The sequence below is a fragment of the Frateuria sp. genome (assembly GCF_035944355.1).
Classification (GTDB): domain Bacteria; phylum Pseudomonadota; class Gammaproteobacteria; order Xanthomonadales; family Rhodanobacteraceae; genus Frateuria_A.
The window spans coordinates 227,267-282,817 of the sequence record NZ_DASZBH010000012.1; the positions used below are offsets into that span (position 1 = coordinate 227,267).

General features: G+C 69.4%; 51 protein-coding genes (2 of these 51 only partly in view). 17 read left to right on the forward strand and 34 right to left on the reverse strand.

The window, feature by feature from the left end; genetic code table 11:
- From VGU03_RS09950 to polA, 3 genes are all read right to left on the reverse strand, one after another.
- A protein-coding gene (locus tag VGU03_RS09950; protein ID WP_327480224.1) for a 3'-5' exonuclease crosses the window boundary here: on the reverse strand, window positions 1-269 show its 5' portion. It extends 2,053 nt beyond the left edge of the window; the window shows 269 of its 2,322 coding nt (coding positions 1-269); the start codon lies at window positions 267-269; the stop codon falls past the left edge of the window.
- 56 nt (window positions 270-325) lie between these two features.
- Complete coding sequence (locus tag VGU03_RS09955; protein WP_327480225.1) at window positions 326-544, reverse strand: hypothetical protein; 219 nt, start codon at window positions 542-544, stop codon at window positions 326-328.
- 417 nt (window positions 545-961) lie between these two features.
- Complete coding sequence (gene polA, locus VGU03_RS09960) at window positions 962-3,688, reverse strand: DNA polymerase I (protein ID WP_327480226.1); 2,727 nt, start codon at window positions 3,686-3,688, stop codon at window positions 962-964.
- Between the two features lie 93 nt (window positions 3,689-3,781).
- On the opposite strand from polA, the gene VGU03_RS09965 reads away from it, so the two are divergent.
- Together VGU03_RS09965 and VGU03_RS09970 are read left to right on the forward strand one after the other, a co-directional pair.
- Complete coding sequence (locus VGU03_RS09965; RefSeq protein WP_327480227.1) at window positions 3,782-4,252, forward strand: DUF2782 domain-containing protein; 471 nt, start codon at window positions 3,782-3,784, stop codon at window positions 4,250-4,252.
- Between the two features lie 10 nt (window positions 4,253-4,262).
- Window positions 4,263-4,694 carry an EamA family transporter gene (locus VGU03_RS09970; RefSeq protein ID WP_327480228.1) on the forward strand — a complete coding sequence of 144 codons (432 nt, stop codon included), beginning with the start codon at window positions 4,263-4,265 and terminating at the stop codon, window positions 4,692-4,694.
- 12 nt (window positions 4,695-4,706) lie between these two features.
- Here VGU03_RS09970 and VGU03_RS09975 read toward each other — a convergent pair whose 3' ends face one another.
- Window positions 4,707-5,417: a glutathione S-transferase gene (locus tag VGU03_RS09975; protein ID WP_327480229.1), complete on the reverse strand. Its 711-nt coding sequence runs from the start codon at window positions 5,415-5,417 to the stop codon at window positions 4,707-4,709.
- Window positions 5,418-5,506: 89 nt separating this feature from the next.
- Here VGU03_RS09975 and VGU03_RS09980 point away from each other — a divergent pair, with 89 nt between their 5' ends.
- Window positions 5,507-5,791, forward strand: a complete 285-nt coding sequence (locus VGU03_RS09980; protein WP_327480230.1) for a hypothetical protein — start codon at window positions 5,507-5,509, stop codon at window positions 5,789-5,791.
- Window positions 5,792-5,911: 120 nt separating this feature from the next.
- Here the strand turns inward: VGU03_RS09980 and purH are convergent, their stop codons facing one another.
- From purH to cutA, 11 genes are all read right to left on the reverse strand, one after another.
- Window positions 5,912-7,534 (reverse strand): bifunctional phosphoribosylaminoimidazolecarboxamide formyltransferase/IMP cyclohydrolase, encoded by a 1,623-nt coding sequence (gene purH / locus VGU03_RS09985; protein ID WP_327480231.1) that lies wholly within the window; start codon window positions 7,532-7,534, stop codon window positions 5,912-5,914.
- A 127-nt stretch (window positions 7,535-7,661) separates the two neighbouring features.
- A complete protein-coding gene (locus tag VGU03_RS09990; protein WP_327480232.1) occupies window positions 7,662-7,952 on the reverse strand; it encodes a helix-turn-helix domain-containing protein in 291 nt (96 codons plus the stop codon).
- Between the two features lie 159 nt (window positions 7,953-8,111).
- The gene (locus tag VGU03_RS09995; protein WP_327480233.1) at window positions 8,112-8,900 is read right to left on the reverse strand and encodes a zinc-ribbon and DUF3426 domain-containing protein; all 789 of its coding nucleotides are present in this window, start codon (window positions 8,898-8,900) and stop codon (window positions 8,112-8,114) included.
- Window positions 8,901-9,111: 211 nt separating this feature from the next.
- Window positions 9,112-10,014 carry a 50S ribosomal protein L11 methyltransferase gene (prmA, locus tag VGU03_RS10000; RefSeq protein ID WP_327480234.1) on the reverse strand — a complete coding sequence of 301 codons (903 nt, stop codon included), beginning with the start codon at window positions 10,012-10,014 and terminating at the stop codon, window positions 9,112-9,114.
- A gap of 90 nt (window positions 10,015-10,104) precedes the next feature.
- Window positions 10,105-11,472 carry an acetyl-CoA carboxylase biotin carboxylase subunit gene (accC, locus tag VGU03_RS10005; RefSeq protein WP_327480235.1) on the reverse strand — a complete coding sequence of 456 codons (1,368 nt, stop codon included), beginning with the start codon at window positions 11,470-11,472 and terminating at the stop codon, window positions 10,105-10,107.
- Window positions 11,473-11,595: 123 nt separating this feature from the next.
- Entirely contained in the window at window positions 11,596-12,063 is a 468-nt protein-coding gene (gene accB / locus VGU03_RS10010; protein WP_327480236.1) for an acetyl-CoA carboxylase biotin carboxyl carrier protein, read from the reverse strand.
- A 51-nt stretch (window positions 12,064-12,114) separates the two neighbouring features.
- Window positions 12,115-12,552: a type II 3-dehydroquinate dehydratase gene (aroQ, locus tag VGU03_RS10015; protein WP_327480237.1), complete on the reverse strand. Its 438-nt coding sequence runs from the start codon at window positions 12,550-12,552 to the stop codon at window positions 12,115-12,117.
- Between the two features lie 271 nt (window positions 12,553-12,823).
- Window positions 12,824-13,351, reverse strand: a complete 528-nt coding sequence (locus VGU03_RS10020) for a TlpA disulfide reductase family protein (RefSeq protein WP_327480238.1) — start codon at window positions 13,349-13,351, stop codon at window positions 12,824-12,826.
- A gap of 1 nt (window position 13,352) precedes the next feature.
- On the reverse strand, window positions 13,353-15,536 hold the full coding sequence (locus VGU03_RS10025; protein WP_327480239.1) for a protein-disulfide reductase DsbD: 2,184 nt from the start codon (window positions 15,534-15,536) through the stop codon (window positions 13,353-13,355).
- A gap of 73 nt (window positions 15,537-15,609) precedes the next feature.
- Window positions 15,610-16,506, reverse strand: coding sequence for a DMT family transporter (locus VGU03_RS10030; protein ID WP_327480240.1), 897 nt, complete (start codon window positions 16,504-16,506; stop codon window positions 15,610-15,612).
- A gap of 58 nt (window positions 16,507-16,564) precedes the next feature.
- Window positions 16,565-16,903, reverse strand: a complete 339-nt coding sequence (gene cutA / locus VGU03_RS10035; protein WP_327480241.1) for a divalent-cation tolerance protein CutA — start codon at window positions 16,901-16,903, stop codon at window positions 16,565-16,567.
- A 227-nt stretch (window positions 16,904-17,130) separates the two neighbouring features.
- Between cutA and groES the strand changes: the two genes are divergently transcribed.
- The 3 genes from groES to VGU03_RS10050 all read left to right on the forward strand — a co-directional run bounded on the left by groES (window position 17,131) and on the right by VGU03_RS10050 (window position 21,690).
- Window positions 17,131-17,424: a co-chaperone GroES gene (groES, locus tag VGU03_RS10040; RefSeq protein WP_049623107.1), complete on the forward strand. Its 294-nt coding sequence runs from the start codon at window positions 17,131-17,133 to the stop codon at window positions 17,422-17,424.
- A 135-nt stretch (window positions 17,425-17,559) separates the two neighbouring features.
- A complete protein-coding gene (groL, locus tag VGU03_RS10045; protein WP_327480242.1) occupies window positions 17,560-19,203 on the forward strand; it encodes a chaperonin GroEL in 1,644 nt (547 codons plus the stop codon).
- Between the two features lie 642 nt (window positions 19,204-19,845).
- Window positions 19,846-21,690 (forward strand): ABC transporter ATP-binding protein, encoded by a 1,845-nt coding sequence (locus tag VGU03_RS10050; protein WP_327480243.1) that lies wholly within the window; start codon window positions 19,846-19,848, stop codon window positions 21,688-21,690.
- Between the two features lie 127 nt (window positions 21,691-21,817).
- On the opposite strand, the gene VGU03_RS10055 is transcribed toward VGU03_RS10050, so the two are convergent.
- The 3 genes from VGU03_RS10055 to VGU03_RS10065 form a co-directional block, all read right to left on the reverse strand.
- Window positions 21,818-22,165: a hypothetical protein gene (locus VGU03_RS10055; protein ID WP_327480244.1), complete on the reverse strand. Its 348-nt coding sequence runs from the start codon at window positions 22,163-22,165 to the stop codon at window positions 21,818-21,820.
- Window positions 22,166-22,336: 171 nt separating this feature from the next.
- Entirely contained in the window at window positions 22,337-22,513 is a 177-nt protein-coding gene (locus VGU03_RS10060) for a hypothetical protein (protein ID WP_327480245.1), read from the reverse strand.
- Window positions 22,514-22,615: 102 nt separating this feature from the next.
- On the reverse strand, window positions 22,616-24,511 hold the full coding sequence (locus tag VGU03_RS10065; RefSeq protein WP_327480246.1) for an LTA synthase family protein: 1,896 nt from the start codon (window positions 24,509-24,511) through the stop codon (window positions 22,616-22,618).
- Window positions 24,512-24,636: 125 nt separating this feature from the next.
- Between VGU03_RS10065 and glnE the strand changes: the two genes are divergently transcribed.
- Entirely contained in the window at window positions 24,637-27,477 is a 2,841-nt protein-coding gene (gene glnE / locus VGU03_RS10070; RefSeq protein ID WP_327480247.1) for a bifunctional [glutamate--ammonia ligase]-adenylyl-L-tyrosine phosphorylase/[glutamate--ammonia-ligase] adenylyltransferase, read from the forward strand.
- A 19-nt stretch (window positions 27,478-27,496) separates the two neighbouring features.
- On the opposite strand, the gene VGU03_RS10075 is transcribed toward glnE, so the two are convergent.
- Together VGU03_RS10075 and VGU03_RS10080 are read right to left on the reverse strand one after the other, a co-directional pair.
- Window positions 27,497-27,901, reverse strand: coding sequence for a GNAT family N-acetyltransferase (locus VGU03_RS10075; protein ID WP_327480248.1), 405 nt, complete (start codon window positions 27,899-27,901; stop codon window positions 27,497-27,499).
- Window positions 27,898-28,875: a mitochondrial fission ELM1 family protein gene (locus tag VGU03_RS10080; RefSeq protein ID WP_327480249.1), complete on the reverse strand. Its 978-nt coding sequence runs from the start codon at window positions 28,873-28,875 to the stop codon at window positions 27,898-27,900. Before VGU03_RS10080 ends, VGU03_RS10075 begins: the two co-directional genes overlap by 4 nt.
- Window positions 28,876-29,014: 139 nt before the next feature.
- On the opposite strand from VGU03_RS10080, the gene VGU03_RS10085 reads away from it, so the two are divergent.
- On the forward strand, window positions 29,015-29,620 hold the full coding sequence (locus VGU03_RS10085; protein WP_327480250.1) for a malonic semialdehyde reductase: 606 nt from the start codon (window positions 29,015-29,017) through the stop codon (window positions 29,618-29,620).
- Between the two features lie 24 nt (window positions 29,621-29,644).
- Entirely contained in the window at window positions 29,645-30,223 is a 579-nt protein-coding gene (locus VGU03_RS10090; RefSeq protein WP_327480251.1) for a YceI family protein, read from the forward strand.
- A 69-nt stretch (window positions 30,224-30,292) separates the two neighbouring features.
- Here the strand turns inward: VGU03_RS10090 and VGU03_RS10095 are convergent, their stop codons facing one another.
- Window positions 30,293-31,558, reverse strand: coding sequence for a Yip1 family protein (locus tag VGU03_RS10095; protein WP_327480252.1), 1,266 nt, complete (start codon window positions 31,556-31,558; stop codon window positions 30,293-30,295).
- A gap of 254 nt (window positions 31,559-31,812) precedes the next feature.
- On the opposite strand from VGU03_RS10095, the gene VGU03_RS10100 reads away from it, so the two are divergent.
- The 4 genes from VGU03_RS10100 to VGU03_RS10115 all read left to right on the forward strand — a co-directional run bounded on the left by VGU03_RS10100 (window position 31,813) and on the right by VGU03_RS10115 (window position 35,339).
- Window positions 31,813-32,019: a zinc-finger domain-containing protein gene (locus tag VGU03_RS10100; protein ID WP_327475044.1), complete on the forward strand. Its 207-nt coding sequence runs from the start codon at window positions 31,813-31,815 to the stop codon at window positions 32,017-32,019.
- Window positions 32,020-32,106: 87 nt separating this feature from the next.
- Window positions 32,107-33,231, forward strand: coding sequence for a glycosyltransferase (locus VGU03_RS10105; protein ID WP_327480253.1), 1,125 nt, complete (start codon window positions 32,107-32,109; stop codon window positions 33,229-33,231).
- 88 nt (window positions 33,232-33,319) lie between these two features.
- Window positions 33,320-34,591, forward strand: a complete 1,272-nt coding sequence (locus VGU03_RS10110) for an O-antigen ligase family protein (RefSeq protein WP_327480254.1) — start codon at window positions 33,320-33,322, stop codon at window positions 34,589-34,591.
- Window positions 34,584-35,339 carry a glycosyltransferase family 2 protein gene (locus VGU03_RS10115; RefSeq protein WP_327480255.1) on the forward strand — a complete coding sequence of 252 codons (756 nt, stop codon included), beginning with the start codon at window positions 34,584-34,586 and terminating at the stop codon, window positions 35,337-35,339. Before VGU03_RS10110 ends, VGU03_RS10115 begins: the two co-directional genes overlap by 8 nt.
- On the opposite strand, the gene VGU03_RS10120 is transcribed toward VGU03_RS10115, so the two are convergent.
- The 3 genes from VGU03_RS10120 to lpxL all read right to left on the reverse strand — a co-directional run bounded on the left by VGU03_RS10120 (window position 35,340) and on the right by lpxL (window position 38,295).
- Window positions 35,340-36,464 (reverse strand): glycosyltransferase family 4 protein, encoded by a 1,125-nt coding sequence (locus tag VGU03_RS10120; protein WP_327480256.1) that lies wholly within the window; start codon window positions 36,462-36,464, stop codon window positions 35,340-35,342.
- Complete coding sequence (locus tag VGU03_RS10125) at window positions 36,461-37,207, reverse strand: polysaccharide deacetylase family protein (RefSeq protein ID WP_327480257.1); 747 nt, start codon at window positions 37,205-37,207, stop codon at window positions 36,461-36,463. Before VGU03_RS10125 ends, VGU03_RS10120 begins: the two co-directional genes overlap by 4 nt.
- Before the next feature lie 179 nt (window positions 37,208-37,386).
- On the reverse strand, window positions 37,387-38,295 hold the full coding sequence (gene lpxL, locus VGU03_RS10130; protein ID WP_327480258.1) for an LpxL/LpxP family Kdo(2)-lipid IV(A) lauroyl/palmitoleoyl acyltransferase: 909 nt from the start codon (window positions 38,293-38,295) through the stop codon (window positions 37,387-37,389).
- A 71-nt stretch (window positions 38,296-38,366) separates the two neighbouring features.
- Here lpxL and waaA point away from each other — a divergent pair, with 71 nt between their 5' ends.
- On the forward strand, window positions 38,367-39,671 hold the full coding sequence (gene waaA, locus VGU03_RS10135; RefSeq protein ID WP_327480259.1) for a lipid IV(A) 3-deoxy-D-manno-octulosonic acid transferase: 1,305 nt from the start codon (window positions 38,367-38,369) through the stop codon (window positions 39,669-39,671).
- Window positions 39,672-39,764: 93 nt separating this feature from the next.
- Here the strand turns inward: waaA and VGU03_RS10140 are convergent, their stop codons facing one another.
- The 3 genes from VGU03_RS10140 to VGU03_RS10150 form a co-directional block, all read right to left on the reverse strand.
- Entirely contained in the window at window positions 39,765-41,105 is a 1,341-nt protein-coding gene (locus VGU03_RS10140; RefSeq protein ID WP_327480260.1) for a TolC family outer membrane protein, read from the reverse strand.
- Between the two features lie 34 nt (window positions 41,106-41,139).
- Window positions 41,140-41,799, reverse strand: a complete 660-nt coding sequence (locus VGU03_RS10145) for a protein-L-isoaspartate O-methyltransferase (RefSeq protein ID WP_327480261.1) — start codon at window positions 41,797-41,799, stop codon at window positions 41,140-41,142.
- 182 nt (window positions 41,800-41,981) lie between these two features.
- Window positions 41,982-42,320: a hypothetical protein gene (locus VGU03_RS10150; RefSeq protein ID WP_327480262.1), complete on the reverse strand. Its 339-nt coding sequence runs from the start codon at window positions 42,318-42,320 to the stop codon at window positions 41,982-41,984.
- A gap of 93 nt (window positions 42,321-42,413) precedes the next feature.
- Here VGU03_RS10150 and VGU03_RS10155 point away from each other — a divergent pair, with 93 nt between their 5' ends.
- The 3 genes from VGU03_RS10155 (at window position 42,414) to VGU03_RS10165 (ending at window position 43,962) form a co-directional block, all read left to right on the forward strand.
- On the forward strand, window positions 42,414-43,064 hold the full coding sequence (locus VGU03_RS10155) for a TetR/AcrR family transcriptional regulator (RefSeq protein WP_327473381.1): 651 nt from the start codon (window positions 42,414-42,416) through the stop codon (window positions 43,062-43,064).
- An 89-nt stretch (window positions 43,065-43,153) separates the two neighbouring features.
- Window positions 43,154-43,783 (forward strand): ferritin-like domain-containing protein, encoded by a 630-nt coding sequence (locus VGU03_RS10160; protein WP_327480263.1) that lies wholly within the window; start codon window positions 43,154-43,156, stop codon window positions 43,781-43,783.
- A 14-nt stretch (window positions 43,784-43,797) separates the two neighbouring features.
- The gene (locus VGU03_RS10165; protein ID WP_327480264.1) at window positions 43,798-43,962 is read left to right on the forward strand and encodes a hypothetical protein; all 165 of its coding nucleotides are present in this window, start codon (window positions 43,798-43,800) and stop codon (window positions 43,960-43,962) included.
- Window positions 43,963-44,040: 78 nt separating this feature from the next.
- Here the strand turns inward: VGU03_RS10165 and ppa are convergent, their stop codons facing one another.
- The 7 genes from ppa to VGU03_RS10200 all read right to left on the reverse strand — a co-directional run.
- Window positions 44,041-44,574: an inorganic diphosphatase gene (gene ppa, locus VGU03_RS10170; protein ID WP_327480265.1), complete on the reverse strand. Its 534-nt coding sequence runs from the start codon at window positions 44,572-44,574 to the stop codon at window positions 44,041-44,043.
- 317 nt (window positions 44,575-44,891) lie between these two features.
- The gene (locus VGU03_RS10175) at window positions 44,892-46,331 is read right to left on the reverse strand and encodes a PLP-dependent aminotransferase family protein (RefSeq protein ID WP_327480266.1); all 1,440 of its coding nucleotides are present in this window, start codon (window positions 46,329-46,331) and stop codon (window positions 44,892-44,894) included.
- 154 nt (window positions 46,332-46,485) lie between these two features.
- Entirely contained in the window at window positions 46,486-49,599 is a 3,114-nt protein-coding gene (locus tag VGU03_RS10180; protein WP_327480267.1) for a TonB-dependent receptor, read from the reverse strand.
- Between the two features lie 166 nt (window positions 49,600-49,765).
- Window positions 49,766-50,452, reverse strand: a complete 687-nt coding sequence (locus VGU03_RS10185) for a helix-turn-helix domain-containing protein (RefSeq protein WP_327480268.1) — start codon at window positions 50,450-50,452, stop codon at window positions 49,766-49,768.
- A 302-nt stretch (window positions 50,453-50,754) separates the two neighbouring features.
- Window positions 50,755-51,582: a 2OG-Fe(II) oxygenase gene (locus VGU03_RS10190; protein ID WP_327480269.1), complete on the reverse strand. Its 828-nt coding sequence runs from the start codon at window positions 51,580-51,582 to the stop codon at window positions 50,755-50,757.
- 40 nt (window positions 51,583-51,622) lie between these two features.
- Window positions 51,623-53,737: a prolyl oligopeptidase family serine peptidase gene (locus tag VGU03_RS10195; protein WP_414655960.1), complete on the reverse strand. Its 2,115-nt coding sequence runs from the start codon at window positions 53,735-53,737 to the stop codon at window positions 51,623-51,625.
- Window positions 53,738-53,928: 191 nt separating this feature from the next.
- On the reverse strand, window positions 53,929-55,551 hold the 3' portion of the coding sequence (locus tag VGU03_RS10200; RefSeq protein WP_327480270.1) for a sodium-translocating pyrophosphatase. 420 nt of this gene lie beyond the right edge of the window; only the last 1,623 of its 2,043 coding nucleotides appear in the window; its start codon lies off the right edge, out of view; it ends in the stop codon at window positions 53,929-53,931.

The following is a 55,551-nucleotide window of genomic DNA, read 5'->3' on the forward strand; positions in this document are numbered from 1 at the left end:
AAGGTGCCCACGGTGAGGCCGGTGGTGCCGCCGGGAATCAGCGACTCCAGCCGCGCGCGCATTTCGCCGGCGGCCTTGTTGGTGAAGGTGACCGCCAGGATGGCCCACGGCGGCACGCGCTCGACCTGGGTCAGCCAGCCGATGCGGTGGGTCAGTACGCGGGTCTTGCCGGAACCGGCGCCGGCCAGGACGAGGTAGTGGCCGGGCGGGGCGCAGACGGCTTCGCGCTGCGCGTCGTTCAACGAGTCGATCAAATACGAAACATCCATCCACCGATTGTACCGGTGCATGTCAACCGCGCCGCGCGAACGCAGCGCGGCGAAGCTCAACCTTTCTTCGCGAAGCCGCCGATGGCCAGCAGGCCGCCCACCACGATGCCGGCGATGCCCAGCCATTGCGGCACGGCCTTCTCGTGGGTGGCTTCGATCCTGGCCGGACCCAACTGCGCCACGGTGTCGGTCTGCCTGTAGGTGCCTTTGCCCAGGGTCACCCAGATGCCCGCGACCAACAGGACGATACCGACGATGACGAGTCCTGCACGCATGCGCTCTCTCCCCTCGTTGAGTTGCCCGAGCATAGCGGGCCCGGCCGTGAACGGGCGAAAAAAAGCCCCGAAGGCTAGGGGGAACCTTCGGGGCCGGGGATGGATGCGAAGCCCAGGGGAGAGGTTCGCATCCTAGTGACCCGCTCAGGGAGGTGGACGGGTCGCGGATGCCGTTGCGTGCATCCGAAACCTTGGATGCGGATAGGGGAGGAAAGTTTCAAGGACAGCGTTCGAAATGTCCGGAACAGGTCAGGATCCGTTCATCCGCACGATCCTGCTCCCTTTCCCCGGCCACGCCGGGGAGAGGCTGGGGCGCTTGCTTGGCTTGCGCCTTGGATGGAGGGGCAAGGAGCGAAAGACCTCCCCCTCTCCCCAACCCTCTCCCCCGGGCTGCGCCCGAGGGAGAGGGAGCAAAAGCTAGTGCGCCTGCTCCCAGTTCGCGCCCACGCCCACGTCCACCACCAGCGGCACGGCAAGCTCTGCGGCGCCGGACATGCGCTCGGTCACCGCCTGGCGCATGGCGTCCACGGCGTCCTCCTGCACCTCGAACACCAGTTCGTCGTGCACCTGCATCAGCATGTGCGCGTCGGTGCGCTCGCACAGGTACGAGCCCATCGCGATCATGGCCCGCTTGATGATGTCCGCGGCGCTGCCCTGCATGGGCGCGTTGACCGCGGCGCGCTCGGCGCCGGCGCGCAGGGCCTGGTTGCGGGCCTTGAGGTTCTCCAGGTACAGGCGGCGGCCGAAGATGGTCTCCACGTAGCCGTCGCGGTGCGCCTGCTCGCGGGTAGCGTCCATGAAGGCGCGTACGCCGGCGAAGCGCGAGAAGTAGCGGGCCATGTAGTCGCTGGCTTCCCCGCGATCGATCCCCAGCTGCCGGGCCAGGCCGAAAGCGCTCATGCCGTACATCAGGCCGAAGTTGATCGCCTTGGCGGCGCGGCGCTGGTTGAGCGTGATCTCTTCCGGCGCCACGCCGAATACCTCGGCGGCGGTGGCGCGGTGCACGTCGCCGCCGCTCCTGAAGGCGCGCAGCAGCGCCTCGTCGCCGGACAGGTGCGCCATGATGCGCAGCTCGATCTGCGAGTAATCCGCCGCCATCACCACCCAGCCCGGCGGCGCGATGAAGGCGGCACGGATGCGCCGGCCCTCGTCGGTGCGCACCGGGATGTTCTGCAGGTTGGGGTCGGAGGAGGAGATGCGCCCGGTCGCCACCGCCGCCTGGTGGTAGCAGGTATGCACGCGGCCCGTGCGCGGGTTGACCATGGAGGCCAATTTATCGGTGTACGTGGAGCGCAGCTTGGCCAGGCCGCGGTAGTCCAGGATCAATCGCGGCAGCGCGTGGTCGTCGGCAATCGCCTCCAGCGCCTCCTCGTTGGTGGAGGGCTGGCCCTTGGGCGTCTTCAGCTTGGCCGCCAGCCCCAGCTCGTCGAACAGGATCGCCTGCAGCTGCTTGGGCGAATCCAGGCTGAAATCACGCCCGGCGTGCGCATAGGCCTGCTGCTGCAGCTCGAGCATGCGCTTGCCCAGCTCCTGGCTCTGCCTGCGCAATTCGTCGACGTCGATCAGCACGCCCTTGCGCTCCATGCCGGCCAGGATCGGCGCGAGCGGCACCTCGATCTGCTCGTACACGCGCTTGAGCGCCGGCACGCTTTGCAGCATCGGCTGCAGCGCCTGGTGCAGGCGCAGGGTGATGTCGGCGTCCTCGGCGGCGTAGCGGCAGGCGGTGTCGAGGTCCACCTGCGAGAACGGGATCTGCTTGGCCCCCTTGCCGGCGACTTCCTCGTACTTGATGGTCTGGTAGCCCAGGTAGCGGGCGGCCAGCGAGTCCATGTCGTGGCGCGTGGCGGTCGCGTTCCACGCGTAGGAGGCGAGCATGGAATCGTGCCTGAGCCCCTGCACGCCGACGCCGTAGTGCGACAGCACGTTGATGTCGTACTTGGAGTGCTGGCCGAGCTTGGGGCGCGAGGGGTCCTCGAACAGGGGTTTGAGCGCGTGCAGCACCTGGTCGCGGTCCAGCTGCCAGGGGGCGCCCGGGTAGTCGTGCGCCAGCGGGATGTAGCAGGCCTTGCCCGGCTCGACCGCGAACGACAGGCCGATCAGCTCGGCGCGCATGGCGTCGATACTGCTGGTTTCGGTGTCGAAGGCGATCAGCGGAGCCTCGCGCAGCTTGCCGAGCCAGCGCTCGAATTGCTCCGGCGTGGTGACCAGCTCGTATTCGCCCGGGCGTGCGTCCGCCGCGCTCGGAGCCGCCTGGACGGGCGGCGCGGGCGCGACCTCGGGTATCGGCGCCGGGCCGCCGGCCTCGGCGTCGAGGTCCTTCAATGCAGCCTTGAACTCGTAGCGGGTGAACAGTTCGCGCAGCGCGGCGGTGTCACGTTCGCGCAGGGTGAGGTCGGACGGGCCGTGTTCGAGTCCGACGTCGGTGCGGATGGTCACCAGCTCGCGCGACAGCGGCAGCTTGGGCAGCGCCTCGCGCAGGTACTCGCCGATCTTGCCGCCGACCTTGTCCGCGTTGGCGATCACGCCCTCCAGCGAGCCGTACTCGGCCAGCCACTTGGCCGCCGTCTTGGGGCCGCACTTGGTCACGCCCGGCACGTTGTCGATGCTGTCGCCGGTGAGGCTCAGGAAATCGACTATGCGCCCTGGCGGCACGCCGAACTTCTCGGTGACGCCGGCGATGTCCAGCGTCACGTTGGTCATCGTGTTGACCAGCGTCACGTGTGGCCCCACCAGCTGGGCCAGGTCCTTGTCGCCGGTGGAGATGGTCACGTCGATGCCTTGCGCCGCGGCCGCCTGGGCCAGCGTGCCGATCACGTCGTCGGCCTCCACGCCGGGGATGCACAGGATCGGGAAGCCCAGTGCGCCGACGATCGCCATCATCGGCTCGACCTGGGCGCGCAGGTCGTCGGGCATCGGCGGACGGTTGGCCTTGTACTCGGCGTAGATCTCGTCGCGAAAGGTGCGCCCGGGCGCATCGCAGACGAAGGCCAGGTATTCGGGCTGCGCCTTGAGCGTGGCGCGCAGCATGTTGACCACGCCGAACAGCGCGCCGGTGGGCTCGCCGCGCGCATTGGTCAGCGGCGGCAGTGCATGGAAGGCGCGGTAGAGGTAGGAGGAACCGTCGATCAGGATGAGCTTGGGCATGGAAACGATTCTCGCACGCGTGCCATGAGATCGCGGTTCACCGGGCCACGCCGGGGCCGCTGCTATGCTCGCGGTACATCGACGGAGTCCCCCATGAAGTCTTCTGCCGCCATCGTCCTCGCCGCCGCCCTGGCCACCGCCCCGGCTTTCGCGCAGACCCGGCCGCCGGTCAACGTGCCGCCGCCCCCGGGCATGAACGATCCGGGCGTGCATGCGAGCGCGCCGGCCTCTCCCCAGGCATCGCCCGCCGCCGCCCCGGCGCATGGCAGCACGTCGCTGCTGCCGGTCACGCCCGCGCCGATCAGGTCCGGCCAGCCGCTGCCGGAAGTGAGCGTGCACCAGCAGGGCGAGAACACCGTGCAGGAGTACCGCCGCAACGGCCAGCTCTACATGGTGGTGGTGACGCCGCCCAACGGCATCGCGCAGACCTACATGGTCGACCCCAGCGGCCGGCTGGTCGACGAGCACGGCCAGAAGCCGGCGCGGCCGGTGATGTACAAGGTGCTGGAGTGGGGCAAGAGCAAGCCGGCACCGGCGGCCTCCGCGGGCGGCAACGGCGACTGAGGCGTCCGCCATGGACCTGCGCCAGAGCTGGTTGCTGTTCGCGCTGGGTTCGGCCTTCTTCGCCGCGCTGACGGCGCTGTTCGGCAAGCTCGGCGTGGCGGGGATCAATTCCAATCTGGCCACGTTCATCCGCACGCTGGTGATCCTCGCTGTCACCGCCGGCATCCTCAGCCTGCGCGGCGAATGGGCGCGGCCCGCAGGCCTGCCCTGGCACAGCTGGCTGTTCCTGGTGCTTTCCGGGATCGCCACCGGGCTTTCGTGGCTGTGCTACTACCGGGCCCTGCAGCTGGGCCCGGTGAGCAAGGTCGCGCCGATCGACAAGCTCAGCGTGGCGATGGCGATCGTGCTGGGGCTGGTGTTCCTTGGCGAGCGGCCGAGCCTGTCGTTGCTGGTGGGCGGCGCGCTGATCGTGGCCGGTGCGGTCGTCATCGCGCTGTTCTGAGCGCGGCCGCGATCAGGCCGGGTCGTCCAGTTCCGGATAATGGCGGAAAAGGCCGCTCTCGTTGAACGGCAGGCGCCGCGGCGAGGCGAGGTAGGCGGCGACGCGCGGGCGGGCGGCGACTTCCGCCGCGAGCGCGCCAAGCCGCGGCAGCCCGGTGCGCAGGCGCGCCATGGCGCGCGGAAAGGCGTAGTCCAGGCCGGCGAGCAGTTGGAACAGCGACAGGTCCACGTAGGAATGGCTGCCCAGCGCGTGGCGCCCGTCGCCGCGCCCGAGCACGCGCTCGAAGTAGTCCAGGTACTTCGGTAGCCGGTGCTGGCGCAGGTCGGCGGCGCGTCGCGCGGCTTCGGGTTTCTGGTCGTGGTAGTAGAGGCCGGCGGCGATCGGGTGATGGCTGTCGTGGATCTCGGCGACCAGGTCGGCGATGGTCAACTGCAACTGGTTGGCATAGATGCGCCGCGCCTCGCCCTCGGGCACCAGCCGCAGGTGCTGGCCCAGGTAGTCCAGGATGGCGGCGGTCTGTGCGATCAGCAGGTGGCCGGCCTTGAGGAAGGGCGGAGCGAACGGCAGCGCCTCGTCGCGCCTGCCGTCGAGGAAGGGCTTCATGGCCGCATCGCCTTGTTCGCGCGCGACGTCCACATAGTCCGCGCCGGCGTCCTCCAGGGCCAGGCGCACGAATTCGCCTCGGCCCTGTATGCCGGTCCAGTAGTAGAGCTCGTAGGTCATGGGCATGGGCTCCCGTTGGCCTTGCCAAGGCTCGCAAGCGGCGCCATAAGGAGTCGTGAGGGTTACGCCGCGGCCGCACGGGAGTCGCCATGGACCAAACCGCCTTCCTCTCCTCGCTCGCCGGCAGCGAACCGCCGCCCGACCTTTCCGTCCACCTGCAGGCGCTGTGGTGGCTGGGCCGCGGCGCGCCGGAGCGCGCCCACCACCTGGTGCAGGTGCTGGAGGACACGGGCGCCGCCGCCATCCATGCGCACGTGCATCGCCTCGAGGGCGACGAGGGCAATGCCCTCTACTGGTACGGGCGCGCGGGGTTGCCGTTCTGCACAGAACCGATCAAGGCCGAGTGGCAGGCGCTGGTGGGGCGTTTCCTGTGACGCCTGGTTGCCTCCCGCGGCGGGAGCGCGCGCGCGATGAGCGCCTGGTTTCAGCGGAGGTTGCGCGCCGCCCGGACCCTCACTCCAGCCCCTCTCCGGATGGGAGAGAGGCTCCAAGGCTCAGTGGCGGAAGTGGCGCATGCCGGTAAACACCATGGCCATGTCGTGCTCGTCGGCAGCCGCGATGACCTCGGCGTCACGCATCGAGCCGCCCGGCTGGATCACCGCGGCGATGCCGGCCTCGGCGGCCGCGTCGATGCCGTCCCGGAACGGGAAGAAGGCGTCGCTCGCCATCACCGAGCCGCGCACTTCGAGCTTCTCGTCCGCCGCCTTGATGCCGGCGATCTTCGCGCTGTACACGCGGCTCATCTGGCCGGCGCCGATGCCGATGGTCTGGCGGTGCTTGGCGTAGACGATGGCGTTGGACTTGACGAACTTGGCCACCTTCCAGGCGAAGATCAGGTCGTCGATCTGCTCGGGCGTGGGCGCGCGCTTGGTCACCACCTTGAGGTCGGCGGCGCCGATCATGCCGGTGTCGGCGGTCTGGATCAGCAGCCCGGAGCCCACGCGCTTGACGTTCATGCCGGGGTGCGGGGCGCGCAGGTCGCCTCGCTCCAGATCGGCGTTCGCCGGCGGCGGGATTTCCAGCACGCGCACGTTGCCCTTCTTCGCGAAGGCCTTGAGCGCATCGTCGGCATAGCCGGGCGCCAGCACCACCTCGACGAACTGCCGCTCGACAATGGATCGCGCGGTGGCGCCGTCGACCTCGCGGTTGAACGCGATGATGCCGCCGAAGGCCGAGGTGGGGTCGGTCTGGAAGGCCAGGTCGTAGGCCTTGGCCGTCCCCTCCAGGCTCACCGCCACGCCGCACGGGTTGGCGTGCTTGACGATCACGCAGGCCGGCTTGACGAAGCTGCGCACGCACTCCCATGCCGCGTCGGCGTCGGCGATGTTGTTGAACGAGAGTTCCTTGCCCTGCAGCTGGCGGAAGGTCGCCAGCGTGCCCGGCGCCGGATAGAGGTCGCGGTAGAACGCGGCGCTCTGGTGCGGGTTCTCGCCGTAGCGCAGGTCCATCAGCTTCACGAAGCGGCCATTGGCCTGGCCGCCGAACGTCTCGTGGCCGGCGATGGCGTCGTGCGCCTCGTTGAGCTTCAGGCTCGAGAGATAGTCGCTGATCGCGCCGTCGTAGTCGGAGACGCGATTGAATGCGGCCACCGCGAGCCTGAAGCGGGTGGCGCGCGAGAGGCCGCCGTCGCGCTCGATCTCGGCGAGCGCATCCTCGTACTGGTCGGGCGAGGTCAGCACCGCCACGTCGGCCCAGTTCTTCGCGGCCGAGCGCAGCATCGCGGGGCCGCCGATATCGATGTTCTCGATGGCCTGTTCCAGCGTGCAGTCGGGCCGGGCGACGGTCTGCTCGAACGGGTAAAGGTTGAGCACCAGCAGGTCGATCGGCTGGATGCCGAGCTGGGCCATGACCGCGTCGTCCGTGCCGCGCCGGCCGAGCAGGCCGCCGTGCACCTTCGGGTGCAGCGTCTTGACGCGGCCGTCCATGATCTCGGGAAATCCGGTGAGCTCGCTGACGTCGGTGACCGCGATGCCGGCTTCACGCAAGGCACGGGCCGAGCCGCCGGTGGACAGCAGCTGCACGCCCCGGGCGGCGAGCCGGCGCCCCAGCTCGATCAGCCCGGTCTTGTCGGAAACGCTGAGCAGGGCGCGGCGGACGGGCGTGACGGCGGCGGACATGGCGGCTTCCAGAAGGGGAAAGCCCGCAATTATAGCCCGAGTGGGCGGAGCTATTTTTTTGGACGGCTAGACGGCCAAGCTTGGGCTCGAGCGCAAGGCAGAGCTGCCTTGCGCGGCCTGAAAGGCCTTACAGCAGGCCGTGCGCGGCCAGCTTCTTGCGCAGCGTGGCGCGGTTGATGCCGAGCACGGCGGCGGCGCGGCTCTGGTTGCCGTCGTGGAAGGCCAGCACTTCGCGCAGCAGCGGGCCTTCGACTTCGTGGATCACCAGCGCGTGCAGGCCTTCGTCGCAAGCGGTATCGCCGATGTCGGCCAGGTAGCGGCGCACGGTGCGGCTGACGCACTCGCCAAGTGCGCTCTGCGACGGCGGAGTCTCCCGGACGGCCTCGGTGACAGGCAATCGAACGACGTTCACGGGCATTCCCTCACGAGCGACGCGGCGGCTGCTTGGGCCGCTGCAATGGTTATGTCGGATCTGCCGCTGGCGGCGGCGCGCTTGGCATGCGTTGGAGCGTGCGCAAAGGGGGAGTGTACCGGCGCGGGGGGATAAATTTAAGTGCTTGCGTGCAGCCGGTTGGTTTCACTCGAAACCGAATTCGAAGGCCACCGCGCGCGCGCCCGGATCGGCCACCTCGATCAGCAGCGCGGCGCTCGCGCCGGGCGCCAGGCCGGCACGGATCGCCGCGGCGTCATCGAGGTATTCGGACGGGCGCAGGCGGCGCATCGCCAGGCGATGCCCGTCGGCATCGGAGAGGGTGAGCGTGACCACCGGGAAGGGCTGCGCGAAGGGGGCATCGTTGCGGATGGTGGCGCTGACCATCAGCGCGCCAGGCACGCTCGGGTGCGCCTGCACGTCGCGGGCGACCACGCGCAACTGGCGCACGTCGCGCACCAAGGGCAACTCGCAGCCGAGGGCGGCGCAGGCCTGGCGCAGCCAGGCGCCGAGGGTCGGGTCGGCGACGAGCTCGGCGCGCTTGGCCCAAGCCACCTGCGCCGCCAGCAGCAGGGCCAGCAGCAGGCAGGTGACGATCCAGGGCCAGCGCCGCGCGCGCCGGCGCGGCGCGCGGCGGTCGTGCACGAAGTGCGGGGTGAATGCCGGTTCGGCCGGCGCCGCGGTCATGGCTGGCGCCGCCGCGGCCGCCGTGTTGGCGTGCGGCCGATAGACGGCCAACTCGAGCTTGGGCGCCTGCTCGGAGCGGACGTGCGCAGGCAGCAGGCGGAACGGCTCGGGCGGCAACTGGCCGGTGAGCGTTTCCAGCGCGTCGAACAGCATCTCGCAGTTGCCGCAGATCACCCCGCCGCGCGCCTGCGCCAGCGCGCCCGCATCGAGCGAGAACACGGTCAGGCAGTCGGGACACTGGGTGTACATGCGCGCAAGAGTAAAGGCAAAGCCGGCGGTTGTCGGAGCGCAAGCGCACGTTGAGCGATGTCGCCGGCCCTTCGCCTTGAACGGGGGAAGGCGCCGAAGGCCGATGGGGGCGGGCTTGGCGCCTGGTCAACCAACGCGCCGGCGGCGGATGGCTCGCCCAAGCTTGCCTCAATTGCCCTGCGGGGCAGTCCTCGCCTTGGCGGGAAAGGGATCAAGCGCCGCGGCGGCGGCCGCTGATGCGCACCCAGTCCTCGCATGCGTCCACGCGCAGGCCGTCGAACCATTCGGCATAGCGCGCCAGCAACTCGTCCTGCTGGCCGTCGAGGATGCCCGAGATGGCGAACGGCGCCCCCGGCTTGCAGGCGGCGGCGAAGGTCGGCGCGAGTGCGCCCAGCGGGCCTGCCAGGATGTTGGCGACGAACACGTCGGCGGGCGCGGCCGGTTCGTCGCCGGGCAGGAACACGGCGAGCCGGTCGGCCACGCCGTTGCGTTCGGCGTTGTCGCGCGAGGCGGTCAGGGCTTGCGGGTCGTTGTCCACGCCGGTCGCGCCGGCGGCACCGAGCTTGAGCGCGGCGATGGCCAGGATGCCCGAGCCGCAGCCGTAGTCGGTCACGTGCCGGCCGGCGAGTTCGAGACCATCGAGCCATTCCAGGCACAGCGCGGTGGTCGGATGGGTGCCGCTGCCGAAGGCCAGGCCCGGATCCAGCCGTACCACCACGATGTCTTCGCCGACGGGCGGCTCGATGTTCCAGGGATAGATCCACAGCCGGCGGCCGAACGGCATCGGCTTGAACTGGTCCATCCAGGCGCGTTCCCAATCCTCGTCGGCCACCTCGCGGAAACTGAGCTGCGAGGGCTCCAGCCAGGGCAGCAGCTCGCCCAGCGCTTCGGCCAGGCCGCGCCGGTCGGTGCCGGCGTCGAACAGCGCGTCCAGGGTGATCGTCGGCCACAGCGGCAGCTCGCCCACGCCCGGTTCGAAGATCGCCTGCTCGTCGGGCGTCTCAGCGTCGGCGTCGCGCAGGGTGATCGACAGGGCGCCGAGGTCGTCGAGGGCTTCCTCCACGCGCGGCTGCTGCTCGGCGCGGAGGGTGAGTGCGAGTTCGAGGAAGGGCATGGGTGGCTTCTTGCGGAAAGGCTTCAAACCTGCCGTGGCGTCGTTCCCGCTTGCGCGGGAATGACGCCCGTTTGGCCGGGTCTCGCGGCGCTAGTCCCCGCCGCCCTTCTGTTCCTTCTGCTCGGCCATGCGCTTTTCCAGGTAATGGATGTTCTGGCCGCCGTGCTGGAAGCCGGCGTCGGCCATGATGCGCTGCTGCAGCGGGATGTTGCACTTGACGCCCTCGATCACCGTCTCGGCCAGCGCCAGGCGCATGCGCGCGATCGCGGTTTCGCGGTCAGGGCCGTGCACGATCAGCTTGCCGATCATCGAGTCGTAGTTGGGCGGGATGCGGTAGCCGTCGTACAGGTGCGTATCCACGCGCACGCCGGGGCCGCCCGGCGCCTCGAAGCGCTTGACCGTGCCGGGGCTGGGCATGAAGGTGTCCGGGTCCTCGGCGTTGATGCGGCACTCGATGGCGTGGCCGCGGATCTGGATGTCCTCCTGGCGGATCGAGAGCTTTTCGCCGCCGGCGATCAAGAGCTGCTCGCGCACCAGGTCCACGCCGGTGATCAGCTCGGTCACCGGATGCTCCACCTGGATGCGGGTGTTCATCTCGATGAAGTAGAAGCGGCCGTTCTCGAACAGGAACTCGAAGGTGCCGGCGCCGCGGTAGCCGATGCGGATGCAGGCATCGACGCAGACCTTGCCGATCTGTGCGCGCAGCTCCGGCGTGATGCCCGGGGCAGGCGCTTCCTCGACCACCTTCTGGTGACGGCGCTGCATCGAGCAGTCGCGCTCGCCCAGGTGGATGGCGTTGCCCTGGCCGTCGGCCAGCACCTGGACCTCCACGTGGCGCGGGTTCTCCAGGAATTTCTCCATGTAAACCATGTCGTTGCCGAAGGCGGCCTTGGCCTCGGACTTGGTCATGGTGATGGCGTTGGACAGGTGCGCCTCGGTGCGCACCACGCGCATGCCGCGGCCGCCGCCGCCGCCGGCGGCCTTGATGATCACCGGGTAGCCGATCTCGCGGGCGATCTTGAGGTTGGCCTCGATGTCCTCGCCCAGCGGGCCGCCGGAGCCGGGTACGCACGGCACGCCGGCGGCCTTCATGGCGCGGATCGCCTCGACCTTGTCGCCCATCAGGCGGATCACGTCGGCGGTCGGGCCGATGAAGATGAAACCGGACTGTTCCACCTGTTCGGCGAAGTCCGCGCGCTCGGAGAGGAAGCCGTAGCCGGGGTGGATCGCCTGTGCGTCGGAGATCTCCGCCGCCGCGATGATCCGCGGGATGTTGAGGTAGCTGTCGGCCGAAGGCGCCGAGCCGATGCAGATCGCCTCATCGGCCAGGCCCACGTGCTTGAGGTTGCGATCGGCGGTGGAATGCACCGCGACCGTCTTGATGCCGAGGCTGTGGCACGCGCGCAGCACGCGCAGCGCGATCTCGCCGCGGTTGGCAATGACGACTTTTTCTAGCATGGGAGGGCTCCAAAGGAGCCGGGAACAGGGAGCGGGGAACGGGGAACGGGAAAAACAAAAGCGCGATGTCGCGGCTCCTGGCTTTCCCCGTTCCCTGTTCCCCGTTCCCCGTTCCCGGCCAAATCAGGCAATCACGAACATCGGCTGGTCGAATTCGACCGGCTGGCCGTTCTCGACCAGGATTGCCTGCACGGTGCCGGCGACGTCGGCCTCGATCTGGTTGAACATCTTCATCGCCTCGATGATGCCCAGCGTCTCGCCGGCCTTGACCTGCTGGCCGACCTTGACGAAGGCGGCCGCGCCCGGCGTGGCCGAGGCGTAGAAGGTGCCGACCATCGGCGCCTTGACCACGTGGCCTTCGGGCAGGCCGCTGGCGGCGGGCGCGGCTGCGCTGGCCACGGGCGCGGCTGCGGGGGCGGGCGCCGGGGCGGCCGGCGCGGCCTGCAGCGCCACCGGCGCGGCGGCCACCGTCATGCCGCCGGTGGGCACGCGCGAAAGGCGGACCACTTCCTCGCCTTCCTTGATTTCCAGTTCGGCGAGGTTGGATTCCTCGAGCAGGTCGATCAGTTTCTTGATCTTGCGCAGATCCATGGGAGTGCCTTTGTTTCAGGGGCCGCCGCGGCGGCACGGGTTCAAGGGAAGTCAGTTCAGCCGGCGCAAGGCCGCATCCAGCGCCAGCGCGTAGCTGTCGCCGCCGAAGCCGCAGATCACGCCCACCGCGAGATCGGAAAGATAGGAATGCCGCCGGAACGGCTCGCGCGCGTGCACGTTGGACAGGTGCACCTCGATGAATGGGATCGCCACCGCCGCCAGTGCGTCGCGCAGGGCGATGCTGGTGTGGGTGAAGGCCGCCGGGTTGATCAGGATCCAGTCGATGCCCTCGGCGCGCGCCTGCTGCACGCGCTCGACCAGGGCGTGCTCGGCATTGGACTGGAAGCTGGTGAGCGCGTGCCCGGCCGCCTGCGCCTTATGGGCCAGTCGCGCATCGATGTCCGCGAGCGTGTCGTGCCCGTAGATCTCTGGCTCGCGCGAGCCCAGCAGGTTGAGGTTGGGTCCGTGCAGGACCAGCAGCTTCGCCACGCGACACCTTGCAGCCAGCCGGACGGTCCGGCGAAGGAGCGAAGTTTGCGCGCGCCGGCCGATGTTGTCCACTTCGGCGCAGATCGGCGATGTTTGACGGAGAACCGACGAACAAACCGTGCGTAGGCGTATGTGGCTGGCGGATATCGCGGCCTTTGGGCGCTTTTCAGGTCCGGCTGGCAGAGGCCGGGTGGACAAGGCGCCGTGCCGGATGTCTGTCTGCCGCTGTCTGTCCGGCAGGAAGGATCCGCGGTCGCGCGCCGGTGCGCCGCTACGGGGAGCCCTTGCCGAGCCAGCGTTCCAGCGTAGCCGCATCCAGCACGCCGGCATGGCTTTCCAGCACCTTGCTGTCCGCGCCCAGCAGCACGCTGTAGGGCAGCATGCCCTCGCCATCGCCCAGCTGCTGCGCGCTGTCGGGGCTGTCCAGCCGGCCGAGCAGGATCGGGTAGGCGACCGGATGCTCATGGAGATATGCGCGCACGTTGTCCGGCGTATCCATGGCGATGCCGACCACGACCGGGCGGTTGCCGCCGAACCGGGCCTGCGCCGCGGCCAGCGCCGGCATCTCCTTCAGGCACGGCCCGCACCAGCTTGCCCAGAAGTTGACCAGCACGCGGCGGCCGGCATAGTCGGACAGGGCATGCGTGCGCCCCTGCAGGTCGGCCAGTTGCATGGCCGGCGCGGACTGGCCGGCCAGGTCCGGCCCGTGCCGCATGCGCGAGGCGCGCTGCAGCCAGCCGCCCGCCGCGGCGGCGAGTACTGCCAGCAGCAGGATCAGCCAGCTCGCCCGGCTCATCATGTCAGCGCGCCGCCTCGGTCAGAGCCTTTTCGACCAGACCGGCGGTGAGCACCGTCGGCAGCTTGCGCCCCTCGCCGCCGCCGCGTGGGAACACCACGTACAGCGGCACGCCCGGGGAGTGGTAGTGCTCCAGGAAGGTGGCGATGGTCGGGTCGACGTCGGTCCAGTCGCCTTTCATGTAGACCGCGCCGGTGCGCTGGAGCAGCGTGCGGAACGCCGCCGTGTCCAGCACGGTGTGCTCGTTGGCCTTGCAGGTGACGCACCAGTCGGCGGTCATGTCGACGAACACCGGCGTGCCGGCCGCGCGCAGCCCGGCCAGTTTCTCCGGGCTGTAGGCGACCACCCCGTTGTCGGCCTGCGCCGCACGGACTGGCGAGGGCAATTGCGACAGCCCGTACAGCGGCGCCAGGGTGGCCAGCAAGGCCAGCAGCAGCGGCGCCCGCACCAGGCTGCCGCGGCCGCGGCTGCGCTCGAACCACCATAGGGTCAATGCCATGAACACGGCGGCGACCAGCAGCAGGCCCACCGCGTCGGCGCCGCGCTGGTTGGCCAGCACCCAGGCCAGCCATGCGGCGGTGAGGTACATCGGAAAGGCGAGCAGCTGCTTGAGCGTCTCCATCCAGCGGCCCGGCCGCGGCAGCCGCCGTGCCAGCGAGGGCACGAAGCCGACCAGCAGGAACGGCAGCGCGAGGCCAATGCCCAGCGCCACGAACACCAGCAGCGCGTGCACCGCCGGCGCGGCGAAGGCGTAGGCCAGTGCGCTGCCCATGAAGGGCGCCGTGCAGGGGCTGGCCACCACCACCGCCAGCACACCGGTGAAGAAGTCGCCGGCGATGCCGCCGCGCGTGGCCAGCCCCGCGCCGGTGTTGCCCAGCGAGGCGCCGAACTGCACCAGTCCGGACATCGACAGGCCCACCGCCAGCATCACCAGCGCCAGCACGCCGACCAGCAGCGGCTGCTGCAGCTGGGTCCCCCAGCCGAGCGCGTGGCCGGCCGAGCGCAGGGCGAGGATGGACAGCCCCAGCACCACGAAGCTGAGCAGCACACCGGCGGTGTAGGCGATCGCGTGCGTCCGCGCGCGGGCCGGGCTCTCGCCGCTTTCGAGCAGGCCGACCGCCTTGATCGACAGCACCGGCAGCACGCAGGGCATCAGGTTCAGCACCAGGCCGCCACCGAGGGCGAGCAGCAGGGCGAGCCACAGGCTGGTCTGCAGCGGGCCCTGCGCGGCGGCCGGCGGCGCTGCCGGCGTCGCGGCGGTGGGCGTGCCGATCGCCGGCGCCGCCGTGCCCAGCTCGACGTCCAGCGCACGGGTCATCATCGGGTAGCACAGGCCGCCGTCCTGGCAGCCCTGGAAGCTGGCGTCCAGCGCGAGGTGCGAGCGGCCGGCTAGGTCGCCGCCGACGACGACCGGCAGGTCCAGCTCGCCGAAATAGACGGTGACGCCGCCGAAGTGCGGATCGTCCTTGCGCGTGCCGGCCGGCCATTGCGGCGTGAGCGCCAGGCCCTCGGCGCCGCGCAGCCGCAACTTGGTCTGGTCGCGGTAGAGGTAGTAGCCCGGCGGCATGGTCCAGCGCAGCAGCAGGTGCTGCCGGTCCTGCGCGAGCGCTTCGAGCTTGAAGGCCTGCTCGGCGGGGAGCGGCGCGTCGCCGCCGGTGGAGCCGTGGGTTGCGCCGAGGTTCCGCAGCGCGGCACCGAGCGACCCCCCGCCGGCCGCGGCGCCGGCCGCCGGCAGCGGCAGGTCCAGTTGCTCGGTATGCGGCGGATAGCAGATCTTCGGGTCCACCTCGTGGCAGCCCTGGAACTGCACGCCCAGGCGCAGTCGCCTGGTGCCCGGCGCCACCGTGTAGGGCACGCTGGCGTCGATCGCGTGGTGGTAGGTCTCCACGTCGCCCAGGTATTCGTCGTGATGCTTCTCGCCGTCAGGGAAGGCCGGCGCACCCAGCGTCACGCCGTCGGCCGGCTTGAACTTCATGCGGCCGCGGTAGAGGTAGTAGTCCGGGGCGATCTCCCAGTGCAGCTTGAGCGTGCCGGGGACGGATGTGTCGGCGGAGAGCCGATAGGCCTGGGTGACCGGCAGCAAGCTGCCGTCTTCCTGGGCACGCAGCGGCGGCGCCAGCGCGGCCAGGCACAACAGCAGCACCAGCAACGGCAGGCGGGCGGCCAGACGGCCGGTGATCGGGCGCATCGCGACTCCAGCGGCACAACGGCGGGGAGAGCCATTATGGACCACGCCGGGCAAGGCTCCGTTCGTTGCGGCCTTATGTCTCCCCGGCTTCCAGCGCCGGCGTGGGCCGGCGGGGGCGGACCAGCCCGGTGGTCAGCGCCGTACCCAGCAGGATCACCGCGCAACCGCCCAGCATGCGGACGGTGACCGGTTCGTGCAGCAGCAGCGCACCCCACAGCACGCCGAAAGCGGGAATCAGGTAGGGGATCACCATGATCCGCACGGCGCCGACCCGCGCCAGCACCCAGAAGAACAGCACGTAGGCCAGCGCGGTGCACAGTACGGCCAGGCCTGCCGCCGCCAGCCACGCCTGCAGCGGCGGCGCCTGGGTCGGCCAGGCCAGCAGTGTCGTCGGCAGCAGCACCAAGGCGGCGACCATGTGGCTGCCGACCGTCACCACCAGCGGCGTGACGCCCGCCAGCCGCAGGTGCGTGTAATGCACTGCATAGCCGTACAGCACGGTGGCGGCTACGCAGGCGAGCAGCGCGAGGCCTGCGCCCGGCCCCAGCGCCAGGCTGCCCTCGGCCAGCCAGAGGATGCCGGCGAAGCCGGCTGCCAGCCCGGCGCCGCGCCAGGCATCCAGCCGCTGGCCCAGCCACAGCCAGCCGATCAGCGCGGCGAACATCGGCGTCATGCCGTCGATGATCGAGGCCAGGCCCGCCGGCAGGCTGCGGGTGGCGAAAGTGAACAGCAGGAACGGCAACGCCGAGTTGGTCAGCCCGACCACGGCGATCGGCCGCCAGTGCGTGCGCCATTCGGCCAGGCGCCTGCGCGAGGCCAGCAGGGGCAGGAAGCACAGCGCCGCGCCGATCGCGCGCAGGCCGGCCAGCGGCAGCGCGCCGAAGGCGCCGGCGCCCATGCGCATGAACAGGAACGAGCCGCCCCACAGGGCGCCCAGCAAGAGCAGGACGGCGTAGTCGATCTTCTTCATGGCGGGGCTGGCGGGAGCGGGAGACGCAAGTTTGAGGCAGCGCCCCTGACAAGGGCTGTCAGCAGTCCTGCGGCGCCTCGCCCGTGGCCTCGCGGACCCAGGCCAGGTAAGGGGCATGCGCGCGCTCGACCGGTACGGCGATGAGTTCGGGCAGTTCGTACGGGTGCAGCGCCAGCAGGCGCACGCGCAGGGCCTCGAAGCGGGCGGCGGTGGTCTTGATCAGCAGCAGGTGTTCGGCGTCGGTGGTGACCCGTCCCTGCCAGCGGTAGGTCGAAGCGATGCCCGGCAGCTGGTTTACGCAGGCGGCCAGGCGTTCGCTCACCAATGCCTCGGCGATGCGCCGGGCGCTGTCGTCATCGGGGCAGGTGCAATAGCAGAGCAGGACGGGGTCGGACATGGCGCGGCATGGTAGCCCTCTGGCCGCGCCATTCGAAGAATGCCATGCCCCTGGCACCAGCCAAGCCTTGAAACAGCCCGGCCGCCACCCCACCTGCTGAGCCATTCGCGTTCCAGCCTCTTGCAGAGGCCGGTCGCGTCGCTAGAATTGGCACTCATCCTCACCGAGTGCTAACAGCGTTCCGGTGATCCTCACCTCTTTCAACCCTGAACTGTGGAGTTCCGTCCATGAGCAAACTGCGTCCGCTGCACGATCGCGTCATCGTCAAGCGCCTCGAAGAGGAGCGCGTCTCCGCCGGCGGCATCGTCATCCCCGACAGCGCCACCGAGAAGCCGACCCGCGGCAAGGTCATCGCCGCCGGCACCGGCCGCATCCTGGAAGACGGCAACGTGCGCCCGATGAGCCTGAAGGAAGGCGACGTGGTGCTGTTCGGCAAGTACGCCGGCCAGGAAATCAAGATCGACGGCGAAGAGCTGGTCTTCCTGAAGGAAGACGACATCGTGGCCGTGATCGAAGGCTGATTCAGAGCGGGGAACGGGGAACGGGGAACCGGGAACGTGCAGCGCTCGAAGCGCGCACTCCCAGAGCCCCCGTAACCCACTCGTTCCCCGTTCCCTGTTCCCCGTTCCCATCTTCTAAAGAGGTTCAAAACAGTTATGGCAGCCAAAGAAGTCCGCTTCGGCGAAGACGCCCGCTCGCGCATCCTGAAGGGCGTGAACACCCTGGCCAACGCGGTCAAGGTCACCTTGGGCCCGAAGGGCCGCAACGTCGTGCTCGAGAAGAGCTTCGGCGCCCCGACGATCACCAAGGACGGCGTGTCCGTCGCCAAGGAGATCGAGCTCTCGGACAAGTACGAGAACCTCGGCGCGCAGATCGTCAAGGAAGCCGCCTCCAAGACCTCCGACGTCGCCGGTGACGGCACCACCACCGCCACCGTGCTGGCGCAGGCGTTCATCCAGGAAGGTCTGAAGGCGGTCGCCGCCGGCATGAATCCGATGGACCTCAAGCGCGGCATCGACAAGGCCGTGACCGCGGCCGTGGGCGAGCTCAAGAAGCTCTCCAATCCGACCGCCGACGACAAGGCCATCGCGCAGGTGGGCACCATCTCCGCGAACAGCGACGCCAACATCGGCGACATCATCGCCACCGCGATGAAGAAGGTCGGCAAGGAAGGCGTGATCACCGTCGAGGAAGGCTCGGGCCTGGAGAACGAGCTCGACGTGGTCGAGGGCATGCAGTTCGACCGCGGCTACCTCTCGCCGTACTTCATCAACAACCAGCAGAGCCAGCAGGTCGAGCTGGACGACCCGTTCATCCTGATCCACGACAAGAAGATCTCCAACGTGCGCGAGCTGCTGCCCGTGCTGGAGGCCGTCGCCAAGGCCGGCAAGCCGCTGCTGATCGTGGCCGAGGAAGTCGAGGGCGAGGCGCTGGCCACGCTGGTGGTCAACACCATCCGCGGCATCGTCAAGGTCGCCGCCGTCAAGGCGCCGGGCTTCGGTGACCGCCGCAAGGCGATCCTCGAGGACATCGCGATCCTCACCAACGGCCAGGTGATCTCCGAGGAAGTCGGCCTGCAGCTGGAGAAGGCCACGATCAACGATCTGGGCCGCGCCAAGCGCGTGGTGATCACCAAGGAAAACACCACCATCATCGACGGCGCGGGCGAAGCGGAGCGCATCCAGTCGCGCATCAGCCAGATCAAGGCGCAGATCGAGGAGACCTCCTCCGACTACGACCGCGAGAAGCTGCAGGAGCGCGTGGCGAAGCTGGCCGGCGGCGTGGCCGTCATCAAGGTCGGCGCCGCCACCGAGGTCGAGATGAAGGAGAAGAAGGCCCGCGTCGAAGACGCCCTGCACGCCACCCGTGCGGCCGTCGAGGAAGGCGTGGTGCCGGGCGGCGGCGTCGCCCTGATCCGTGCGCTGAAAGCCGTCGAAGGCCTCAAGGGCGACAACGAGGACCAGAACCTCGGCATCGCGATCACCCGTCGCGCGCTGGAAGCGCCGCTGCGCGCGATCGTCGCCAATGCCGGCGAGGAGCCCTCGGTCATCCTCAACAAGGTCAAGGACGGCCAGGGCAACTTCGGCTACAACGCCGCCACCGGCGAGTTCGGCGACATGGTGCAGATGGGCATCCTGGACCCGACCAAGGTGACCCGCACCGCGTTGCAGCACGCCTCCTCGGTCGCGGGCCTGGCGATCACCACCGAGGCGATCGTGGCCGAGCTCCCGAAGAAGGAAGAGCATAGCCACGGCGGCGCCCCCGGCGGCATGGGCGGCATGGGCGGCATGGACTTCTAAGTCCTTCGTTCACCGCTGTGTTGGAGAAAGCCCCGCCTCGCGCGGGGCTTTCTTTTTCGTCTCGAGTCCGTAGAAGCGCAGCTGCGCGCGACCGAGGGCCGCCCTCCGGCGCCTGGAGCTTCATCGACCTTTCGGGTCGGCCAGCGTGGGCTCCCGGCGATTCGGCTTTCGCCTGCGGCGGCTTCCGATCGCCTGGCGGCGTCGGGTCACGTTGCTTTGCTGGCCCATGCCCACGCCTGGAGCGTGGGCGAACAGCCAAGCTGGCCCAAGGGCGAAGGGCAGGATGCCGGGAATAAAGAAAAGTAACCAAAAGAAACGGCCTGCCAGTCCCGGTGAGGGATAGGAGCTAGGCGCCGCCTCGCTTTGCTTGGTAAGCCGCCTACTCCTAGAGGAGCTGCTGCCGCTTTACCGCGGGCGCTAGGGAGTTGAGGCAAGGAGGCTTGCGGGTTTGTGCGCGCGAGCGCCGCACTTGCTCCCTCTCCCCTGCGGGGAGAGGGGTGAGGGGCCGGGGCTCGCGGGGAAGCTTAAGAGAATGCCAGCTGCCTGATCGCTCTTCGGAGTCGCCGCGACTTTCGCCCGGCATTCACTGTGGCCGTGCCGCTGGCTGGTCCACAATAGTGGTACCCCAAGGTGCCCCCTCCCATGCTCTTCCGCTGGTTCGAGTCCCTGGTCGACCCATTCAAGGAACCGGTCGACGCCATGCCGCCGGCATCGCCCGGTCGCTTCTACCTGTTCTACCTGCGCCAGGTGTGGCCGCTGTTCGCGGCGGTGCTGGTGGTGGGTTTCTTCGTCTCGGTGATCGAGGTGTCGCTGTTCGCCTTCATCGGGCGGCTGGTGGACATGGCCAAGGTGGCCGAGGGCGCGGCGTTCTTCCGCCGGCATGGCGGCGAGCTCTTGTGGATGGCGTTCGTGGCGCTGATCGCGCGGCCGGTATTCAACGCGCTGCACGACCTGCTGGTCAACCAGGCGATCGTGCCCCACGTCACCTCGCGCATCCGCTGGCAGAACCATCGCTACGTGATCCGCCAGAGCCTCGCCTTCTTCCAGAACGACTTCGCCGGCCGTATCGCCCAGCGCATCATGCAGACCGGCGCTTCGCTGCGCGAATCGGCGGTGCAGATCGTCGACGCGATCTGGTACGTGGCCATCTACACCGGCAGCGCCATCGTGATGTTCGCCAAGGCCGACGCCTGGCTGGCGGCGCCGCTGCTGCTCTGGCTACTGCTCTACGTCGCCACGCTGGCCTACTTCATCCCGCGCACGCGGCAGCGTTCCTGGCGTTCGTCCGAGGCGCGCTCGAAGCTGATGGGGCGCATCGTCGACGGCTACAGCAACATCCTCACGCTCAAGCTGTTCGCGCACACGCGGCGCGAGGAGACCTACGTGGCCGAGGCGCTGGGCGAGCAGGTCGAGAAGACCCGCGCGATGACCCGCATGACCACCGCCATGGACGTGACCATCACCTCGCTCAACGGCTTCCTGATCGTCGGCACGTCGGGCCTGGCGCTGTGGCTGTGGAGCCGCGGCCAGGTGACCGCAGGCGCGATCGCGCTCTCGACCGGTCTGGTGATCCGCATCAACAACATGTCCGGCTGGATCATGTGGGTGGTCAACGGCATCTTCGAGAACATCGGCACGGTGCAGGACGGCATCCAGACCATCGCGCAGCCGCGCACGGTGCAGGACCCGCCCGGCGCGATGCCGCTGGAAGTGGTGAGCGGCGAAGTGCGCTTCGATCACATCCACTTCCACTACGGCAAGGCCGGCGGCGTGATCGCCGGGCTGGACCTCGCCGTGCGCGCGGGCGAGAAGATCGGTCTGGTCGGTCCATCGGGCGCGGGCAAGTCAACACTGGTCAACGTGCTGCTCAGGCTCTATGACCTTGAGGGCGGGCGCATCCTCATCGACGGCCAGGACATCGCCGCGGTCACCCAGGAAAGCCTGCGCTCGCAGATTGGCGTGGTCACGCAGGACACCTCGTTGCTGCACCGCTCGATCCGCGACAACCTGCTCTACGGCCGCCCGGACGCGAGCGAAGCGCAGATCGCCGCGGCGGTGCGCAAGGCGCGCGCGGACGAGTTCATCCCCACGCTGTCCGACGGCGAGGGCAGGACCGGCTACGAGGCCTACGTGGGCGAGCGCGGCGTCAAGCTCTCCGGCGGCCAGCGCCAGCGCATCGCCATCGCGCGCGTGCTGCTCAAGGATGCGCCGATCCTGGTGCTGGACGAGGCCACCAGCGCGCTCGACTCCGAGGCCGAAGCGGCGATCCAGGAAAGCCTGGACCTGCTGATGCAGGGCAAGACGGTGATCGCCATCGCGCACCGGCTCTCCACCATCGCGCGCATGGACCGGCTGGTGGTGCTGGACAAGGGCCATATCGTGGAGAGCGGCACGCACGCGCAGCTGATCGCGCACGGCGGCCTGTATGCGCGGCTATGGGAGCGCCAGACCGGCGGCTTCGTGGCGGCGGAGGACGTGCTGGCCTGAGCGGGCGGCCTGCGTGCTCGGCGCCTACCGCCGCCGAAGCCTTCCCCGCGTCCGCGGGGAAGGCCCGGTCGCGACGATCGCCGCTGTCGGCGTTACCGGTCCTCTGGGACTCGGCTCGCCGACGGGCTCAATGCCCGTGCGAGCGCGCCCTCTCGAGTTTCTTCTTATGCTTCTGTACTGGGGGCGTATCCAGCGTATCCATCGTGCCCATGGGGCCAGCGCCTTCCTGCGGAGGGGTGGGTGAGGACTCGGCCTGGGTCTGTTTGAGCAGGCCGCCCAGGCCCAGCGTCGAGGTGCCGTCGTCGCCGGTGCCGGCATTGGCGCTGGCGCCCGCGCTCGAAGACATGCCTCCGGCCGATACGCCGGCTCGGGCCGAGCCGTGGGAGCCGGCACCGCTGGGGGGCGGAACGAGCTGGGCGAAGGCGGGAAGGGCGAACATGCTGGCCGCGGCCGCGGCGAACAGGATCTTGCGCATGGGATGGCTCCGTCGGATGGACCGCGCCGACACTAGGCGCAATGGCGCGAGCGGATCCTGAAATTTGCGAAGCCGCTTAAGCGGCCGGACAGATGGCTGAACACCGGGTTGTCGAGCGCAGGTGAAGAAGCACTGCGCCGGGTCGACGACCGAGGCCCACCCAGGCACCGCTCAGGCGGTTTCCAGCGCCAATTCGCTCGCTCGCAGCGCCCGCGCGATGGCCGCCGCCTCGCGCCCATCGTGCACCGCGCGCACCACCAGATCGGCGCCAAGCACGTTGTCGCCGCCGAGCACGATCACGTGCTTGCCGGAAAGATCCAGCGCGGGCGGCGGCGCGTGCTCGAACAACCGCTCGACGTTGGCGGTGAGGAACGCTCATCGGCCGGGCGCAGCCCTTGCGCATCGACGGCCGATTCTTGGTGGCGCGGCAGGATCGCGGTGGGCGTGGGGTCAGCGGTGCGCGCCGGAGGCAGCGTCCATGGCCGGCAAGGGTTCGTGCACCGCCGCGACGGACGGGGGCGCCGGCTGCGCAGGCATCAAGGCGTCGAGCTTGCCCTTCATGCGCAGCAGGGCGACGCTGGCCATGTCCTGGTCGATCACCTGCTGCTCCGCCGTTTCGTCCGGCGGCGGCGCGCCGGGTGCGTAGGTGAGGTCCGCCAGCTGCGGCGCCAGCACCTGGGTCAGCGCGAAATAGGAGTCCCCGTGGATGCCGGCGCTCTCCAGCAGCCGGCCAGGCAGCATCCAGGAAGCTAGGCTCTCGCGCTGGGGCGCGCCGGGATTGCGCGGGTCGATGAGCAGCCAAACGCCCGGCTCGCGCAACATGTCGCCGTTGTCGGTGAAGCCGGTGATCGCATAGCTGTTGCTCAGCGCGGGCAGGTGATCGCCGTAAAACAGCAGCAGGGTCGGCCGGGCGCGCTGCGCCAGCAGCTTGGCCAGCCGGCCCAGCTCGGCGTCGGCATGGCGCGCATGGTAGAGGTAGGTCTGCAGCTCCAGCTTGTCCTTGCCGCTGATGGCGTCGGGCACGGGGATGGCGTCGCGTTCGGCGGTGTTGGCCGGCGGCACGTCGTAGGGCCCGTGCGCCTCGATGCTGATCGCGAACAGGAACTGCGGCGGCCCGGCGTCCTTGAGCTGGGCCACGATCTCGTCGGTCATCGCGCTGTCGGCCATGTACTTGCCGTCATTGGGCGCGTCCTTGGGGAACGAGGATTGCGAGACGAAGCGGTCGAAGCCGATTGCCTTGAACGCGCTGGTGCGGTTCCAGAACGAAGGATCGTTGCCGTGCAGCGCGGTGGTCGTGTAGCCGTGCGCACGCAGCGTGCGGACCAGGCTGGGCACCACCTTCTGGTGCAGCGTCAGGTAGGGGAACTGCAGTTCTTCGAAGTAACGCAGCGACAGCCCGGTGAGCACCTCGAACTCGGTGCGGATCGTGCCGCCACCGAAGGTCGGCACGTGCAGCGGGCCGCTCAGGCCGTGCTTTTCCAGGCGCACCAGGTTGGGCGTGAAGTCGCTTTCCTCGAAGCCGCGCATGATGCGAGGGTCGAAGAACGACTCGCTCTGCACCACCACGATGTCCGGCAGCTCGCCGCTGGGCGGCGACACCGGCTGCAGGTGGTCCTGCAGCGCCTGGCTGTTCTGTGCGATCAGCGCCTTGGCCGCCGCCGGGTCGGCCACTTTCTTGCCGTGCCCGTATTGCAGGTGGAACATCAGGAGCGAGCTGACCAGCCCCGAATGAGTGGCGGTCGAGCTGGCCGACCAGGGCTCCAGCCACAGCACGCGTCCGTTGTAGAGCTTGCCCCAGACCGCCACGCCGCCGAGCAGGCTCACCAGCAGCACGCCGGTGGCGACCCCCGAGAACAAGCGCCCGCCGCGCGTGCGCCGCGCGAACAGCGGCGGCTCCAGCCGCCACATCGCCACCACCAGGGCGATGCCGGCCAGCATCCCCAGGTAGGGCCAGGGGCTGTGCGGCAGATAGCCCAGCAGCAGGTGCGCGCCGCCCTTGCGCAACTGGTCGACCATCAGGAAGTCCGCCGGCATCAGCGGGTTGCCCAGGTTGGCGATCTTCAGCGCGTTGACCTCGTAGACCAGCCCCTGCAACAGGAACACCAGGCCGAAGGAAAACAGCAGACGCCGAGTCAACGCCAGCAGCAGCCAGGCGGCCAGTAGTCCCGGCCAGGCGTTGGCGATGGGAAAGCGCGCCTGGTCCAGGATACGCGGCGGCACCACGCCCACACCGCCGTCGACCAGGCCGGTCAGCAGCACGAAGGCCAGGCTCATCAGCACCACGGCCGCCACACGCCCGGCAAGCGGGCGCCACTGTGCGGTCAGGGGATGGGTCAGGTTGGGCATGGGGCAGATGAACGCTTCACGGACGGGAAGGATGACTGTAAACAGGCCGAAATGAATCATGTGTTGGTCTGGAGGGCCCGGTTGCTGGCGGTTCATGCAGGCACGGGCTGCGGCACAATGGCCCGATGCCTGCCCCTGAAAGCCCCGCGCTGCGCGCGCTGATCAACGACCGCTACGCCGAGCTGGCTGCCCGCTGCCGCGCCACCGGGGTGGCGCTGCACGACGACGCCGGGGTGGCCGAGCGCATCCGCGCCACGCTGGCGGCCAGCGATTTCGCCTTCGAGGTCTGGCGGCGCCAGCCGCAGCTGCTGGCGCCGGCAGGGCTGGAGCGCCTGCGGGCCGGCGGCGACGCGGGCACCCGCATCGGCGCCCTGGCCCTGCCGCAGGACGAGCTCGCCACACTGGCCGCGCTGCGCCGCTTCCGCCAGGCCGAGGCGCTGCGGCTGGTGTTCCGCGACGTCAACGGGCTGGACGACCTGGCCGAAACGCTGTCGGCCACCAGCGTGCTGTACGAGGCGTTGCTGGGCGCCGCGCTGGACTGGTCCGAGCGCTCGCTCGCCGCGCGCTTCGGCCACGCCCGCAGCGCCGAGGGCGCGCTGCAGCGGCTGGTGGTGGTGGGCTTCGGCAAGCTCGGCGGCGGCGAGCTCAACTTCTCCTCCGACATCGACCTGGTGCTGGCTTACCCGCAAGGCGGCCAGAGCGACGGCGCACGCACGCTGGACAACAGCGAATACTTCGTGCGGCTGGGCCGCCACCTGGTGCGCCTGCTCAACGAGCCCACCGACGATGGCATCTGCGCGCGCGTCGACCTGCGCCTGCGCCCGTTCGGCAACGCGGGGCGGCTGGCGCTGTCCTTCGCCGCGATGGAGCAGTACTACCAGAGCGAGGGCCGCGACTGGGAACGCTACGCCTGGATCAAGGCCCGCCCGGTGGCGGGCGACCTCGCGGCCGGCAAGCAGCTGCAGGAACTCCTGCGCCCATTCGTCTACCGCAAGTACCTCGACTACACCGCCTTCGCCGGGCTGCGCGAGATGAAGGCGCTGATCGACGCCGAAGTCGCGCGCAAGGATCTGGCCGACAACCTCAAGCTCGGTCCTGGCGGAATCCGCGAGATCGAGTTCATCGTGCAGCTCACCCAGCTGATCCGCGGCGGCCGCGAGCCCTCCTTGCGCGTGCGTGGGCTGCTGCCGGCGCTGTCCGCCTGCGAGGCGCGCGGCCACATCGGCGCCGCGCGCGCCAAGGCGCTGCGCGAGGCCTACCGCTGCCTGCGAAGGGTGGAGAACCGCGTGCAGATGCTGCGCGACGCGCAGACCCACGATCTTCCCGACGACCCGCTCAGCCGCGAGCGCATCGCACACGGGCTGGGGCACGAGCACTGGCAGGCGCTGGAGGCGGAGCTGGCGCATCACCGCGCCGTCGTCAGCGAGGAGTTCGCCACCGTGTTGATGCCTGCCGGCGGCCGTGCCGCCCGCGTGGAGGTCGCCGATGCCACGCTGTGGCAACAGGCCTGCGCGGGCCTGCCGGAGGCGGCGGTGCTGGAGGCCGCCGGCTTCGTGCCCGGCGCCGAGGCAGCCGAGGCGCTGGCCAAGCTGCCGCAGGCATCCGCCGTGCGCGCCATGTCGCCGCGCTCGCGCGAGCGGCTCGACCATCTGATGCCGTACCTGATCGGCGCGGCGCGCGCCAGCGCCGCGCCGCTGCCTTGCCTGTTGCGGCTGTGCCGGCTGGTGCAGGCGGTGGCGCGGCGCTCGGCCTACCTCGCGCTGCTGGAGGAACAGCCAGCCGCGCGCGCACGCCTGGCCTCGCTGTTCGCCGACAGCGCCTTCCTGGCCGAACGGGTGATCGCCCAGCCCTTGCTGCTGGACGACGTGCTCGATCCGCGCATCGACCAACTGCCGTTGAAGCGCGCCGACATCAGCGCCGAGATCAGCCGCGTGCTGGCCACGCTGGACGAACGCGAGGCCGAGGCCGAACTGGAGCGCATCAACGAGTTGAAGGACAGCATCGCCTTCCGCCTGGGACTGGCCTTCAACGACGGCCGTGCCGACGCGGTGGCCACCGCGCGCCGGCTTGCCGCGCTGGCGGCCGCGGTGGTCGAGGCGGTCACCGCGCTGGCCGAGCGCGAACTCATCGCGCAGCACGGCCGCCTGCCGGGCGAAGGCTCGGGCTTCGCCGTGTACGGCTACGGCAGCCTGGGCGGCGAAGAACTGGGCTTCGCCTCCGACCTGGATCTGGTGTTCGTGTTCGACGGCGCGCGCACCCAGGCCAGCAGCGACGGCCCGCGGCCGCTGGACGGCGCGCGCTGGTACCAGCGCCTGGCCCAGCGCGTGATGAACTGGCTGACCGTGCTCACGCGCGCCGGGCGCCTGTACGAGGTCGACACGCGGCTGCGCCCGGATGGCTCCAAGGGCTTGCTGGTGAGCAGCCTGGAAGCCTTCGATGCCTACCAGCGCAGCCGCGCCTGGACCTGGGAACACCAGGCGCTGCTGCGTGCCCGCCCAGTGGCCGGCGATGCCGCGCTCGGCCACGCGCTTGGCCGGGTGCGCCGCGAGGTGCTGGCGGTGCCGCGCGAGCGCGCGGCGGTGCTCGCCGAGGTCAGCCAGATGCGCCAGCGCTGGCGCGCCGAGCGCGATCGCTCCGACGCGGCGTGGTTCGACCTCAAGCAGGGGCAGGGCGGCCTGCTGGATATCGAATTCGCGCTGCAGGGGCTGGTGCTCGCCCATGCCGCGGCCCACCCGCAGCTGCTGGAGCAGACCGCCAATGCGGCGCTGATCGCGGCCTGCCGGCGCGCCGGCCTGCTCGAGCAGGCGCAGGCCGATACGCTCGCGCGGGTGCATGCCGACCTGCTCGAGCGTGCGCTGGCCTGCACCCTGGACCTGCGCCCGCGCCTCGCGGTCCGCGACGCGACGCTGGAAGCCTGGTGCGAGCAGGTGCGTGCGGTCACCGGCGCGCTGGGTTTCGCGTTCTGATCGATGCCCGGCTGTTGCGTCAGCGGCGCAAGCGTTCCATCGCGAGCGTGGAGGCGCGGAAGCCCAGCCGCTCGAAGAACGCGGCAGCGCCTTCGCGGCCCGCGCGCAGCACCCAGGTGATCGCCGGGTCGTCCCCCGTCACGTGCCGCACCAGCGCGCTGCCGACGCCGCGGCCGCGCTGCTCCGGCGCCACCAGGACCATGGACAGGTAGCCGTTGGAAAGCCCGTCGGTCAGGGCACGGGCAAGGCCGACCACCTCTCCATCGAGCACCGCCACGGCGATGCGCTGCGAGCGTTCGAGCAGCAAGGCAAAGCGTTCCACGCTGCCGATGCGCTGCGCCCAGCCGTGCCGCGCGAGCAGCGCATGGGCGGCGGCGATGTCACCCGGGTGCAGGTCGCGGATCGTGGCGGATGCCTGGCTCACGGTCGGCCTTCGCCGGGGAGGCCCAGCCGCCGGCGCATTGCGGCGGCGATCGCCGCCGTTTCGCGCAGCGGCGGCTGGCGATCGGGAGCGTCGCCCTCGAGGTCGTGCAGCAAGGCCGCTTCGCGCAGCGCGCGGTGGAAACGGGCGAGCTTGTCCGGCAGCGGAGGGGGCGCGAAGGTGTGCACGGCGCAGCCGACGGCGCAGGCTTCGGACAGCATGTTCACCGAGTCGGGGGTGACGACCAGGCGGTCGGCCCAGGCGAGCACGCCAGGGTAAGGATTGGGACCCTCGGAGCCCGTCCAGTGCAGGCCCGGCACGTCGCAGAGAGCTTCGCGCAGCGCGCCGGCCAGGCGGGGCGGCGTGCGCCGCGAGGCCAGCACCAGCAGGCTGCCTCCGCGGCGCTGGTGCAGCGCGCGCAGGCCGCTGATGAACGCCTGCGTCCAGGCCGCGTCCATCGCGAGGCCTTGCCGCGGGCCGCCGAGCAGCACGCCGATGCGTGGCGCTGGCAGCTCGGCCAGGTGCGGCCAGGCCTCGCGGGCGTCCGCCAGCCACTCCCCGTCCACCGGGTTGAGCGAACCCAGCGGCGTCAGCACGTTGGGACCGGCGACGTCGTCGTGGCACGGCGCGATCAGCGTGTCCCAGTGGCGCGGGTCCATGCGCGGGTCGAGGATCTGCACCGTATGGCAGTGCCCGTGCGAAAGCGTGCGCAGCATCCGCGTGAACAGCGCCGCAGTCCGGCCGCAACCGATCGCCACCCGTGGCCACGGCGGCGCGAAGCCCGCGCGCTCGCCCGGCGGCAGGGCGAGCCGGCCGCCCAGGATCACCCGCGGGGCGAGCCACGACCACGGCGCGCGGGCCTCCAGCACCAGCGGACGGATCGGCAGGTCCAGGTGCTCGGCCAGCGCCAGCGCCTGGCGCTGGTTGCCGGCGGCTGCGTCGGTAATCGCCCAGCATTCGTGGCGCGGCGCGTTCACGCGGTGGCGGGGCGATCGATTGTTGACGGATCTTGCACGCTCGGTTCCTTTTTCGACACCGGACCAACCGCCGCCTTGGGCTTACACTTGCGGATCGACCGCGCCGGACGGCGCGCCCTAGACCGCCTAAAGGATACCCATGAGCGAAGTGCTTTCCGAGGCCGCCCTCGACCAGCTGTTCCGCACCGCGCGCACCTACCGCCGCTCGGCCGACGCCTGGCTGGACAAGCCGGTCAGCGACGCGCAGCTGCACGCGATCTATGACCTGGCCAAGCTGGCGCCCACCAGCGCCAACGCCTCGCCGGCGCGCTTCGTATTCGTGCGCTCGCCCGAAGGCAAGGCGAAGCTGGAGCCGGCGCTGGATCGGGGCAACCTCGCCCAGACCATGGCCGCGCCGGTGACGGTGATCGTCGCGGCCGACCATGCCTTCTACGAGCACCTGCCGCGCCTGTACAAGGAATCGCCCGACGCGACCAGCTGGTTCGCCGGCAAGCCCGCGGCGATCGACTCGACGGCCTTCCGCAACTCCAGCCTGCAGGGCGCCTACCTGATCATGGCGGCGCGCGCGCTGGGCTTGGATTGCGGCCCGATGTCCGGCTTCCGCAACGCCATGGTCGACGAGGCCTTCTTCGCTGGCACGCAGGTGCGTTCCAATTTCCTCATCAACATCGGCTACGGCAATCCTGCCGTGCTGCGGCCGCGCGAAGAACGCTTCGCGTTCGATGAAGCCTGCCGCATCGTCTGACAACGCCCCATAGGAGCCCACCCCATGCGCACGTTCAAAGTCCTTGTCTTCGCCGGCCTGCTCGGCGCCGCCGCCGTCGCCCAGGCGGCGCCGGTCACCTACACGCTCGATCCGCACCACACCATGGTGCTGTTCAGCTGGAGCCATTTCGGGTTCTCCCATCCCACCGCCGAACTCGGCCTGGGGCAGGGCACGCTGACGTTTGACCCGCAGCATCCGGAACAGGCGAAGGTCGAGGTGACTCTGCCGATGTCGGGGTTGGACACGCACGTGCCCGCGCTGAACGAGCACCTGGCCAAGCCCGATTTCCTGGACTCGGCCAAGTACCCGCAGGTCACCTACAGGAGCACCAAGGTCGAGCCGGTCGGCAACGGGCATTTCCGTGTCACCGGTGATCTCACCGTGCACGGCGTGACCCACCCGGTGGTGCTCGACGCCACGCTCAACAAGGTCGGCAAGCACCCGATGAGCGGCAAGCAATCGATCGGCTTCGACGCCACCGGCACGCTCAAGCGTTCGGATTTCGGCGTGTCGGCCTACGTGCCCAACGTGAGCGACGAGATCAGCCTGCACATCACCACCGAGGGTTCGGCCGCCAAGTAACCGGCCGCCGCCCGGAAAGAAAAAGCCCGCGCCTTGCGCGGGCTTTTTCGTTACGCCGCGGCCTGGACGTCAATGCGCCGCGACGCCCTCGTTCTTCAGACCCTCGAGCTTGCCCAGGTCGACGCTCGCCACCGCCTGCTTGAGTTCGTCGATGCTGTTGGCGTTGCCGTTGGCCTTGACCGTGAAGCGCTGGCCGACCACCACGCTGTACTCGCCGTCCTTGGTCTGCTCGTCCCAGGACTCGTGGGTGAGCCGGCCGCCGGCGGTGTAGGTCTTCTCGTAGCCGTGGTCGGTGGTGCGCTCCTGTTCGGGCGCCATGGCGCCCGCCATCGCCATCAGGCCCTTGGCGGTGCCCATGTCGGTGACTTCCAGGGTGAGGTTGCGGCCGTTGCCGTCGCCGTATTCGGCATGCGCCTCGGTCACCTGCATGCCCATCGCGTTGGTCCGCTGGGCGGAGCTGCTGGTGCGCTTGAGGCCCAGCAGCGTGTCGGGCAGGAAGGCCTTGACCTGGTCGGTGGAGAGCGCTTGCACGGTGCCGTCATTGCCCATCGCGGCGCCCATCATCTTGCCCATCGCCGCCTGCTGCGCGGCGCTGTCGCCGGACTTCTGCGCGGCGTCCAGCTCCTTGCTGGCCTGGTCCGCACGGGCGCCCATGGCGGCGAGCCTGCCCAATGCGCTGTTGGGATCGACGGTGACGTTGTCGCCGCTGGCGCTGCCCAGGTGCGCGCCGGTCATCGCTGCGCCGCCCAGCACGGCGGTTCCGATCACGCCGGCCACGACCAGGCTCACGATCCAGGAAAGGACGATCGCCACGATCACGGAAAGCGCGGTGTAGCCGCCGGATTTCTCGGGCGGGCATTTCATGGTGAAGGGCAGGCCCAGGTACAGCAGATAGATCGCGTAGATCGCGCCGAGCAGGCCGATCAGCCAGCCCAGCCAGGGGATGATCACCGCGATGCCGGCGACCCAGGCGGCGGTCCAGGAGTAGGCCACCGTCTTGAGCGCCTGCACCATGTCCTTCTGGCCGTTGAAGGTGCCGGCCAGCGCGTTGATGATCAGCGCGACGACGTAGGCGACCACCAGCGAAAGCACCCATTGCAGCACCATCGCGCCGATGCCTGCGCCGATCGGGGTGCGATAGCTGATGCCGAAGGCGCCGTAGCCGATCAGGCTGCCCTTGATGAAGCCGGCGATCGCCGGCAGCGCGGCGATCCAGGCGATGTAGCCGGCGTACAGGCTGCCGACGGTGGCCGGCTCGGCGGCCGCGAGTGGCCATTCGGTCTTGGGTGTGGCGAGCATGCCCTTGGCGCGGGCGGTGATCTTTCCGAAGTCCATGGTCTATCCCCTTGCGACAGGTTGATCCCGCGATGGGCGCCGCCAGGCCGCCTGCGGCCTTGGCTGGCCGCACGCCACCCCTGCTCGCCCCCCAGGCGCCGTCCCCCCTCGGACGCCGCCAGCGCGCACAAGTTGAGGCCAACGGCGGGGCGAAGTCCAGTGCGATCTGCGGCAGCGCCCGCCCGGCGTGAGCCCGTCGCCGCCGGCGCGCCCTGCTACCATGTCCGGTTTCCGAGCCCTTCCTGGAGCCTGCCATGTCGCGCCCCCTGTCCGAGGCCGCGCCGATCCCGGCGAATGCCGAAAATCGTTACGAAGTGACGCGCAAGGACCTGCCCTTGTCCTGTCCGATGCCGGCCATGTCGCTGTGGAACTCCCATCCGAAGGTCTACCTGCCGATCGTCGAGGACGGCGGCGAGTCGGTCTGTCCCTACTGCGGCGCGCATTACGTCCTGCGCGACTGAAGCGGGCGGCCAGCGGCGACCGATCCGCCGGCGGATCGGCACGATCGCTGCTTGTCCTTTTGGATGAAGGCCACCCAACACCCCCTCATGTCTGCCGTCGTCACCCCCACCCGGCGTCTGGTCATCGTCCAGCTGATCCCGGCGCTGAACTCGGGCGGGGCGGAGCGTTCGGTGCTGGAAGTGGCCCGCGCGCTGGTGGCCGCGGGGCACCGCTCGGTGGTGATCTCCGCCGGTGGCCGCCTGGTCGCCCAGCTGGAGGCGGAGGGCAGCGAGCACGTCACCCTGGACATCGGCGCCAAGTCGCCGCGCACGCTGCTGCGCATCGGTGCGTTGCGGCGCCAGCTGCGCGAACTCGCGCCGGACATCGTGCACGCCCGTTCGCGCCTGCCGGCCTGGCTGGCGTGGTGGGCGCTGCGCGGGATGGCGCCGCGGCCGCGCTTCGTCACCACCGTGCACGGCTTGAACTCCCCGGGCATCTACAGCTCGATCCTGCTGCGCGGCGAGCGGGTGATCGCGGTGTCGCAGACCATGCGCGACTACGTGCTCAGCCATTACCCATGGCTGGATCCGGCGCGGGTGCGGGTGATCCCGCGGGGCATCGACCCGGAGGCGTTTCCCTACGGCCACCGTCCGGATGACGCCTGGCAGCGGGCCTTCTTCGTCGAGTTCCCGCAGCTGGCCGGCGCGCCCCTGCTGACCCTGCCCGGGCGCGGCACGCGCCTGAAGGGCCATCACGAGGCGATCGAGCTGGTCGCCGAGCTCAAGCGCCGCGGCATCGAGGTGCGCTTGCTGCTGCTGGGGGTGATCGAGCCCGGCCGCGAGGCCTACGTGGAGGAGCTGCGGCGGCTGATCCGCGAGCGCGGCCTCGATGCGCAGGTGGTGCTGACCCCGCCACGCAACGACGTGCGCGACATCTATGCAATGTCCGCGCTGGTGCTGCAGCTGTCGACCAAGCCGGAGTCGTTCGGCCGGACCGTGGTCGAGGCCCTGTCGCTGTGCCGTCCGGTGCTCGGCTACGCCCACGGCGGCGTCGGCGAGCTGCTGGCCGAGCTGTACCCGGCCGGCCGCGTGCCGCTGGGCGACCGCGAAAAGCTGGTCGAGCGCGCCGCCGAACTGCTGCGCGTGGCGCCGCCCATTCCCATGCTGCAGAGCTACCGCCTGTCGGACATGCAGCAGGCCGTGCTGGCCTTGTACGGCGAAGTGGCCGGCTGACCCCGTTCGCCGCCGTAGCGGCAGGCCGGCAATTTCGAGGTGTCGGCTGCCTGCGGAAGGAAGGTGCCGCTGTGCCTACAATGCCGCGATGTCTCCCGCACGCGCCCTCGTCCGCCTCCTGAGTTCGCCGCTGCTGCCGTTCTGGCTGGTGGTGGCGCTGCTGCCGTTCGGACGCAGTTCGGAGCTGGGTACGGCGTCGTGCCTGGTCGGTGTGGCGCTGTTGCTGGCGCGACGGCCCGGCGCGCTGCGCGGGCATGCCGGCGCCTGGCTGCTGCTGGGGCTGCTCGCCTGCTATGTCGGTGCGGCGCTGCTTTCGTCGATCGGTGCGGTGATGCCGGGCAAGAGTTGGGGCACCACGGCGGGCCTGCTGCGTTACCTGCCGCTGGGCCTGTATGCCTGCCTGGTGATCCGCCGCGACAGCCGGTTGCGCGCGCTTTACCTGGCCGTGGCCGTGGTGCTGGCGGTGTGGGTCGCCGATGCCTGGCTGCAGGCGCTCACCGGCTGGAGCCTGGGCGGTCCTGCGCAGGCCGAGCGCATCTCCGGCATTTTCGGCGCGGACAACCTCAAGCTCGGGCCCACGCTGGCCGTGCTTGCGCCGTTCGCGCTGTGGGCGGCGCGCGAGCGATGGGGGCGTGCCGGCCTGGCGCTGGCTTTTCTCCTGCTGCTGGGGCCGGTGCTGCTGGCCGGCTCGCGCGCCGGCTGGCTGTGCTACGGCCTGGCCGCCCTCGCCTTTGCCTGGCGCGAGGCTGGCACGGTGCGGCGCTTCGCGCTGTGGTGCATGTTCGGCGTGGCGCTGGCGGGGCTGGCCGGCGCGCTGGCATGGCGCACATCGGTGCGCTTTCACGAGCGGATGGAGCGGACGCTGGCCGTGCTGGGCGGCAACGCGCAGGGCCTGGACGAGGCACTGACCGGCCGGTCGGCGATCTGGCGCGCGAGCCTGCGGATGATCGCCGACCATCCCTGGAATGGAGTGGGCGTGCGTGGCTTCCGTTACGCCTACCCGGACTATGCCCCGGCCAACGACCATTTCCTGGTGGCCGAGGCCTGTGGCGTCGGCGAGGGCGCCTGTCATGCGCACCAGTTGGTGCTCGAGGTGCTGACGGAGACAGGTTCAGCCGGCCTGCTGCTCTGGCTGGCCGGCACCGCGCTGGCCGTACGGGCGTGGCGCCGCGCGGGGCCGGCGGCGCGGGCGCGGGCGTTTCCGGCGACCGTGGCGCTCGGCGTCATGCTGTTTCCGCTCAACACGCATCTGGCCTTCTATTCGGCCTGGTGGGGCCTGCTGTTCGCCTGGCTGCTGAGCCTGTGGTGCGCGGCCCTCTACGCCGACCGGGAGCCGCCCGCGGGGCAGGCGCATGGCTGAGCCGCTGTCGGTCGTCGTCACCGCCTACAACAGCGCGGACACGCTCGAGACGTGCCTGGCCTCGGCATGCTGGGCCGACGATCTCGTCGTGCTCGACTCCGGCTCGTCCGACGCCACGGTGGCGATCGCGCAGCGCCGTGGCGCGCGCGTCCACGTGCAGCCGTTCGCCGGCTACAGCGCCCAGAAGCAGGCGGCGATCGACCTGGCCTCGCACCGCTGGGTGCTGTTGCTGGACTCGGACGAAGCGCTGCCGCCGGAGGCGGCGGAGATCGTGCGGCGGACGCTGCAGGAGCCCGCCTGCGCGGGTTATCAGCTGTGGCGGCGCGAGTGGGTGTTCTGGCGCTGGCAATCGCCGCGTGCGCGCCTCAACCACTACGTGCGGCTGTTCGATCGGCAGCGCGCGCGCATGAGCGGGCACAGCGTGCACGAGACCGTGCGCGTGGACGGGCCCGTGGGCGTGCTGGCGCTCGTGCTGGACCATTACGGCGAGCGCGACATCGCCGGACGCGTGGACAAGGCCAACCGCTACTCCTCGCTGCAGGCCGCCGACGTGCATCGACAGCGCGCCTGGCTCGGCTGGCGCATGGTGGCCTACCCCAGTGTCGCGTTCCTGCGCTACTACCTGTTGCGCGGGCACTGGCGCGCCGGCTGGGCGGGGTTCATCGCCGCGCGCGTGCACGCGTTCTACGCATTCCTCAAGTACGCCAAGCTGCACGAGGCGCGCGTGCGCGCGCGCGGCGACCGCTAGCTAGCCGCGGCTCGCATCCGACCCGCGGGAGAAGAGCGAGCGCCGCGGCCTTACCTCGGCCAGCGAGTGGGCGAACTGCTCGGCGATCACCGCGGTGGAAAAGTTCCGCTGCACGAATTCCTGCGCCGCCGCACCCATCGGCAACCGTACCGCCGGATCGCAGAGCGCCAGGATCGCATCGCGCCAGGCCGGCACGTCGCCGGGCGGCAGCAGCCGGCCGGTGATCCCGTCCCGCAGGGTCTCAGGCACGCCGCCGATGTCGCTGGCCAGCACCGGCAAGCCGGCGGCCTGCGCTTCGACCGACACGCGCCCGAAGGTTTCCGTGGCGATCGAGGGAAACGCCAGCATCGAGATCGCGCTGTAGAACGGATGCACGTCGTGATGCCAGCCGGCGAAATGGTGCCGGTGACCCAGTGCCTGCGTCGCGGCCTGCGCGCGCAGCGCCGGCGCCTCCGGGCCGTCGCCCAGCCACAGGCAATGCAGGCGCGGCTCCCGCGCCATCGCTTCGCCGGCGGCCTCCATCAGGGTGAAGATGCCCTTGCCGCCATGCATGCGACCGAAGTAGCCCAGCACGATGGCGTCCTCGGGGATCGCGAGCGAGCGCAGGATCGTCCGCCGGCGTTCCGGATCCGGGCGGCACGAGGCCAGATTGACGGGGTTGTGCATGACGCGCACCAGGTGTCCCGGAATGCCCTGGTCCAGGTACGCCTGCCGCGCATGCCGGGAGACTGCGTAGAAGCGCTGTGCCAGGCGCGGCAGGAGGAAGGCGGAAAAGCGCTTCATTCGCGGCGTGCGGTGGCGGAACAACGCCACCGGGATGCCCAGTGTGCGGCCGAGCAGAACCAGCGGCCAGTATTCCTTGCCGAAATTGCCGACCAGCCAGTCCGGTCGCTGGCGTCGGATGGCGGCCAGCGTGGCCGCATAGCCGCGCAGGTCGAAGGCATTGCGGAAGTGGGCCGGATACAGGCGCGCGCCGGAGCCGGACAAGCCTTGGGCGACCGGTCCGTCGGGATAGACCACCGCATCCACGCTGTGCCCGGCCTCGACCATCGCCTGCGCCAGAGCGACGAAGTGTGTGGCTGCGCCGGTAGGCTCCGGGTTGGTGCCGACGAACAGCAGCTTCATGCGCGCCGGTCCTCGTAGCCGGACAGCGTCTTTACGGCGAACTTCGCCAGCACATGGTGGCGCGCGACCTGGATGCGCGGCAGCCGCCACAGATCCATGCCGGCGAACGCCCGTCCGCGGTGGGTGGTGGTGGCGGCGTGGTAACCGGCCTCGCGGGCCACAGCGGCGACGCGCTCGTCGACATCGCCGTAGGGGTAGCAGAACTGCCGAACCGGTTGCCCCAGCAAATCCTCCAGATCGTGCTTGCTGCCCTCGATCTCTTCACGCAGCTGCGCGTCCGTACACTGGGTCAGGCGTGGATGACTGCGGGTGTGCGCGCCGACCTCCATGCCGGCCTGCTGCCACTGGCGCAGCTGCACCGCCGTCATCGTCGGCTTGCGCACGCCCAGAAGCTCGGCATCCCAGGCGTTGTACCGGCCCAGCTGGCCGCTGACCGCGTAGCAGGTGGCGCTGAAACCGTGGCGTGCCAGGACGGGCAATGCCGCCTCGAGGTTGTCCAGGTAACCGTCGTCCAGGGTGATCACCGCGACGCGGCCCTGCTGCTCTCCGCGCAGGTAGGGCATCGCCGCCGTCATCGACAGGCCGGTGTAACCCAGCCGCCGCAGCAGCCACATCTGGCGGGCGAACGCGCCGGGGCTCACGTACAGGCTGCGCCAACGCGGCAGCTTGCGCGGCGCGCGCGCGATGTTGTGGTACATGAGGATCGGCACAGCCGTCGCTCGTTGCATGGGGGCGGCAGTCATTCCGTAACTCCGGGGCGCGCGCTGCCCGGCTTCGGAAGCGCGCGTCCAGTCGGCGTGGCAGGCATGGGGACCTTTGCGCCCAGGCGAGCGGATGCGGCTGCTGAAGCGGCCGCTGCCGCAGCGACGGGGCGTGGAGAAATATTGTACTTCCAAGACCCTGTCTATCGGCTTTCTGCGGGTCAGTAGACCTCGGGCTGTCCCGGCGGGCGGGTCTTGAAGCGCTTGTGCACCCACAGGTATTGCGCCGGAGCGGCGCGCACCATCTGTTCGATGCCTGCATTGACGAGCGCGGTGTCGGCCGCCACGTCGCCCTGCATCCGCAGCGGCGCGCCCAGGCGCATCACGTAGCCGCCTTCGGGCAGGCGGCGGTGGAAGAAGGGAATCACCTGCGCGTTGCCCATGCGGGCCAGGTGGTGGGTGGCGGTGATGGTCGCCGCGGGTATGCCGAAAAAGGGCACGAACACGCTGTCCTTGCTGCGCATGTCCTGGTCCGGCGCGTACCAGAGCGTGCCGCCGCCGCGCAGGTATTTCACCGTGCCGCGGATGTCGTCCTTCTCGAACATCGCCGCCGCATAGCGCAGGCGCGCACGCAGCACGGCCCATTCGAACACCGGCGAATCCATGCGCCGGTACATGCCGGCGATGGGGATGCGCCGCGAAATCAGCCGCGCGCACAGCTCCAGGTGCGAGAAATGCCCGCCCACCAACAGCACGCCCTGGCCTTGCGCCCGGGCCGCCCGCAGGTGCTCCAGCCCTTCCGCCCGCGCAGGGATGCGTGCGATGGCGCGGTCCGAACCCATCCAGCCCAGCGCGAATTCCACCAGCATCAGGCCGATGTCGGTCAGGTGCGCGTCCACCAGCGCGGCCTGCGCCTGCGCGTCGAGCTCGGGAAAGCACAGTGCGATGTTGGTCTTGGCGATGCGCCGGCGGCGCGAGGGTACGTGGCGGATCAACGCGCCCAACGCCCGGCCCAAGGCAAGCAGCCAGGGATAGGGCAGGCGTGCGATCAGCCAGATCACCCCCACGCCCAGCCAGGCGGGCCAGTGGCGCGGAGCGAGCAGGGAGGGATCGAAGGAAGGGCGTGGCATGCCGGGCATCCGCACGATTGTACTGAGGATGCGGCTCGCCGAAGCCATCGTTCCGGCAAAGAGCGGCGCGCATGCCGCCTATAATTCCGGCATTCCTTCCACCTGGCCTTCCATTGCGCTACCTCTACACCTTCGTGATGTACCTGGCTACGCCGCTGATCGTGCTGCGTCTGCTGATCCGTGGTGCGCGCTATGGCAACTACCACCGACGCTGGCCCGAGCGCTTCGGCCTGTTCCCGCACTCCGGCGTCAGCGGCAGCCTGTGGGTGCACGCGGTATCGGTGGGCGAGGTCAACGCGGCCGAGCCGCTGGTCAAGGCGCTCCAGCGCGATTACCCGGATGCGCCCCTGGTGGTCACCACGGTGACTCCCACCGGCTCGGCGCGCGTGCACCAGCTCTTCGGCGATGGCGTCTTCCACGTTTACCTGCCCTACGACCTGCCGTTCGCGGTGCACCGCTTCCTCAAGCGGGTGCGGCCGCGCCTGGCGTTGATCGTGGAAACGGAGATCTGGCCGAACCTGTATTTCGCCTGCCGGCGCCGCAACATCCCGCTGATGATCGTCAATGCGCGGTTGTCCGAGCGCTCCTTGCGCGGCTATCGCCCGCTGCGATCGCTGGTGCGCACGGCGCTGCGCAGCGTGCGCCAGATCGCCGCGCAATCGCGCACCGACGCGGCCCGCTACCGCTTGCTCGGCGCCGAGCCCTCGCAGCTGGTGGTCAGCGGCAACCTGAAGTTCGACATGCCGGTGCCCGACGGCGCGGTGGAGGCGGGCGCCGCGCTGCGAGGACAATGGGGGGCGCGCCGCCCGGTGTGGATGGCCGCCAGCACGCACGAGGGCGAGGAACTGGCGGTGCTGGAGGCGCATCTGGATGTGCTGCGGCGACTGCCCGATGCGCTGCTGCTGATCGCGCCTCGCCATCCGGAGCGCTTCAGGCTGGTCGAGAACTCGGCGCGCAGCCTCGGCTTCACCGTCGCCACGCGCAGCGCCGACCGCGTGCCCGGCGGGCAGCAGGTCTTCGTGATCGACGCCATGGGCGAGCTGATGCCCTTCTACGCCGCCGCGGACGTCGCCTTCGTCGGCGGCAGCCTGGTGCCGATCGGCGGCCACAACGTGCTGGAGCCGGCCGCCCTGGCGCGGCCGGTGCTGGTCGGCCCGCACACCTTCAACTTCGAGGAGATCACCCTCACGCTGATCCGCGAAGGCGGCGCGCGCCGGGTGCCGCACGCCGAGCAACTGGGCCTGGACGTGCTGGAGCTGTTGCGGGACGCGCGACTGCGCGAACGGATGGGGCGTGACGCGCGGCGCGTGTTCGACAGCGAGCGCGGCGCGGTGGGGCGGGTGATGGAGCTCGTCGACCGCGTACTGGCGGAGTAGCCGCCAGGTCCGCCATTGGCGGGGGATCTGCGCGGGACAGCGCAGACCGCGGCGCGGCGCCCTCTCGCAGCGGGAAGGCGCCGGCCGATGCCGTTACTGCAGTAGGGCGTTGACCGACTCGATGTCCTTCACGTCGATCGTGCCGGCGGCCTGCTTGAGCTGCAGCTGGTCGAGGATCAGCGCGTGGCGCGACTGCGAATAGCCGCTCTCGGCCTGGGTCAGGGTCTGGATCGCGTTGAGCACGTTGAGCATGGTCTGCGTGCCCACGTCGAAACCGGCGCGGGTGGCTTCCAGCGCCTTCTGGCCGGAATCGACCGAGGCCTTGTTCGCCTGCACCTGGCTGATGCCGGCGATCACCGAGCGGTAGTAGTTGAGCGTTTCGCGGGTGACCTGGCGGCGCTGCGCCTCGAGCGCATCCTCGGCCGCGTCGCGCTGATAGATCGACTGGCGCACGCGCGACTGCGTCGCGAAGCCGGAGAAGATCGGCACCGTGAGGGTCAGGCCCACCGTGGTGCCGTAGCGGCCGTTGCGGTCGGCGAAGGCACCGGGCGCGTTCTGCAGCCAGCTCGACGAGGTGCCGCGGCTGACCGAGGCGCTGATCGTCGGCAGGTGGCCGGCACGCGCGGCGTTCACGCTGTGCGAGGCGGCTTCCACGTTGTACTGCTGGGCGATCACGTTCGGGTTGTTCTTGAGCGCTTCCTGCACCCAGGAATTGGGATCGGCCGGATTGGGCGCCACCATCGGCAGGTCGTCGCGCAGGCGCTTGAGCTCGCCGACCGGCTTGCCGGTGATCTGCGCCAGCGCCTCGCGCGCATCGTTCAGCGCGTTCTGCGCCGCGACCGTCTGCGCCTTGGCCAGCTCATAGTAGGACTTGGCCTGGTAGACGTCCGTCACTGCGGACAGGCCTACGTTGAAGCGCTGCTCGGCCTGTTCGTAGGACTGCTTGAACGCATCCTCGTTGGCCTTGGCGTAGGCGAGCTCGTCCTGGCTGGTGAGCACGCCGAAGTAGGCCTGGGTGACGCGCACGAACAGTTCCTGCAGGGCGGCGTTGTACTGCGCATCCTGCGAACTGGCCTGCGACTCGGCCGCGTGCAGGTCGGCGATCTTGCTGAGGTCCAGAACGGTCTGGCTCAGTTCCAGCGACTCGTCCCGCGAACGAAGATGCCCGGCGTTGACCGGCGCGCCGGTGCCGTTGGTGACGGTGGCGCTGCTGCCGCTGGACTGGGTGAGCGTGGCGCGGCCGGACAGTTGCGGCAACAGCGTGGCGCGGCTCTGCACCACGCCTTCGCCGACGGCAAGGCGCTGCGCCTCGGCCTGCGAGAGCACCGGGTCGTTGGCGCGCGCTTGGCGGTAGGCGTCCATCAGGTCCTCGCCATGGCCGGGCACGGCGATTGCCGACAAGGCCAGGGCCAGGGTCAGAAGCTTCAAGCGCATCGGGGTTGCCTCATGCAATCGATTTTGGGGAACGTCAGAAAACGAAACGGCGCGGCGGCTCGGCGCCGGCCAGGTACGGCAGGTCGGTCTCGAACAGGTAGTCCTCGCGGTAGCCGCTGGCGCCCAGCTGGGTGAGCAGCACGGCCTGCTGCGCGGGCGACTCGCCGCGGATCGCCAGCAGCCGCCCGCCGGGCTTGAGCCAGCCGAGGAAGCGCTGGGGAACCTGCCACACCGCGCCGGTGACGACGACGGCATCGAACTTTTCCTGCGGCTGCCATTCGTGGATCGCGTCGGCGGTGAGCACGCTGGCGTTGGCGATGCCGGCCGCGGCCAGCCGCGACTGCGCCGATGCCGCGAGGTCGGCATGCACCTCCACGCTGGTCACGTGCGCGCACAGGCTGGCCATGCAGGCGGTGAGGAAGCCCGAGCCGGTGCCGATCTCCAGCACGCGGTCGGCCGGCTGCAGGTTCAGCGCCTGCAGCACGCGGCCTTCGATCACCGGTTTCATCATCAGCTGGCCGTGGCCGATCGGCAGGGATGCGTCGGCGAACGCCAGCCGGCGATGTTCCGGCGCCACGAAATCCTCGCGGCGCACCTGCGCCAACGCGTCGAGGACGCGCGCGTCGAGCACATCCCAGGGGCGCACCTGGTTCTCGACCATGTTCTGCCGTGCCTGTTCGAAATTCATCGCCATGGTCAAACGTCCGCAAGAATCAAAAAAGATCAAAAGGATAAGCGTTCGGCGGCCGCCGCGACAGTGCGTTTAGCCTGCGGCCTCCACGCTGGTGCCCGAAGTGCCGGAAGTCACCGCGCGGGATTGACGGAAGTCATGGACGGCGCGGTGTCCGCGGACATCATGCCGCCATGGCCGGGCGTTCAGGCGCTGTGGGTCCGCGGAGTCGCCGCGGATGCGGTCGGTCGCGCCGTGGCCGGCAGCAGCGCCCGCGCCGCCTCGACGGCGCGGTGCAGTGTCGCGTCCAGCCTGCGGATGCGCCCGTCCAGGCCGGGCCTGCGCTGCTCCGCCGCCAGGCACAGCCAGGCCAGCCAGCGCGCAAAGCGGTGGCGCTCGACCGGGTCGAGCGAGGCCAGCGCCGCGCGCACCCGCACGGCATGCAGGCGGGCGGCGGCGTGGCCCTGTTCCAGCCACGCGCCCAGTACCCGCTGGGCATGGCGGTACACTGGGCTCAAGGACAGCTGTGGAAGGGTCGAAGGCATGACGGTTTCCAACGGAACTGGAAATAAGTAAACCGATCCGTATAATAAAGTTCTCGTTCTTTCTTGTGAAGCCGTTCCGCTCAAGGTGTCGCCATGAATTGTCCCGCCCACGCCAAGACTCCCGGCCCCGGTCGCCCGAAGGACATGGAGAAGCGCGCGGCCATCCTGGAGGCGGCCAAGGGACTGTTCATCCGCAACGCCTTCGCCGGCACCAGCATGGACGCCGTGGCGGCCGAGGCAGGTGTTTCCAAGCTCACCGTCTACAGCCATTTCGGCGACAAGGACAACCTGTTCCGCGAGGTCATCCGCGCCCGTGTGCAGGACCTGCTTCCCGAAGAGACCTACCATTTCGAACCGCGTGAGGACATCGCCGATACGCTCATGCGGGTGGCGCTCACCCACGCCAGGCTCGATTGCAACGCCGAGACCGTCGGCACCTTCCGCGCGATCCTCTCCGACTGCCGCCAGGGCAACCCCCGCTACGGCCGGTTGATGTGGGAAGAGGGTGCCACGCGCACGCATGGGTTGATGGAACGCCTGCTGCAGCAGGCGGTTGACGCCGGCAAGCTGCAGATCGACGACGTGCCGCGCGCCAGCGTGCAGTTCCTTGCGTTGATCAAGGGCAACCTGATGATGCGGCAGATGTTCGGCTGCTGCGAATGCCCGGAGAGCTACGCCGCCGAGATCGAGGCCACCGCCCGCGCCGGCGTGAAGATGTTCCTGCGCGCCTACCTGCCGCGCTGACGCGCACGCTTGTCGCCGATCCCGCTTCACCGGGGTTTCGCGCCGCCCTCACTAGCCTGCCCCGGTTCTCCACTTGCCGAGGGGCAATCATGGCCAGCAAGCCGTTCCTGACCGACATCGAAGCCATCCGCAAGCGTGCCCGCGAGCACATCGACCAGGGCGCGATCACCGCCGGCTACAGCGCCGACCGCGAAACCGTGATCAAGCTGCTCAACGAGGCGCTGGCCACCGAGATCGTCTGCGTGCTGCGCTACAAGTACCACTACTACATGGCCTCGGGGATCCACTCGCAGGCGGTCAAGGCCGAGTTCCTGGAGCATGCGCAGCAGGAGCAGGAACACGCCGACCGCATCGCCGAGCGCATCGTGCAACTGGACGGCAAGCCCAACCTCAATCCCGACGGCCTGGTCAGCCGTGCCCATGCCGACTACGCCGAGGGTGAGGACCTGGTGGACATGATCAAGGAGGACCTGGTCGCCGAGCGCATCGCCATCGACACCTACCGCGCCATCGTCGAATACCTCGGCGCGGACGACCCGACCACGCGGCGCGTCATGGAAGAGGTGATGGCGCAGGAGGAGGAGCACGCCGAAGACATGGCGACCCTGCTCGAACAGCTCGGCAAGATGGGCGAGCCGGCCCGCCCGGCGCAGGCGGAACGCGCTGCCACCACGACCGCGCGGTCGGGTTCCAACCCCGGATCGGGCTGGCAGCACTGATCCGCCACCAGCCGGTGAGCGCCAGCTTGCCGCTGCTGCCGCCGGCCTCGATGCGTCGGTGCGCCTCGCGCTGGGGCGCGACGTCCGGCGACGTCGTCTCGCAGTGTCGGCCGGTCCCGCCGCCGGTACGCGCCTTCGTCGACTTGCTGGACGAGCGCTTCGGTGTGGCGACGCCGTGAGAGCGACCGTCGCGCGCCTGAGCGCAAAAAAAGCGCGCCGCCATCGCTGGCGACGCGCCTTCGCAGCCCGGCGTCCGCTTACTTGGTGGCCTGGTAGCGCTCGACGCCCGCGCGGATCTCGGCCTTCGCCTCTTCGGCGCCGACCCAGCCCTCGACCTTCACCCACTTGCCCTTCTCCAGGTCCTTGTAGTGCTCGAAGAAGTGGCCGATGCGCTCGAGCCAGTGCGGCGAGACGCCCTTGATGTCGGTGATGTGGGCATAGCCGGGGAAGATCTTCGGCGCCGGGATCACGATCAGCTTCTCGTCGCTGCCGGCCTCGTCGCTCATCTTGAGCATGCCCACCGGGATGCAGCGGATCACCGACGCCGGGATCAGCGGCAGCGGCAGGATCACCAGCGCGTCCAGCGGATCGCCGTCGCCGCCCAGCGTGCCCGGCACATAGCCGTAGTTGCACGGATAGCGCATCGGCGTGGACAGGATGCGGTCGACGAAGATCGCGTCGCTCTCCTTGTCCACCTCGTACTTGACCGGCTCGGCGTCCTTGGGAATTTCGATGACGACGTTGATTTCGTCCGGCACGTTGCGGCCGGAGGAGACGTGATGCAGACCCATGGGAATCCTTCAGGGGAACGAAAAAGCGAGGCGCGAAAGGATACGGCAAACGCTGCTGCAACGCAGCGAAACACCTGGTCGCTGTTTAGCGGGCGTAGGGCGGACTCGGCCGGCGTCGCCCCAAGAAAACGCCCGCCGTCGGCGGCGGGCGAGGGAAGAAAGGGTTCGCCTGCGGCCTGGGGAAACCGACAGGCGAACCCAGGACGCCGGCGGGAAGGTGCGGCGTCGAGCAAAGCCTAGGGACGGCACCGGCCGCGTTACAGGGCCAATTCCCGCGCGCGCGGCCAGGCCAATGCGGGGCGCGTCGGCAAAGCGGATCAATGGCCGGGCGGCACGGCGTCCAGGCATTCGCCGAACAGTTGCATCGCCTCGCGCAGCTCGGCGACCGACAGGCCGCAATAACCGAGCAGCAGTCCCGGCCGCTGCGGCGGCGAAACGTAGTGCGGCGCCATCGGATGCAGGCCGAGCCCGCGCCCCTGCGCATGCGCGATCAAGGCCTCGGCACCCGCCTGGTCGTAGCCGTTGAGCCAGGCCACCACATGCATGCCGGCCGGCGAATGCACGATCTGCACGCGCTCGCCCGCGTGGCGATGAAGCCCCGCGATCAGGGCTTCGCGGCGCGCCTGCAGTTCCTTGCGCGCGTGGCGCAGGTGGCGTTCGAAACCGCCGCTTTCCATGAAGTGCGCAAGCGCGGCCTGCTCGATGCCGGGCGAGGACATGTCGCTCAGGTACTTGGCGGCGTTGAAGTCCCCGCGCAGCGCCCTGGGCAGGACCACGTAACCCAGGCGCAGCGCGCCGAACAGGCTCTTGGAGAAGGTGCCCGCGTAGATCACCCGGTCGCCCTCGTCGAGCGACCGCAGCGCGGCCAGCGGACGGCCGTCGTAGCGGAACTCGCCGTCGTAGTCGTCCTCGATGATCCAGCAGCGCTTCTGCGCGGCATAGCGCAGCAGTTCCAGCCGGCGCGGCAGCGACATCACGGCGCCGGTGGGAAACTGGTGCGAAGGGCTCACGCTGATCAGCTTCGGTGCGGCCTGCGGCAACTCGGCGCAGACCAGCCCGTCGTCGTCGGTCCTGACCGGGTGAAGCGTGGCGCCATGCGCGAGGAGGGCATGGTAGGCGCCGAAGTAGTGCGGCTCCTCCAGCACCACCGTGTCGCCTTCGTCGAGCAGCACGCGCGCGCACAGCGCATAGGCTTGCTGGGTGCCGGAGACGATCAGCACGTCCTCCGGTTGCGCCAGCAGGCCGCGCCGCCGCGCGAGGTAGTCGCAGATCTGCTGGCGCAGCGAGAGCAGGCCCCACGAGCCGGCGACCCCGAGCGAGGAGTAGGCGGCGGCGCGCGAAAGTTCGCGTCCCCACGCGGCATTCAGGGCCGGATTGGTCACCGGGTCGCCGTAGATCAGGTTGTAGCGCAGGCCGCGGTGCATGCCGCCGATGCCGCGGTGCGGCAGTTGCCGGGCGCGCGTGGCGTAGCGTGAGGCGGGCGCCATGGCCGCGGCTTCGGCGCTGCGCAGCGTGGGCGAAATCTGCAGCTGCGATACGTAGCTGCCCGAGCCCACGCGGCCGTTGATGAAACCTTCGGCGCGAAGTTGCTCGTAGGCGGCCAGCACGGTGGTGCGCGAGAGTTCCAGCTGATGCGCCAGCTCGCGGGTAGGCGGCAGGCGAACGCCGGCGGCCATGCGGCCGTCGAGGATCGCGCCCTTCAGGGCACGGGTCAGTTGCGCGTAGTGCGGGCCGTTGCCGTCGAGATCGAGAAACATGTCCGTGGCGCTCGGATCGGTCGCAAGTAGGACGCCGGAGCCACCGCCTGCACCGGGCTGAGACGATGGTAGCGCGCCGCCGCCGGCATCAGGCGACTGAAACAAGCCACCGACCCGCAGGCCGGTGGCTCGGATGGCGGTCGGATTCCCAGACTCAGTAATCGTAGGTCACCGACAACCGCACGGTGCGCGGGGGCTGCCAGAAGATGCCCTGGCCGTAGCTGTTGTTGATGGAGACGACGTTGGTGGCGCTGTCGTACGCGCTCTCGCCGACCGGCTGGGTCTGGATGGCCTTCTGCTGGTTGAACGCATTGAGCACATCGAGGTTGAGGCCCAGCTTGTGATCAGCGAACGCCGGCGTGTAGTGCACGCCGAGATTGACCTGCTCGGTCCACGGCGTATGGCCGATCGAGCCTGGCGGGATGCGCACCCCATGGCACCAGTGGTAGTTGCCGCCGCCGCCGTTGTTGTAACCGGTCGGATCACCCGTGCCCGTCGGGCCGTAGTAGCCGAGACACTCCTTCGGCGTGCCAGACTGCGCCAGCAACGTGGCGGAGACCAGCCATTCCGGCGTGATCTGGTAGGCACCACGGAAACGGATCTGATGCTTGCGGATGTTGCTCAGCTCGCCGTCCTGGCCGTCCATGAGCTGCCAGGAATCCCAGTCTTCGGTCTTGGAGACGTCGGACTGGCCGAAATCGGAGCGCACCTGGCCCTCGGTGTTGCCGAAGCCGCGGCTGAAGGTGTAGTCCATGCGCCCGAACCACCGCCCGTCGAACGAATGCTCAAGGTACAGGTCCAGCGAGCCGATCTTGCGTATCGCGCCGTGGGTGAATCCCCAGTCCTGTTGGGTCATCGGCACCAGCTGCTGCTTGGTGCCATCGTCGGAGACGACCAGCATGTCGTTGGTCAGGCCTGGATTGATCAGGCGGCACTGGGCGGGTCCGTAGATCGAGTTGTAGTAGCCCGAATTGGGATCGCCCGCGTCCGTCGTGGTGATCAGCCCCATCCTCTGCATCTTCGCCTCGATCTGGCCCGGCGAGCACTCGTCGTCGATGGCCGTCTTGAGGTCGCGCCACATCGCCTTGGCGCCATAGACCCAGCTGTCGCCGAGCTTCTTGTCGAAGCCGACGATGAATTCGTCCACGTATTCCGGCTTCAAATTGCGCGCAGTGACCTGCTTCGGATCCTTGGGCAGGCCGAACTCGCCGTCCGGCGAGACGGGAGCGCCGATCTGGGTCAGGCCAGTGGGAATGCCGGTGGTCGGGTCGATGCCGGTGTAGTTGTACTTGGTGATGATGAAGGTCGAACGGTTCGCCGCGCGCTCGGCCGCGTTGTCGGGCAGCGCAAGGTAGTAGCGGCCCGCGTTGCCGTAGAGCTTGAACGAGGAATCGCCGAACACGTCCCAGCTCACGCCGATGCGCGGCTCCCACTGGTTCTTCTCGTCGACGAAGGCCTGGCCGACGTCGTTGTAGTTGGTGAAGTGGTCGTTGCGCACGCCCAGATTCAGCAGCAGGTTCGGCGTGACCTGCCAGGCGTCCTGCAGGTAATAGGCTTTCTGCGTCATCGTCATGCTGGTCGCCCAGCCGATCTCGCGCTTGCGCACGATGTCGCCCGGGTAGTAGCGCCAGTAGTAATTGATCGACGGGTTGAACGGGTTCTGCTGGTCCGGCCCCTGGTGATGAGCCGCGTAGCTCATGTTGTCGATACCGGCCGACAGGTCGTGGTCGCCCAGCTTGTAGTCCAGGTCCACGCGCAGGCCGTGGGTGCCGTTGGTGGCTTTGGGGGAGGTCCAGTTGATGTTGGTCTGGCTGTTGACGATGCCGTTGGAGCCGGTGCCAGGCGGCAGCAGGGCAGGGTCCTGGTTGTCTGCGCGGGCAATGAAGGGCAGCGGGCTGGTGTTGCTGTAGTCCACCGGATCCTGGAAGCGTGCCTTGCCGTACAGGATGCTCAGCGTCGCGTTGTCGGTGATATAGCTGGTGAAGTGGCCGACATAGAACTGGGCGTCGTCGCGGGTCACGTCGTTGTTGGTGACGAACGGACCCGACCTCAGCGTATCGGTGTCGAACGAATAGCTCGATCCGGCGCCCAGGCTCGAATTGTTCTTGAGCGCGGTCAACTCGAGGACGTTGCTGTCGGTGATGTTCCAGTCCAGCTTGCCGTAGAACTTGGTGTCCTTGTCCCGGTTGTATTGCACGAGCTGGTTGGCCGCGAACTCCACGTTGGTGGAATGCGTCCTGGTCGTCTCGCCCGCCAGGAACAGGAACAGCTTGTCCTTGATCAGCGGACCGCCGACGTAGGCCGAGTAAATGGTCTCCCACTGTTTGTTGTCGGCGCGATACTGGTTCAGTGTGCCGGGCTTGTTCGGGTTTTCCAGCTGGTAGGTGACCGGGCCGATCGGCGCGGGAATCGCCGGATGACCGTAATAGTTATTGACCGGGCTGGCCTCGAGAAAGCGCGGCTGCCAGACTACCTGGCCGCCGAAATGCCACTCGTTGGTGCCGCGCTTGCCCAGCTGGTTGATCACGCCGCCGTCGGAGCGGCCGTACTTGGCGCTGTAGCCGCCGGTGAGTGTTTCCTGCTGGTCGATCGCGCCGTAGGGCAACTGGAAGCCGCCCAAGTTCTTGTACGGCTCGCCGGTGCTGTAGCCGTTGACGTAATAGGCGTTTTCCGTGACGGACGAACCGCCGAACGAGACGAGGGTGTGGTTGCCCGGGCCCATGAAGAAGCTGCTGCCTGCCACGGTGCCCGGCGCCAGCAGTGCGATGGATTCGGCATCGCGCACCACCGGCAGCTTTTGCAGGTCGGCAGCGGTGATGATGGTGCTGGAGTTGACGCTGGATACGTCGATCGCCGGCAACGCGCTGGCCACCACCTGCACGGCGCCGAGGTTCTGGGCGTTGGCGGCGCTGGCGAACGAGGCCTCCACGCCGGTGGCGACACTCACGGCGATGCCCTCGCGCGTGGCGATCGTCTGTCCGCCGTTGCGCAGGATCACGGTGTAGGTGCCCACCGGCAGCGACTTGATGGTGTAGTGCCCCTGAGCATCGACCGCCACCTCGCGGGTAAGCCCCGTGCTGCTCCTGGCCATCACCGTTTCACCGGCCGCCGCCGGCGCCGAGCCGAAGATGCTGCCGGTGGTGGACTGCGCATGGAGCGCGTTCATGCCGCCCAGGCCGTACAGCCCCAGTGCGGCCGCGACCGCCAGACCCAACGTCCCTGGGCCGCGATAGCGACGATCACTTGCAACGTGTTTGCTGCTTTTCATGCAACTCCCCTATCGGTCGAATGTGGAATGGGATCCGCTGCAGCGGATCCGTGGGCCGCTTCGAGCGCGGCCATGTGGTGACGCATTAGTGCTTCGCGCGGCGCTGCCGGCGAGGTGGAAGCGGCCGCCCCCGGATGCCTGCTGTGCGGCCATTGGCGTGCGCAGGTCACGAGATCAGCGCGCGGCGGTGGTCGCGCAGAAAATTGCCGAGCGTGGCGTGGAAGGCGATCAGGCGCTCGGCATGTCCTGGCTCGCCTGAGCGTCCCAGTAACTCGTAGAGCTCGGAAAGCACTTCCGCGCGCTGCGGCGAATCCAGCGACCCGCCGGCCAATCGGATGTAGGACTGCAGCAGGCGCAAGGCGGCGGCGAGCTGATGCGGCTCGATCGCCCAGGGGCGGCACCGGGAGGTGTCCCGGACCCCGGCGAACCGGGCGGGAAAGCGGGCTTCGGCCGCGGCCTCGTCGGTGTGCGGATCTGCCTTCATCGTCCCCTCGCCGGTGACCAGCCAGGGCAGCGAAATGTCCAGCGCTTCGGCGAGCGCGACACAGCGTCCGCGCGACATGTCGCTGTGGCCGTCGCGCCAGTTGCGCACCGTGCTCTCGGAAACACCGCAGCATCGTGCGAGCGCATGGGTGCTCCCGACGCGGTCGATCAGCAGACGAATGCGGGCGGTAAAGTCCTGCGCAGCCGCCTGCGCCGGCAGGAGCGGAGCGGCCGGAGCGGGCGTGGCTTTCCCGGCCGGGTTCGCTCCGGCGACGGCGGTCGGGAACGGCGCCGGCGCGGGCTGCGGCGGCAGGACGTTCGCCGCGGCCGCCCTGGCTTCGTCGCACAGCGATGCGGAAGAAGCGGACACGAGGTTCACTCCGTGGGTTGTCGGAAGGCTCGCGCGGGAGTGGGGACCCGCCCTCGAACGGACGTCGGCGTTAACGGGTCGATGGGCTGGCCATCAACTTTTCGTTATGGACGTCTGGCGGCAAAGATCGCGCGGGCCGAGGCGCGCGGTACATAACCAATTTGCGCGGATCCCATGAGGCCAATGGTCCATGCCCGACGACCATGCCGGTGGGGCCGCTGGCGTCGGCCAAGCAGTGGTAATGGAGAACCTGCCGCCGGTACGGCTTACTTGGTAAGCGATTGGGCCGGTGAGGTGCAGCGTCAGCGCAACGGCCGTTCGCGCAACCATTTGGTGGCGATCCATTTCTCGCCGCGGATCACCGGCAGGCCGGCGTGCAGCGAACTGGTGTCGCCGCCTTCGTAGGCGAAATAGACGGCCGAACCGGCAAGCGCCGTCACCGTCAGGCCGACGTTGGGAAAGGCCGTGCCCCCGCCTTCCTCGGGCGTGTTCAGGTACATCACCACGCTGGCGATGCGCTGGCCGCCGCGGGCGGTCACCGCCGCGAAACCCGGCTGCGCCGGATCGAACCAGTCGTAGTGCGGCTCGTACTCCTGGCCCGGCTGGTAGTTGAGCACCTGCAGGCCTTCGCCGTGTTCGACCGGCAAGCCCAGCAGGCGGGACAGCCGCTGCTCGATCCGCGCCACCAGCGGGATCTCGCCCAGCTTGAAGAACATGCCGCGGCTGGTGCGCCGCTCGTCGACCTGGTGCTTGCCGTCCTCGGCCACGGTCAGCGCGCGGTCCAGCCGCGGGCGCGCCGCCTCGATCAGGTCGGCGCACTCCTGTGCGTCGAGCAGGCCGTCGAGCACGCGCACGACGGGCGCCTCCAGGGCGGCGCTCACGCGCACTTCGCGCCCATCGACGATCGACCGCGGCGCGGCCGGCGGCTGCGTACGGCGGCCGGCCGGCACGCTGGCGTTGATCGAACTGAGCGGGATCTTCAGCACTTCGGCGACCGCGCTGCGGGACTGTGCCGGCGGATAGCCGGCTTCCTTCAGCATCCCGAGCACCGCCGGCACGCCGTGGCCCGCGCGTGCGGTGGCCAGGATCCATTCGCGCAACTGCGGGTTGATGCTGCCGGAGGTCGTCATTCGGAGCGTGCGTGCCGGGGCGGCCAGGCCGCCGGGGCGCTCATTTTACGTGCTCCCACAGCCAGGTGTACTCGAGCGCGTGCATGAAGGCCGACTGCTTGTTGTCCGCCGCACCGCCATGGCCGCCTTCGATGTTCTCGTAGAAGTCCGCCGGATAGCCCATCGCCTGCATCTTCGCGGCCATCTTGCGCGCGTGTGCCGGGCCCACGCGGTCGTCGCGGGTGGATGTGGTGAACAGCACCGGCGGGTAGTGCATGGCGGGCTGCACGTTCTGATAGGGCGAGAACGTCCTGATCCAGGCCCATTCGGCCGGTTTGTCCGGGTCGCCGTACTCGGCCATCCAGGAGGCGCCGGCCGACAGGTGCGTATAGCGCTTCATGTCCAGGAGCGCGACCTGGCTGACGATGGCCCCGTAGAGTTGCGGGTAGAGCGTGAGCATGTTGCCCATCAGCAGGCCGCCGTTGCTGCCGCCCATCGCTGCCAGGTGCGCAGGCGAGGTGACCTTGCGCCGGATCAGGTCCTGCGACACCGCGGCGAAGTCCTCATAGGCGCGCAGGCGGTTGGCCTTGAGCGCGGCCTGGTGCCAGCGCGGACCGTACTCGCCGCCGCCGCGGATGTTGACGATCACGTAGACGCCGCCGCGCTCCAGCCAGGCGCGGCCGATGTTGCCGCTGTAGCTGGGCTGCAGCGAGATCTCGAAGCCGCCGTAGCCGTACTGCAGGGTCGGGTTGCCGCCATCCAGCCTGAGCTGCCTGGGCGCGATCTCGAAATAGGGCACGCGGGTGCCGTCCTTCGAATGCACGAAGTGCTGGCTGACCTGGTATCGGGAGGCATCGAAGAAGCTCGGGCTGTGCTTGATCGCCTGCGCGTCGCCCTGGCCCAGGGTGCCGTAGTACAGCGTGGTCGGCTGCAGGAAACCGGTGACCGTGAGGAAGTAATCGTCGCCCGCATCGGCGTCGATGCCACCGGCATCGATCGCCGAAAGCTTCGGTGCGCCGCCCAGCGGCTCACGCTTCCAGGCGCCGGGGCCGGGCGTGAGCACCTCGAGCTTGTTCACCACATCGTCCATCACGTTGAGGATCAGATGGTGGCGGGTCCAGGAATAGCCATCCAGCGCCGTGGTATCGGTCGGCTCGAACAGCACCGTGATGTCGCGCTTGCCGGCCATGAAGTCGTCGAAGCGGGTGGCGAGCAGCGAGCCGGCCTTGTAGGTCTTGCCGGCGACATGCCAGTCGCTGCGCGGTTCGATCAGCAGCCATTCGCGCTCGACGCCGGTCTCGGCGTCGGTGGGCACGTCGATGCGGCTGAGCTTGCCGTCTGCGCCGAGCAGGTAGCTCTCGCTGTCGTAGAAGGCCAAAGCGCGCTGCACGAAGCTGCGTTCGTAGCCGGGCGTGAGGTCGCGGAATGCGCTGATCGCCAAATCGCTGGGCTTGCCCTCGTAGATCGTCTGCGCGGAGGCCAGCGGCGTGCCGCGGGCCCAGCGCTTGGCGATGCGTGGGTAGCTCGACTCGGTCATCGAGCCGGGGCCGAAGTCGGTGCCCACGAAGATGTGGTCCTGGTCGATCCAGGCCACCTGGCTCTTGGCCTCGGGCAGCGCGAAGCCGTCCTTGACGAACGCCTTGTCGGCCAGGTCGAACTCGCGCACCACGTCGGCATCGGCGCCGCCGCGCGAGAGCGAGACGAGGCAGCGGCGATACCCGGGTTTCAGGCATTGCGCGCCGTGCCAGACCCAGTTCTCGTGCTCGGCGGCGGCCAGCGCATCCAGGTCGAGCACGGGCTCCCATGCCGGCTGCGGCTTGCGGTATTCCTCCAGCGTGGTGCGACGCCACAGGCCTTTGGGATGGGCCTTATCGCGCCAGAAGTTGTAATAGTGGTCGCCCAGCTTCTCGACGAAGGGGATGCGCGCATCGGAATCGAGCACCTCGAGCAGGCGTGCGTCGAGCCGCTTGAAGGCGGGCGACTGGGCGTAGTGCGCGACCGTGGTCGCGTCCTGCTGCTTGACCCAGTCCATGGCGCGGGTGCCTTCGATGTCCTCGAGCCAGAGGTAGGCGTCGTCGTCGGCCTGTGCGCCGGCCGGAGCGGGAGTCTGTGCGTGTGTCATGCCTGCCATGGTGAGGCCCAGCGCGAGGGCGAGCCAGCGTGCGGTATGGGTCATGTCGGTTCCTCCCCCTGTGGAGCGGGCGAGTGTGGAGGGTGGCGAGGTTCCGTGCCTGTGAGGAAAGTCACCTGGGGCTCCCTTTCCCAACGGGGGAAGAGGCGCCGGAACTCGCTCGCGGCCGCTGCCTTGTGCCCGACAAAAAAGAAGGCCCACGAAGGGGCCTTCGGTAGCGAGGTAGCCCGATTTGCTTACAGCAGCGGAATCAGTAGCAGCGCCACGATGTTGATGATCTTGATCAGCGGGTTCACCGCCGGGCCGGCCGTGTCCTTGTACGGATCGCCCACCGTGTCGCCGGTGACCGCGGCTTTGTGCGCCTCCGAGCCCTTGCCGCCGTGGTTGCCGTCCTCGATGTACTTCTTGGCGTTGTCCCAGGCACCGCCGCCGGTGGTCATGGAGATGGCCACGAACAGCCCGGTGACGATGGTTCCGATCAACACGCCGCCGAGCGCCTTCGGGCCCAGCAGCAAGCCCACCACAATCGGCACCGCCACCGGCAACAGCGAGGGGACGATCATCTCGCGGATCGCCGAGCGGGTGAGCATGTCCACCGCGCGCGAATAGTCCGGCTTGCCGGTGCCTTCCATGATGCCGGGGATGCTGCGGAACTGGCGGCGCACTTCCTCCACCACTGCGCCCGCTGCGCGGCCCACCGCCTCCATCGCCATCGCGCTGAAGAGGTAGGGGATCAGGCCGCCGATCAAGAGGCCGATGATCACCATGTGGTCGGACAGGTCGAAGGCGAAGGTCTGTCCGGCATGGTTCACCGCCAGGTTGTGCGTGTAGTCGGCGAACAGGACCAGCGCCGCCAGCGCGGCCGAGCCGATCGCATAGCCCTTGGTCACCGCCTTGGTGGTGTTGCCCACCGCATCGAGCGGATCGGTGATGCCGCGCACCTCCGGCGGCAGGTCGGCCATCTCTGCGATGCCGCCGGCGTTGTCGGTGATCGGGCCATAGGCGTCCAGCGCCACGATCATGCCGGCCATCGACAGCATCGCGGTGGCCGCGATGGCGATGCCGTACAGGCCGCCCAGGTGGTAGGCGCTCCAGATTGCCGCGCACACCACGATCACCGGCCAGGCGGTGGCCTTCATCGACACGCCCAGGCCGGCGATGATGTTGGTGCCGTGGCCGGTGGTCGATGCCTGCGCGATGTGCCGCACCGGCTTGTACTGCGTGCCGGTGTAGTACTCGGTGATCCACACGATCAGGCCGGTCAGCACCAGCCCGATCAGCGCGCAGTGGAAGATCGCGTTGGCCGGGATGCCGCTGCCGGGTGTTCCCAGCCCCTGCGGAAACAGCTCGCGGGTGACGAACCAGAAGCCCACCGCCGAGAGCACCGCCGAGACGATCACGCCCTTGTACAGCGCGCCCATGATCGAGCCGCCCTCGCGCACCTTGACGAAGAATGTGGCGATGATCGAGGCGATGATCGACACGCCGCCGAGCACCAGCGGATAGAGCACCGCGTGCGCGTCGCCGGTGAACATCAGCCCGCCCAGCAGCATGGTGGCGATCACCGTCACCGCGTAGGTCTCGAACAGGTCCGCCGCCATGCCGGCGCAATCGCCGACGTTGTCGCCCACGTTGTCGGCGATCACCGCCGGATTGCGCGGGTCGTCTTCGGGAATGCCGGCCTCGACCTTGCCGACCAGGTCCGCGCCCACGTCCGCACCCTTGGTGAAGATGCCGCCGCCCAGGCGAGCGAAGATCGAGATCAGCGAGCTGCCGAAGGCCAGGCCCACCAGCGGGTGCAAGGGATCGGCCACGCCCATCTTGTTGAGCACCAGCCAGTAGCCGGTGACGCCCAGCAG

What these genes read in the sequence shown, in the direction of transcription:
- waaA (WP_327480259.1), top strand. Translation starts at nt 38,367, where the DNA reads ATGCCGCCTATAATTCCGGCATTCCTTCCACCTGGCCTTCCATTGCGC.
- VGU03_RS09975 (WP_327480229.1), bottom strand. Translation starts at nt 5,417, where the DNA reads ATGACCTACGAGCTCTACTACTGGACCGGCATACAGGGCCGAGGCGAA.
- purH (WP_327480231.1), bottom strand. Translation starts at nt 7,534, where the DNA reads ATGTCCGCCGCCGTCACGCCCGTCCGCCGCGCCCTGCTCAGCGTTTCC.
- accB (WP_327480236.1), bottom strand. Translation starts at nt 12,063, where the DNA reads ATGGATCTGCGCAAGATCAAGAAACTGATCGACCTGCTCGAGGAATCC.
- ppa (WP_327480265.1), bottom strand. Translation starts at nt 44,574, where the DNA reads ATGGGTCTGCATCACGTCTCCTCCGGCCGCAACGTGCCGGACGAAATC.
- VGU03_RS10175 (WP_327480266.1), bottom strand. Translation starts at nt 46,331, where the DNA reads ATGTTTCTCGATCTCGACGGCAACGGCCCGCACTACGCGCAACTGACC.
- VGU03_RS10090 (WP_327480251.1), top strand. Translation starts at nt 29,645, where the DNA reads ATGCGCACGTTCAAAGTCCTTGTCTTCGCCGGCCTGCTCGGCGCCGCC.
- VGU03_RS10120 (WP_327480256.1), bottom strand. Translation starts at nt 36,464, where the DNA reads ATGAAGCTGCTGTTCGTCGGCACCAACCCGGAGCCTACCGGCGCAGCC.
- VGU03_RS10055 (WP_327480244.1), bottom strand. Translation starts at nt 22,165, where the DNA reads ATGCGCAAGATCCTGTTCGCCGCGGCCGCGGCCAGCATGTTCGCCCTT.
- VGU03_RS10110 (WP_327480254.1), top strand. Translation starts at nt 33,320, where the DNA reads ATGTCTCCCGCACGCGCCCTCGTCCGCCTCCTGAGTTCGCCGCTGCTG.
- VGU03_RS10150 (WP_327480262.1), bottom strand. Translation starts at nt 42,320, where the DNA reads ATGCCTTCGACCCTTCCACAGCTGTCCTTGAGCCCAGTGTACCGCCAT.
- VGU03_RS10180 (WP_327480267.1), bottom strand. Translation starts at nt 49,599, where the DNA reads ATGAAAAGCAGCAAACACGTTGCAAGTGATCGTCGCTATCGCGGCCCA.
- VGU03_RS10095 (WP_327480252.1), bottom strand. Translation starts at nt 31,558, where the DNA reads ATGGACTTCGGAAAGATCACCGCCCGCGCCAAGGGCATGCTCGCCACA.
- cutA (WP_327480241.1), bottom strand. Translation starts at nt 16,903, where the DNA reads ATGTCCGACCCCGTCCTGCTCTGCTATTGCACCTGCCCCGATGACGAC.
- VGU03_RS10065 (WP_327480246.1), bottom strand. Translation starts at nt 24,511, where the DNA reads ATGCCCAACCTGACCCATCCCCTGACCGCACAGTGGCGCCCGCTTGCC.
- accC (WP_327480235.1), bottom strand. Translation starts at nt 11,472, where the DNA reads ATGCTAGAAAAAGTCGTCATTGCCAACCGCGGCGAGATCGCGCTGCGC.
- VGU03_RS10140 (WP_327480260.1), bottom strand. Translation starts at nt 41,105, where the DNA reads ATGCGCTTGAAGCTTCTGACCCTGGCCCTGGCCTTGTCGGCAATCGCC.
- VGU03_RS10145 (WP_327480261.1), bottom strand. Translation starts at nt 41,799, where the DNA reads ATGGCGATGAATTTCGAACAGGCACGGCAGAACATGGTCGAGAACCAG.
- VGU03_RS10105 (WP_327480253.1), top strand. Translation starts at nt 32,107, where the DNA reads ATGTCTGCCGTCGTCACCCCCACCCGGCGTCTGGTCATCGTCCAGCTG.
- VGU03_RS10195 (WP_414655960.1), bottom strand. Translation starts at nt 53,737, where the DNA reads ATGACCCATACCGCACGCTGGCTCGCCCTCGCGCTGGGCCTCACCATG.
- VGU03_RS10190 (WP_327480269.1), bottom strand. Translation starts at nt 51,582, where the DNA reads ATGACGACCTCCGGCAGCATCAACCCGCAGTTGCGCGAATGGATCCTG.
- glnE (WP_327480247.1), top strand. Translation starts at nt 24,637, where the DNA reads ATGCCTGCCCCTGAAAGCCCCGCGCTGCGCGCGCTGATCAACGACCGC.
- VGU03_RS09965 (WP_327480227.1), top strand. Translation starts at nt 3,782, where the DNA reads ATGAAGTCTTCTGCCGCCATCGTCCTCGCCGCCGCCCTGGCCACCGCC.
- VGU03_RS10085 (WP_327480250.1), top strand. Translation starts at nt 29,015, where the DNA reads ATGAGCGAAGTGCTTTCCGAGGCCGCCCTCGACCAGCTGTTCCGCACC.
- VGU03_RS10115 (WP_327480255.1), top strand. Translation starts at nt 34,584, where the DNA reads ATGGCTGAGCCGCTGTCGGTCGTCGTCACCGCCTACAACAGCGCGGAC.
- VGU03_RS09980 (WP_327480230.1), top strand. Translation starts at nt 5,507, where the DNA reads ATGGACCAAACCGCCTTCCTCTCCTCGCTCGCCGGCAGCGAACCGCCG.
- VGU03_RS09995 (WP_327480233.1), bottom strand. Translation starts at nt 8,900, where the DNA reads ATGTACACCCAGTGTCCCGACTGCCTGACCGTGTTCTCGCTCGATGCG.
- VGU03_RS09955 (WP_327480225.1), bottom strand. Translation starts at nt 544, where the DNA reads ATGCGTGCAGGACTCGTCATCGTCGGTATCGTCCTGTTGGTCGCGGGC.
- groL (WP_327480242.1), top strand. Translation starts at nt 17,560, where the DNA reads ATGGCAGCCAAAGAAGTCCGCTTCGGCGAAGACGCCCGCTCGCGCATC.
- VGU03_RS10160 (WP_327480263.1), top strand. Translation starts at nt 43,154, where the DNA reads ATGGCCAGCAAGCCGTTCCTGACCGACATCGAAGCCATCCGCAAGCGT.
- VGU03_RS09970 (WP_327480228.1), top strand. Translation starts at nt 4,263, where the DNA reads ATGGACCTGCGCCAGAGCTGGTTGCTGTTCGCGCTGGGTTCGGCCTTC.
- VGU03_RS10100 (WP_327475044.1), top strand. Translation starts at nt 31,813, where the DNA reads ATGTCGCGCCCCCTGTCCGAGGCCGCGCCGATCCCGGCGAATGCCGAA.
- VGU03_RS10030 (WP_327480240.1), bottom strand. Translation starts at nt 16,506, where the DNA reads ATGAAGAAGATCGACTACGCCGTCCTGCTCTTGCTGGGCGCCCTGTGG.
- VGU03_RS10050 (WP_327480243.1), top strand. Translation starts at nt 19,846, where the DNA reads ATGCTCTTCCGCTGGTTCGAGTCCCTGGTCGACCCATTCAAGGAACCG.
- VGU03_RS09990 (WP_327480232.1), bottom strand. Translation starts at nt 7,952, where the DNA reads ATGCCCGTGAACGTCGTTCGATTGCCTGTCACCGAGGCCGTCCGGGAG.
- VGU03_RS10155 (WP_327473381.1), top strand. Translation starts at nt 42,414, where the DNA reads ATGAATTGTCCCGCCCACGCCAAGACTCCCGGCCCCGGTCGCCCGAAG.
- VGU03_RS10020 (WP_327480238.1), bottom strand. Translation starts at nt 13,351, where the DNA reads ATGATGAGCCGGGCGAGCTGGCTGATCCTGCTGCTGGCAGTACTCGCC.
- VGU03_RS10125 (WP_327480257.1), bottom strand. Translation starts at nt 37,207, where the DNA reads ATGACTGCCGCCCCCATGCAACGAGCGACGGCTGTGCCGATCCTCATG.
- prmA (WP_327480234.1), bottom strand. Translation starts at nt 10,014, where the DNA reads ATGCCCTTCCTCGAACTCGCACTCACCCTCCGCGCCGAGCAGCAGCCG.
- polA (WP_327480226.1), bottom strand. Translation starts at nt 3,688, where the DNA reads ATGCCCAAGCTCATCCTGATCGACGGTTCCTCCTACCTCTACCGCGCC.
- lpxL (WP_327480258.1), bottom strand. Translation starts at nt 38,295, where the DNA reads ATGCCACGCCCTTCCTTCGATCCCTCCCTGCTCGCTCCGCGCCACTGG.
- groES (WP_049623107.1), top strand. Translation starts at nt 17,131, where the DNA reads ATGAGCAAACTGCGTCCGCTGCACGATCGCGTCATCGTCAAGCGCCTC.
- VGU03_RS10025 (WP_327480239.1), bottom strand. Translation starts at nt 15,536, where the DNA reads ATGCGCCCGATCACCGGCCGTCTGGCCGCCCGCCTGCCGTTGCTGGTG.